Below are 44,634 nucleotides of genomic sequence, written 5' to 3'. Positions count from 1 at the left end.
GTTCAGCGATCTCGAAGGCCGGCTGCATATGCTGGACTATGACAAGAAGTTCCTGGTGAAGAGCTACGACAACCTTACGTTCGACGGCTCGTCCATTCGCGGATTTACGGCGCAGCGGGAGAGCGACCTGCGGCTGGGAATCGACTGGAGCGCGTTTTACTGGGTGCCGGCGGATGTGTTTGGCGCGGGCAAGGTGATGGTGTTCGGCGAGGTGATCGATAAGAACGGCGGGACGTATAGCGCGGATATTCGCGGCGTGCTGAAGGAGTTTTCGAAGGATCTGTTCGACAAGCAGGGATACACCCTGAATGCGGCGAACGAGATTGAAGGATTTTTGTTCGAAGGGATTGACGCGGAGCGGAGCTACCACGAGCTCGGCAGCTTTGAGTATGTGAATAAGGGTGGGTACTATCACTCGCTGCCGGGCGATCCGCTACGGGAGTTTATCGATACGACGGCTGAGGTGCAGCGGGCGATGGGCTTCGAGAATGAGAAGGACCATCCCGAGGTTGCGCCTTCGCAGTTTGAGATCAACTACACCTATGGTGAAGTCGTCGCGGCTGCGGATCAGATTCAGCTTTATAAGCTGATCTGTCGACAGGTGGCGACGCAGATGGGGATGACGGCGAGCTTCCTGCCGAAGCCGGTAGTCGGCGTGAATGGCAGCGGCATGCACACGAATATCTCGATCACGAAGGGCGGAAAGAATATTTTCTGGGATCCGAAGGGCGAGGAGAAGATCTCGAAGTTGGCGTGGCAGTTTACGGATCGCATTTTGACCCATGGCAACGATATCTGCCTGCTGTTGAATGCAAGCGTGAATGCGTATCGTCGGCTCGATCCTCACTTTGAGGCGCCGAACCAGATCAAGGCTTCGGCTACGGATCGCGGGTCGATGGTGCGGATTCCGATTGGGAACGAGAAGTCTGCGCGAGTGGAGGTGCGTTCGGTGGGACCGGATGCGAATCCTTACCTGGTGCTGTACTCGATCTTCAAGAGCGGGTTGCATGGAGAGACTTCGCGGATCAAAAACCTGCGGCAGGCGGAGCGGTATCTGCCGGACAACATCTACACGGCGATTGAGAACTTCCGTGGTGCGGAGTGGACGACGACTCTGCTGGGTGAGGATGTGAAGGGCCGTTATGCTGATCTGAAGCAGGCTTCGGCGGACCGTTGCGCGAGGCTGCTGGGGACGATCGTGAAGGCTCCTGAGGTGCAGTTCCACCACGATGTATATAACCAGCTGCTTTGGAATATTTTCTAGTTTCGGAACAGATTTGAGCGAGGGCCGGTGAGAGATCATCGGCCCTTTTTCTTTTTGATGGTTGCGAAAGATAGCGCGTGCTAGAGTTTTAGAAATATGAAAACTTGGGCCCTGTTGAGTTTCACGGCTTGTGGAATTAGTTTGCTGCTTTGTGGTTGCGGTGGGGGAAGTAATCCGGCGGTTGTAAGCCCATTGGCGGGAAACTGGCTTCTTGTCGGGCCGATGCCGACGAATGTGTTCTCGATTTCGCCTGCTCCTTCTCCTCCGGGCCAGGTCAGACTTGCGGTGACCTTCGATGTGGCAGGGGACCAAGTGATCGCGGGCGGTTTCGGTAATAGTTTCTGCGACAACAGTCAGGGATCGTTCGGGTTTGGGGACGTGGCATCAGGGATTCTTGCAAAGGATGGGAGCTTTACGGCGACTCCGGAAAACAATTCTGCTGAAGCGATATCGATTACGGGTACGGCTCCTCAGAAAAGTGGAGAGCCTTGGTCAGGTAGTTACGCTGTGTCTTTGGGTGGCCCAGTTACGCCTGCGTGCGATGCGAATCTTTCAGGAACCTTCACGGCGACGTCGTTTCCATTGGTTAGCGGAGTCTATGTTGGAACAGGGAGCACACTGGCGGGCCAGAATGGCGTTCCGAAGGCCGTGCCGGTGACGCTTCAAGTGACGCTGCAGCAGGGCGGCATAGTGACGAATCCGGGGAATGGGGCGGCTTCGAACTATTTCAGCAACGCTTTGCTCATAGGCAATATCAAGGTACAGGGATCTCCTTGCTTCAGTTCGGGAGAGACGCAATCAACGCCTGCAAGTAGTGTCATCGGTAATATGGTGAGTGCAAGATTCCTGATGGATGACGGGTCTACGCTTATCCTTGAAGGCGCGTTGACCGATGTTACGGAAGGCCACATCTCTACGGGCATCATTCTGGTCCAGGGAGGGAAGTGCGGCAGTCCCACTAATACTATCGTCCTCTTCGGGCTGGATCGTCAGAGTTGATTCAGTCAAGAGATGTCTGCGCTTTTCGTTGACACGGATTGTGTTGTTGCATTTTGCTTCTGTTGTGTGGACGGAACAAACACGCACGTGCGAGGTGCGTTGCCACTCGTCTCGCGCGGATGGTTTGTTCGGTCCGCATGAGACGAGTGGGCGTTCTTTGTTATTGATCTTTCGAAGTATGTGAGACCGCGGCTATTGAAGGTCAGGCAGCGGGGCAGGGTGGACATTCCCGGTGTCAATCTGCTCTTTCCATCTCTTCCATCCTGGCGAGATGGTTTCCAGGGTATCGATGACCTGGTCTGTGTCGAGCTTCGGTCCACCTTTGGGGAACGCTGTGCGCACTTTGCGGAGGAAGTCTATCCCTTGCTGCTGGTAGATCTCAAGCAGTCTTTGGTCGAGAGCGAACTGATACCACGCATAGTTGTTCGGCTCCTTTGAAGTTAGCTCCGAGTATTGGGATTCGAAGTAATCCAGAGAGGTGTGCGGATGAGGTGTTTTGAGACCTGCACGCCAGAAGATCTCATTAGCGATAACTTCCTTCGGACGCTTCGCCTTCAGATAGCTATATCCAATGTAGCTAGCGAGAAATTCGCGGAACCACTTTACCTGTGGGTCGATTTCAAGCAGGCGGAAGACGACGTGTCCGATCTCATGTGTGCCGATACCATCGCCGCCTCTGAACTCGAGGTCCTTCCACTTGCGTCCGTGGGCCAGGGCTTGCTTCAGGGTCGCTGGATCGAGGTCAGATTTGTGCGGGAAGGGTACTGTGGTCACAGTTTGCCATTCGGCAGGCATGATGAAGACCCCTCGGTACATGGACGGAACGCCATAAGGAAGTTTGCCGGATACTTGAGGCCACTGTTTCTCGTCGATCACAGCTAGTGTGATGGGAGGGAAGTCGATTTGAAATTGCTGATGATAGAACTCGGTCTCGCCGCCAATCAGCTTTTGAAGAGACTTTGCGCGGGCTTTGTTGCCGGGAGTGTAGAAGGTTGGCAGGGAGCCGGATAGTAGTGGGTCGGGAAAGGCCTCTAGTGCACCTTTTCGGTTGGCGCCCCAGAACGCAGGGTCGTCCACGGTAGGAACCTCCAAGGCATGAAGAGGGATAGAGAGGAGGAGTGCAGCGATCGAAGAGATTTTGGAGATAGTGGATTTTTTGAAAGGGAGGAAGGTAAAAGCGAACATAATTAATGCTCTTCTTTTAACTCTTCGTTGTCGAGAGATGCTCAACGATTTCGCGAGGTTGCGTTGCCACTTGTCTTGTTGAGGTGGTAGCCTCGGTCTTCGATTTCTTCTCGGAGACGATGACGATGCAAACGAGCTACAACGGAATTTCAGTGCCGGCGAATGGGCAGGCGATCGAGTACAACAACGGGAAGTTTACAGTTCCCGATCATCCGATTATTCCGTTTATCGAAGGGGATGGGACGGGACGCGATATCTGGAAGGCTTCGCAGCGGGTGTTCGATGCGGCGGTGGCGAAGGCTTATGGCGGGAAGCGCTCGGTGGCGTGGTACGAGGTGCTGGCGGGAGAGAAGGCGTATCGCCAGACGAAGAACTGGCTGCCGGATGACACGGTGAAGGCTACGGTGGACTTTCGTGTGTCGATCAAAGGACCGCTGACGACGCCTGTGGGTGGCGGGATTCGCAGCTTGAATGTTGCGCTACGGCAGTTGATGGATCTGTATCAGTGTGTACGGCCGGTGAAGTACTACGCTGGCGTGCCAAGCCCGGTGAAGCATCCGGAGAAGCTGGATGTGGTGATCTTCCGTGAGAATACGGAGGATATCTACGCAGGGATCGAGTTTCGACAGGGAACGCCTGAGGCTGACAAGTTCATTGCGTTTGTGAATGATGACATGCTGAAGGGAACCAAAAAGAAGATTCGACTGGACTCGGGTGTGGGGGTGAAGCCGATCTCGATTACGGGATCGAAGCGGTTGGTGCGAGCGGCGATTCAGTATGCGCTGGACAAGAAGCGCAAGACCGTGACGCTGGTGCATAAGGGAAATATTCAGAAGTTTACCGAAGGAGCGTTTCGCGAGTGGGGCTATGAGGTTGCTTCGCAGGAGTTTCGCGACCAGACGGTGACGGAGCGGGAGAGCTGGATCCTGGGGAACCTGGAGGCGAATCCGAAGCTGACTGCGGAGGAGAATGCCGCGTTGATTGAACCGGGGATCGAGTTTGCGGCGAAGGAGTTTGGCGAGGAGGTTATTGCCGAGGTGAAGCAGGTGGTGGCTTCGATTGGCGACTCGCATGGCGGCGGGAAGTGGAAGAGCAAGATTCTGGTGAATGACCGGATCGCTGATTCGATCTTTCAGCAGATTATTCTGCGCCCTGAGGACTACAGCGTGTTGGCGACGACGAATCTGAATGGTGATTACATTTCGGACGCGGCGGCGGCACAGGTTGGAGGGTTGGGGATTGCGCCGGGTGGGAATATTGGCGATGGGTATGCGGTGTTTGAAGCAACGCATGGGACGGCTCCGAAGTATGCGGATAAGGATGTGATCAATCCTGGGTCGGTCATTCTTTCGGGCGTGATGCTGTTTGATTTTCTCGGCTGGACGGAGGCTGCGCGGTTGATTGAAAGCTCGATGGAGAAGACGATTGGGCAGAAGTTCGTGACGTACGACTTTGAGCGTGGGATGCAGGGCGCGACGAAGGCGAAGACGAGCGAGTTTGCGACACGGATGATTGAGAACATGTAGAACGACCGCGGATTTCGCGGATGATCGCGGATAAAAGCGTAACGGTGATCAAAGGGATAGAGCTGATAAAGTCGATTGCCTGCCCGTGCGGCTCGTGGTTTCGCGTTCGGTATTCGGTAAATCTGGGGTCGATGCGTGTTGAGGCGGCGGTGCGGCACTAGAATTGATGTAGCGAGTGAATCGGCTTTGATAGGGAGATGATTGGATGCGGAAGAAGGTAACGATTGTTGGGTCGGGGAATGTTGGCGCGACGGCGGCGCATTGGATTGCAGCGAAGGAGTTGGCGGATGTGGTGCTGCTCGATGTAGTTGAAGGTGTGCCGCAGGGCAAGGCGCTCGATCTGTTGCAGGCTATGCCGATTGAGAAGCGCGACTGCAGCATCATGGGGACCAATGATTATGCGGATACCGCGAATTCTGATGTGGTGGTGATTACGGCTGGGATTGCGCGTAAGCCTGGGATGAGCCGCGATGATTTGCTGACGACGAATCATGGGATTATGTCGAAGGTTGTGAGTGAGGTGGTGAAGGCGTCACCGAATACGATCATCATCGTGGTATCGAATCCGCTGGATGCGATGGCGCAGACGGCGTTCAAGCATGCCGGGTTTCCTCGCGAGCGCGTGATTGGAATGGCTGGGGTGTTGGACTCGGCTCGGTTCCGCACATTTATTGCAGAGGAGTTGCAGGTGTCGGTGGAGAACGTTACGGCGTTTGTGCTTGGTGGGCATGGCGACACGATGGTCCCGTTGTCGCGCTACTCGACTGTTGCGGGAATTCCGATTACGGAGTTGATTGCGCCGGATCGGCTGAAGGAGTTGGAGACGCGCACGGCCAATGGTGGTGCGGAGATCGTGAAGCATCTGAAGACGGGGTCGGCTTACTATGCTCCGAGCGCTGCGGCGGTTGAGATGGTTGAGGCGATTCTGAAGGATAAGAAGAAGATCCTGCCTTGTGCGGCTTATCTGCAGGGGGAGTATGGAATTTCAGGGCTGTATGTCGGCGTGCCTTGCAAGCTTGGGGCGAAGGGACTGGAGCAGATCATTGAGATCAAACTGACTCCGGAGGAGCAGGCTGCGCTGCAGAAGAGTGCGGATTCGGTGAAGGAGCTTTGCACTGTGATAGGGGTGGCTTAGTAGATCGCGGCTAGTGCGAATAACACGACGAAAAAAGCCCACTTATCGAGCGGGCTTTCTTTTCGAATAGCGAGGAATGATACGAGAATGATTTGGCGCGTGAGGTTGGGTCATAATGGTCCAATGTTGAAGTTCCTATGCTGCGCTTCACTGAACTTCTTTCTTGCGACTTGGACTTTTGGGCAGACTCCAGGGGCGTGCCGAGACCAAAAGGTGACCTATGGATCGGCTCCTGCATTCATTCAAAAAAGGATTAGCCTGACGCGGTTGGACGCTTCGGCTAAGGTTGCTACTTCTGGGAACAGGGTTTTTTCTCCGGAGGGGAATCGATGGTTCATTAGTGTGAGCCCTGACTACTCCAAAAGTGGGCCTCGAACCACGACACTGTATATAGGCAACCGCGCAGGCGGCGCGGCTGCGCTGCAGGCTAGGTTCACTGATGACGATAAGGATTTCGCGGCGAATTGGATTAATGACAAGCTCCTCTTTATCCAGGTGTGGTGGGGGCGAATCACCTCGAGCGATTTGATTCTCGACGTGGACAAGGGAACATTCCTCTATGACGAGTTCGCAAACTATGGGGAGCTTGTAGAACCCTGCCATTGAATTTTAATGAGGAGCTTAAAAAGCCCGCTCGATTTGAGCGGGCTTTTTATATGTTGCGAATGAAAGTTTTAGGCTACTCGTTCGATGGTGACGGATTCGAGGACTACTGGGGTTTTGGGGCGGTCCATGCCGTCTTTGCTGACTTTGCTGATCTTCTCTACTACGTCATAGCCTTCGACTACTTCACCGAAGATGGTGTGCTTGCCGGTGAGCCAGCTGGTGTCGGCTACGGTGATGAAGAATTGGCTGCCGTTGGTGTTGGGGCCGGAGTTGGCCATGGCGAGCTTACCCTTCTCCTGGAAGCCGTGCTTCGAGCCTTTGGTCTCGTCGGCGAACTTGTAGCCGGGGCCGCCCATGCCGGTGCCTTCGGGGTCGCCGCCCTGGATCATGAACTGAGGGATCACACGATGGAAGATGGAGCCGTCGTAGAGCTTGGCGCCCTTCTTGCTGCGGCTGTTCCACTCCTTGGTGCCTTCGGCGAGGCCGATGAAGTTGGCTACGGTTTCGGGTGCGTCTTTCTCGAAGAGCTCGCAGACGATGGTGCCTTCGGTAGTTTTGAATGTGGCGTAGGTGCCTGGTTTGGTTGCCATTTGAATCTCCTTGCAGTGAAAGGTTCAGGTTAGTTGCTTTGTTAGCAGAGAGGCGTTTCCGTTGAGATCGCGGAGGCCGGAAGCTTATTTAGGTGCGGGGGCAGCAGCAGGCGTTGCCACCGCGGCGGGTGCGGCTGGCAGCGGAGGAATGGGTTGGCCTTCGCGCACGATAGTGACCCTTGTGATGACGACCGGGGTAAGTGGCTTGTCGCTGGAGTCGCGTTCGACGCGGGCGATGGAGGCGACGAGCAGGGCGGTGTGGGCGTCGCATTGGCCGAAGATGGTGTGCTTGCCGTTGAGTTGGGGAACCTCGGTCTCGGTAATGAAGAATTGCGAGCCGTTGGTGCCGCCGCCAGAGGGACCGGGGCCGGCATTGGCCATGGCTAAGAGGCCGGGCTGGTCGAAGGTGAGGTCGGGGTCGATCTCGTCCTGGAAGAAGTACCCGGGGTCTCCGGTGCCGTCGCCGACGCGGTCGCCACCCTGAATCATGAAGTTGGGGATGACGCGGTGGAAGGTGGTGCCGTTGTAGAAGGGCTGGTGGTGCATCTTCTGCAGGGTTTTGGGGTCGGTCCAGTCCTTAGTGCCCTCGGCGAGGCCGATGAAGTTGGCGACGGTGACGGGGGCTTGCTTGTCGTAGAGCTTGCAGGCGAGGCGGCCCATGGTGGTGTCGATGATGACGGTGGGACCGGTGGGCACGACGGGGGCTTTCATGTTGCTGGTGGTGCTGGGGGCGTCGGGAAGAGCGTCGGCTGGGGGCGTCGGGGTTGACTGTGCCTGGGCAGATACGGCGAGGGCCAAGGAGAACGCGAGGGTACGAAGCATCATGCGGTTTGTAGCTCCAACAAACAGGCTATCGTAGACGGGGCAGATGGGGCAATCTCACGAGGCCTGGTGAGGATGTGTCTGGTGAAGTTACAGACTTGCTATTTTTCACTTACTTTTGTTATTAGCCGAGGCTTTTGTCTCTGACTTTTATGGGTGATGTCTTTCTTTTGTCATTGCAGGCTGGAGACGATGAAAGCTCGTCTGCACCCGTATCTTCTGGATGCATTTTGCATCTCATTGTCTGGAGGGAATTTGAAATGGCGAAGTTTGCGTTGTATGCGGAGTTGAAGGCAAAGCCGGGTAAAGAGGCGGATGTTGAGGCTTTTTTGAAGCAGGGTGCAGAGATGTCCAAGGCTGAGCCGGGAACTGTTCACTGGTATGGCTTCAAAGAAGATAAGGGTGGATTTTATGGGGTGTTCGATACTTTCCACGACGAAGCGGGCCGTGATGCTCACCTGAATGGCGAGATTGCGAAGGCTCTGATGGCGAATGCGGAGACGCTGTTCTCTGAAGCTCCCAAGATTCACAAGATCACTCTGATTGCGGAGAAGGTTTAGCTCTCGCTCGGTATCAGATCGATTATGGGTTGTGATCGGAGGCGGCTTGCACTTCGCGGAAGACGCGGAGCAGGTTGCCTCCGAGTAGTTTGTGCATGTCTTCGGCGGTGTAGCCGCGAGCCATGAGGGCGGCGGTGACTTTGGGTAGGTCGGCGGCGGAGTCGATACCTGCCGGTGGGACGGGGATGCCGTCGAAGTCAGTGCCGATGCCGACGTGATCGATGCAGGCGACTTTGATGACGTGATCGAAGTGATCGATGAGGGAGTTGAAGGGGGCGCGGCCGATCTTTGCAGCGAACTCGCGGTCGATCTTGTCGGAGGCGGTGTAAGGAACGGGCAGGCCCTTGGCTTTGTATTCGGCTTCGAGGGCTTTCTGTGCTTGCCTGCGTTCAGGCTCCTGTGCGGCCCAGGCCTTACGCCAGTTCTCGTCGATGAAGGCAGGGAAGAAGTTAACCATGACGACGCCGTTATTCTTCTTCATAGCGAGGAGCATCTCGTCGGTCATGTTGCGTGCGGCGTGGGTGAGGGCACGGGCGGAGGAGTGCGAGGCGATGATGGGTGTGCGTGTGGTGGCGATGACATCCCAAAACGTTTTGTCGGAGACATGGGAGATATCGACCATCATGCCGAGGCGGTTCATCTCGGCGACGACTTGTTTGCCGAAGGGGGTGAGGCCGTTGTGGTGTGGAACTTTTGCGTCGTCGATGTCGCCGGACGAGTCGGCCCAGTTGTTGGTGTTGGACCAGGTGAGGGTCATATAACGAACGCCCAAGCGGTAGTAGTCGCGGAGGAGGCCGAGGTCGTTCTCGATGGAGTGGCCGCCTTCGATACCCATGAGAACGGCGAATTTGCCCTGGGAGTGCGTGGAGATGATGTCGTCGGCGGAGACGCAGAGAGCTAGTTTGTCGGGGTGTTTGCGGACCTGCTCTAGGGTCCCGTCGATGAGCGAGAGAGTGCGGTGGGCGCTGGCGTTGGCGGGATATTGGCCGGGATCGACCCAGATGGAGAAGAACTGCGCGTCGAGGTTGCCCTGCTTTGCCGAGTCGTAGTTGAGCATGCCGCCGTTGAGGGGATCGGTGAAGTCCCAGTGCTCGTCGACGAAGCGTTGAGGGGTGTCGGCGTGGGTGTCGATGACGATGGCGGATTGATGGACGGCGGCGGGATCTGTCTTGGGAGTCATAGGGTTTACTGCGGATTTATTTTGTGAGGTGGCATTGAAAGCGGTGAGCAGCAGGGCGGAGGCTAAGAGGCCGCGTTTGTGCATGTTTGAACACCGCGCTTTCACGTCATCAGGATAGGTGATTGTAGCAAGGGCAATCTTCCGATCTTTCCGCTGATTTTAGGGGCAACCTCGTGAACGGCGCACGCCATCTGTCTATGCAGAGGTGATGTATGGCACAGGGTATGGATTCTACGAAGACCGGAGCACGTCCTTCACACGAAGCGATTGAGTCTGACACGTCTGCGACGGAGGAGGGCAAGACAGATCAGCAAAAGATGGATCATGTGGCGATGGAGAGCGCGAAGAGGGCAGAGAACCGAATCCACTCTAATGAGGAGCGAACTCCAGGAAATTCTATTTTTTCGAAGTAGCAGGTTGAAGAGGTTGTACGTTAGAACAGGTACGCCGCGCGGGTCAGCGGGCGTACCTGTCTTGCATTTAGGGAATTACAGGGCGGCTGCGCCTGCTTCGGCTACGGTGTGGTCCTGCACTCCGGATCCTCCGCTGACTCCGATAGCTCCGACTACCTTACCTTCCTGCTTGAGAGGGATGCCGCCGGCGAAGATCATAACCTTACCGTCGTTCGAGGCATGGATACCGAAGAACTGGTTGCCGGACTGCGAGTGATCAGCGAGGTCTTTCGTGGGGATGTCGAAGGCGCGAGAGGTCCAGGCCTTCTTTTGAGAGATGTCGATGGAGCCGAGCCAGGCGTTGGTCATGCGCTCGAAGGCGATGAGGTTACCGCCCTCGTCGACTATGGCTACGTTCATGGGCTGGCCGAGTTCTTCGGCTTTCTTTTCTGCTGCTGCGATGATGCGGCGTGCGTCTGCTAGTTGGATCATTTTTTCTCCTGATAATAAGCTTAGCGGTTTACGCTTGCGGTGCGTGCGGAGGAGTGTGTTTTCACAATGGGCGGAGCGAAATTTACATTCCCAAAATAGAGAAAGACGCTGGGCTACTTTACTCGTATCTGATAGCTCGATTGAATGCATGTATATATGGTGTCGGGCTTCCGATGGTCGCCGCATAGTCAGCGGGACTCTTTGGCAACGGGAAGGGTCAACCGTTGAGAAGAATCTCTTGATTATTCTCATACCCGCCGAATTTCGACCCCCAAATATCAGAGGTCACTTGGACCGTTGGCTTGCCTTGTGATGAGACAAGATTGCAGAAGTTGCCGGTACGATCTGCATACAAATTTCCTTCTGACGGGGAATCGACAAAGTGGAGGACTACAGCTTGTTCTGGAAAGAGGGGAAAGTGAGTGGTGCACTCCCAGGACATTGAAACCGTTACGTGCATGTGCCTGGTCCTGGAACCGTCAATCACGTAGTAACCGATTGCACAAAGCAAGAGCAGCAAAAGTCCCATCAGAACGCGTTTGGGACGAGTTGTCATGTCAGCGGGCGAAGAGGTCTTTGACTTGTTGGATGAAGACGTCGCGGCCCATGTCGGAGATGGCTTCGGTGAGGGGGAGCTGTTTGGGGCAGGCCTGGACGCAGTTTTGCGCGAAGCCGCACTCCTGGATGCCGCCGTCTCCGGCTAAGGCGCGGAGGCGTTCTTCTTTGAGGACGGAGCCGGAGGGGTCCATGTTGAAGAGCTTGGCCTGGGCGATGGTGGCGGCGCCGACGAAGTTGGTGACGTCGTTGAACTGAGGGCAGACCTCCATGCATATGGTGCAGGAGATGCAGTTGGAGAGGGGGTAGCGCTGCTCCTGAATTTGCGGAGCCTGGCGGGGGCCGGCGCCGAGGTCATACGAGCCGTCGATGGGGACCCAGGCTTTGACCTTCTTGAGGTTTTCGAAGAGGACGGAGCGATCGACGGAGAGGTCGCGGACTACTGGGAATTTGCTGAGGGGGGCGAGGGTGATGGTCTGATCTTTGTTGGGGCCGGTGAGCTTGTCTACCAAGGCGGAGCAGGCCATTCGGGCTTTGCCGTTGATGAGCATGGCGCAGGAGCCGCAGATCTCCTCGAGGCAGTTGGAGTCGTAGGTGATCGGCGTGGTCGGCTTGCCTGAGACATCGACGGGGTTGAGCGCGATTTCGCCGAGGAGCGAGGTGATGTTCATGCCCGGGCGGTAGGGGATCTCGAACTTCTCGGTGGTGGCGTGGGCGTCCGGGGTGGACTGGCGCTTGATCTCGACTTTGATGGTGCTCGCGGCTGTTGCCATTCTTAACTCCCTGTACGGGTCAAATTTCTAATCGTTGAAAAGGTCGATATGAGTCCGGCGATGATCAAAACCAAACCAACAAATTGGACAAGCTTCGGATTGCTCTTTGCTTCATGTATTACTAGCGACGGCTTATAAATAAGAAAACCGCCAAAAATTACCGCACCGACCTGCCTTGCCGGGCACACGTATTCAAACGCGAGACTCTGAGTCGATAGCATCAATTCACACGCCCGGGCCTGCAGATATCCTGTGCCTTCGGCGTGGGGGTGAGCTGGAGGCGATTGATGCCGAGGATTGCAGCCGCTAAGGATGGAGCTAGAAGGAGCCTGTTTTGTGGAGGCGTTCTTTCTCCAGGGTGGCGACTGCTATGCCTTCGTTCTTGCTGACCGGTGGGCGGCCCTTGAGGGCCATGGTCCGCTCGTTGGGGTGAAGATGCGTGGTGTAGAGATACATATACGCCATGACGGCTGCGAATATGACGGACAGCGCGATGTAGACGAGAGTGATGTGTTCCATGCCCGGTTAGATGTGGTGCGCGGGTTTTGAGGAGATACGTTGGTTGCATCTTGTTCGAACTTCTCCGGGAATAAAATCTCTTTCCCCTTTGCTTCTTGTTGAGGCGTCGCTACTCCGAGAAGCCCGTAACAGTACAGCGCCAAACGGTTTTGTCCGGCAAAACAACGTCATATTCCTGAAATATTGGGGAGTCGCCCATATTATGAGGATCTTTCACAAGGCGTGCCTGGTGATCTCCGAGCGGTACGGATTGAAAAGGAATCTCGTGGTTTCCTCGCAGTTCAACCTTCTTTCCATTGAGGACCGCATCTGCGTAGATAACGTCTGCGGTCTCGCCGATGGCGAAGGAATCTCCGCGATAATGTACTCCTGAGAAGTGCACGGTGATGGGGAACTTCTCTGACGACTTAGCGTGCGGCAGTTCTTGCGCGAGACGTGCCTTCTGGCCATACATTGCTAGCGAGCAGAAACAAAATGCCAAGACAACAAAGGATTTTTTCACAAACTTGCCTCATTGAATCTATCGAACCTGATCTATTTAAAGTATGCGTTACGCGGTGGCGTCGTAGCGGCGGGGGCGTGGGGTGATGTGGCTGATGTCTACGTCTTCCAGTTCGAAGGCGGGGGCGTCGTTTTTGTAGCTGGCTTTGGTGGTTTTGAGGAACTTTTCGTCGTTGCGGTCGGGGAAGTCGGGTTTGTAGTGGGCTCCGCGGGACTCGTCGCGGAGGCGTGCGCCCTGGACGATGACGCGGCCTAGTTGGAGCATGTTCCAGAGCTGGCGGGTGAAGGCGAAGCTGGTGTTGGCCCACTGGCTCTTGTCGGAGAGGTTGATGTTGCGGTAGCGGTCGAGGAGCTCGACGAGCTTGGCGTCGGCTTCGTCGAGGCCTGCGTTGTAACGGATGATGGTGGCGTGCTTGGTCATGGTCTCGCCGAGTTCGCGCCAGATCTTGAAGGGGTTTTCGGTGCCGGGGTTGTTGAGGAGGAGGCTGTTGAACTCCTTCTGGCGCTGGAGCTCGGCGGCGTGGCCACCGTCGCCCTCCTGCGCGGGGAGGGCTTTGGCGTAGGCGATGGCTTGCGGGCCGGCGACGAAGCCTCCGTAGATGCAGGAGAGGAGGGAGTTGGCGCCGAGGCGGTTGGCGCCATGGATGGAGTAGTCGGCCTCGCCTGCGGCGAAGACGCCGGGGATGTTGGTCTGCTGGTTGAAGTCGACCCAAAGGCCGCCCATGGTGTAATGCATGCCGGGGAAGATCTTCATGGGGACTTCGCGGGGGTCGTCGCCGACGAACTTCTCGTAGATCTCGAGGATGCCTTCGAGCTTGTGGAGGCGTTCTTTCGAGAGGTGGGTGAGGTCGAGGTAGACCATGGGCTGGCCGTCGATGCCCATGCCGTGTTCGTAGACGACTTTGAAGATGGCTCGGGTGGCCACGTCGCGGGGGACGAGGTTGCCGTACTTGGGGTACCACTCTTCGAGGAAGTACCAGCGGTCGGACTCGGGGATGGATTTGGCTACGCGCTTGTCGTTCTTGTCCTTGGGGACCCAGACGCGGCCGCCTTCGCCTCGGGCGGACTCGGACATAAGGCGGAGCTTGTCTTCGCCGGGGATGGCGGTGGGGTGGACCTGGATGAACTCGCCGTTGGCGTAGAAGGCTCCCTGTTGATAAAGTGCTGATTGAGCTGATCCGGTGCAAACTACTGAATTGGTGGACTTTCCGAAGATGGCTCCGTTGCCTCCGGTGCAGACGATGATGGCGTCGGCGGGGAAGGTGCGGGTGTCCATGGTGCGGAGATCCATGGCGGTGATGCCGCGGCAGGCGCCCTTAGAGTCGAGGACGGCGGAGAGGAACTCCCAGCCTTCGTACTTGGTGACTTTGCCTTCGGCTTCGTATCTTCTTACTTGCTCATCCAGTGCATAAAGCAACTGCTGGCCGGTGGTTGCTCCTGCAAAGGCGGTGCGTTGGTAGAGGGTGCCACCGAAGCGGCGGAAGTCGAGGAGGCCTTCGGGGGTGCGGTTGAAGGGGACGCCCATGCGGTCGAGGAGGTCGATGATGGCGGGGCCCTGGGCGGTCATGTTTTTGACGGGGGTCTGGTTGGCGAGGAAGTCGCCGCCGTAGATGGTGTCGTCGAAGTGCTTGAGGACGGAGTCGCCTTCGCCTTTGAGGTCCTTGGCGGCGTTGATGCCTCCCTGGGCGCAAACGGAGTGGGAGCGCTTGACGGGGACGATGGAGAAGAGGTCGACCTTGCCGCCGGCTTCGGCGATCTTAATGACGGCGGCTAGTCCGGCTAAGCCGCCGCCTACTACGATGATTCTGGGTGTTGCTGCTGCCATTGATCGACTCCCTATCTAGTAGTCATTCATTTTTTGTGCAGTTGATGGAAAGCCATAAATATCGTAATAGCTAGGTAACTGAGCCATGCAACCCATGCAACCGACTTAAGCAGCTTGTTACGGTTCCGTATCGGGCCTAAAGGCAGGCTCTTATCAATTTGCCGTAGCGCTTGCGCGTTCCAAAGAAGATTTACGGTAGGTTCGATCAGGCGATTTTCCAGTGCGAATCTTTTCAACATGGATATGCGCACCCAGTCACAGATGATTCTGGTAGCGAAGACCACTATGAGGCCCACAAGTAGAGATACACGCAACGTCATTGAATCTGACCAGGTTGAGACGGATTTGTGAAGTTTGATGGTGGGACGGTTGGTGCGGGCAGGTCGATGCCGGCGGGTTGGGCGGGCATTACGTTGGCGGGGGCGTTGGGGTACTTCCAGACGACGGCGTAGATGCTGGCCAGGCCCATGAGGCAGAGAGCGAGGCCGAAGGCGGTGCAGACGTAGCCGAATCTCTTGCGGGCCTTTTCGCCGGGGGTGATGCCCCACTTGGCGGCGAAGAGCCAGATGCCGTAGGCGAAGTGCCAAGTGGTGGCGATCATCGCGATGACGTAGATGGCGAGCATCCAGGGGTTTGAGAGTTCAACCTGTACTTTATGGAAAGCGGCGCCGGGGTTCTCGGGGAGAGAGATGCCGCTGAAGCGCTGTCGCCAGACGTGCTGGACGATGTAGAGGAAGGCAATGATGCCGGTGATGCGCTGGGAGACGTACATCCAGTTGGAGGCCCAGGGGTAGACGTTGACGCTGACGCGGCCGCGGAAGGCGATGAAGAGTCCGTAGAGGGCGTGGAAGGCGAGGGGGATGAAGATGAAGGCCCACTCGAGGACGCGGACAAGCGGGAGGGAGTTGAGGAACTTGACCTGCTGGGCGTAGGCGAGGGGGCCGTTGAGGGTCTCGAAGTTGGAGATGATGTGCTCGACGAGGAAGGCGCCGATGGGGACGATGCCGGAGAGGGAGTGGAGCTTGTGCCAGAGGAAGGAGTTGCCCTGGCCGGCGCGGAGTGGCTGGACTCCACCTTTGAGCCCGTGATTCTGAGGGGCGGCAGGAGGTGCTGGCGGGGCGGCGGTGGCCATGGGGACTCCTTGGGATCGTGATGGATGCACTGTGAGAAGGAAATAGTGCAGCACCGCGATTATTCCGCCACGGTCAGACCAGCGTCAAGGAAAGTGAGGCTATTTGTGCGGTTATCGTGATGTTTGTGCGATTAAGTTGAGTGAGACTGAATTTGGAGCGGTTAGAGGTTAGCGGATAGCTCTTCGAGTAGGGCGCTGAAGGCTCGGCCACGGTGACTGAAGATCAGTTTTGTGGCGACGTTCAGCTCGGCCATGGTTTTGTGCTGGCTGGGGAGATAGAAGAGCGGATCGTAGCCGAAGCCTTCTGTGCCTCGGGGGGCGGGGAGGATTTCGCCTTCGACGGCTCCGTGGCCGATGGCGAGGATGTGGCCGTCGCGTGCGGCTGCGAGGACGCAGTGGTAGCGGGCGCTGCGCTGGTTGAGGGGAATGTCTGTGAGATTGGAGATGAGGAAGAGATTGTTGCGCTCGTCTGGGGTTGCGTTCTGGGGATCGGTGAAGTGGTGGTCGTCGGCGTAGCGGGCGGAGCGGACGCCGGGTGTGCCGTGGAGAGCGTCGACTTCGAGGCCGGAGTCGTCTGCGATGACGATTTCTCCGGGGGCGTGGTGGGAGTAGTAGATGGCTTTGAGGCGGGCGTTGCCTTCGAAGGTGGGCTCGTCTTCGGCTGGAGCGGGGATTTGTTTTAGGTTGGGGAGCGGCGTGAGCGTGATTTGTGGAGATGCCGCAGCGGCGAAGTCTCGGAGCTTGCCGGGATTGGTGGTGGCGATGTAGAGATGCATTCTTGTATTGGTATACCTTGTTGGGTTGGGTGGAGGGCGGGAAGCAGGCAACTGCAACCGCAGATCCCTACGGGATGACAACTAAAAGAACAGACAACAGCAAGAGCAACTGCAAAAGCAGATCCCTACGGGATGACAACCAAGAGAACAGGCAACTGCAAAAGCAACTGCAACTGCAACCGCAACTGCAACTGCAACTGCAGTTCCCTACGGGATGATAACCAAGAGAACAGGCAACAACGGAAGCAGGTGCTTTCGTTGGGTTCAGAAGGTCCAGTGTTTTATCGCGTGATTCGGAAGCGGACGAATGCTACCGCTCCGAAGGGGTGGGCTCCGTAGGTTGAGATGAGGGGGGCGGGTGTGGTGTAGGTGGTGAACTGGGCTCCCGGGGCGGCGAGAAGGTGTGGGGCGATGCGGTAGTCGCGGTCGTAGCCGAAGGAGTAGGCGGCTACGTGGCCGAGGGGGGATTCGGTGAAGTTGGGTGGGAGTGTGGAGCCGGGTGAGATGAGGAGTTCGTTGGAGCGGCCGGCGTTTTCGATGCGCGTCCAGATGTAGTTTCGAGTGCGGAAGTTGAGGAGGGATTCGAGGAGATAGCTGTTCTCCTTGCTGTTGTCGGTGAGGGATTTTGTGCGACCCCAGAGGAGGGTGTTCGACCAGTTTCCGGAGTGTGTGCCGTCGCCGGTGGTGTGGCCGAAGGGGCGGTTATATATGACGGATGCGGTCTGTCGCTGCTGGTCTTCTTTGGGGTAGAGAGCCTCTGGGCTGACGATATGAGCGATGGAGTACTGGCTGCTCCAGTTTCGCGTGGGCGCGAAGGTGACGCGAGAAGAGTAGCTGTCGATGGCGTGTCCGTTGGGGGAGGGTTGGAAGCCCCAACGTTGCTCGGTGGGTTCCGCGCCGTGGAAGCCGGACTCTTCGAAGCGGAGCCAGCGCCAGGTGATGCCGCCGGTGAGGACATTGAAGGCGATATGAGTGGAGTCTTCCTGGTGGTGGCCGAGGGCGGCGAGAGGATCTTCGGAGGCTGAGAGGCGATGGGGATAGGCGGTGGGGCCGATGGCAGGATCGCCAACGGGCGCTGCGTAGAAGCTGAGGAGAGCCTGCTTGCCGAGGCGGATGTCGTATAGGGCGGCGACCTCCATGAAGAAGTCGTGTGGGTGCTGGCCGTCGATGATGGGTTTGCCGAATGCGGTTTCGCCTTGCTGGAAGAGCTCCGGGAACTGACGGTCGGAGATGGTGGCAGGTTCGAGCGAGAGCATGGTGCGGAGGGTAAGCTGGCCGGGGCCGAGTTGGCGCATGGCCATGGGCATGATCCAGTTGGTGGAGTAGAGCTTGTCGCCGCCGCGAGCGTTGGCGGGGGTAGTGCAGGCGAGGTCGAGCTGGGCGCAGGCTGTGGGGGACGGGCCGGCGGGGTTGGAGGCGGCGTGTTGTTGCGTGTCGGAGATGGAGGCGGTGCCGTGGAGCATGAGCATCCGGCCGCGGTAGTTGCGCATGAGCATGGAGACGGGGGTTGAGGCCGGCTCGGCGCTGGTGCCGGAGGTGGTGTGATTGAGGATCGCCTCGATGAGATCTGAGGGAGGCTTCATCATGTTCATGTCCATTTTCATGGAGTTCGACTGTATGGACGTTTGGGTGGAAGACGTGGCCATTCCTGACATGTCTGGCATGGAGCTTTGCGTTGTCTGAGAGAGAACGAAAGACGGACTGCAGAGCGCCATGGAAAACAGGGCGGCTGGGACGAGAGCGCGCATGAAGTTCCTTATCTTGAGTGCTGCGTTTGTCGGGAGACAGCGTAGTAGATCGCTGCGACGCGGCGATTGCTCAAGAGAAGATCAGATGCGGAGCGGAGTTAGAAGTAGGGGAGGCGATGGAGCGACGCGGGGTGGGACAAGGGTGGAGGGGGAGTAGACGATCTCTTCAGGAACTGAGGGGAGTGAGACTAACTCGAGATGGGCTGACGACTTCTGCACTGTGGCGACAGCGGATGGCTGGCCGTGGGCGCTGCAGCAGGTGGGAAGCTGGTGGTTATCAGGAGATTGTTTCGGGCATTGATCGCACGCGGACTGCAAGGGTTTTGCAAGCGTTACGCAACTGGCTGAACTGACGAGGAGAGTCAGAAGGCAGAAGAGCGTCGCGAAGATATGGAGGGACTTCTTCATCTCTATCTCATTGGACGCAGTATCTTAGGAAGTGGATACAGGTTGCGCCGAATTTTTGGAGCTGATACGTGAATACGTGGAGCCGGGGCTTAATGCGACTATAAATCCAATAAGGATGAGTTCTGTTTGCGATGAAACCAGCCTTCCTACTTCTGATGTGTTTTGTTGCATGGCCACTCCTTGGTCAGGTCAATACAGGCGAGCTTCGGGTTAAGGTGACCGACGCGAATGGACTTGGCTTGCAGGTCGCTATCTCTGTCGTGAGCGAGGCGAACCAGTACTCTAATGAACTTGGTACGAATGAAGAAGGCATGGTCAGGTTCAAGACGCTGGCGTACGGTGTGTACCGACTGAAGATCGAGAAGCCGGGTTTCTCAACGACGGAGAACAGTGTTGAGATCAGGTCCGCGATTCCAGTGGACCGAACATTTCAGCTTGCACTTGCTCCGGTCAGTACGGTGATCCAGGTGAGCAGTACGGGCACGTTGATCGATCCAAGCCGTCCGTCTTCCATCGTGCAGATTGGCACGATACAGATCGAGGACAGAGTCGCGTCGCTTCCTGGGCGTTCGGTGCAGGATCTGGTCAACTCTCAGCCTGGCTGGCTCTACGAAGGCAATGCGGTTCTTCATCCGCGCGGCTCGGAGTATCAGACGCAGCTGGTTGTCGATGGGGTGCCTCTCACGGACAACCGCTCGCCGGGGTTCGGCCCCGAGATTGAAGCGGACGATCTCGATTCAGTCAGTATTTACACTGCGGGGTTTCCGGCGGAGTACGGAAGAAAACTTGGTGGAGTGGTTGAGCTCAATACCAAGCGCCAGGCGCAGGCTGGTTTGCACGGTCAGCTGGTACTCGGCGGGGGGAGTTATGACACACTGCAGTCTTTCGGCGAGGTGCAGAAGACGTGGAGCAAAGATTCATTGTTCGCAAGTGGATCCGGCAGCTCTACCAGTCACTACCTCAATCCGGTGGTGCCTGAAAATTTTACTAACAAGGGCACAACGGGAGACTTTGCGGTTCGGTACGAGCGTGATTTTACGGCGAGCGACCGCCTCACTTTAAGTGTTCGCCATGAGCTCTCACGATTCGAGATTCCTAACGAACTCCTTCAACAGCAGGCCGGTCAGATTCAGAACGGCGACAACTTTGAAACGATAGGCTCGGCGAGTTATCAACATATCTTCTCTCCTAACCTGCTGACGAACATTGTGGGTATGGTTCGCGATAACGCAAACGATCTCTACTCCAATCCGCTGTCGACTCCTATTGTGGCGTTTCAGAAGAACAGCTTCAGGGAGGGTTATTTCAAGGGTACGGTCTCTCTTCACCATGGCAATCAGGAGTTCAAAGCCGGAGTCGAATCGGATACCACGTTTCTGCACGAAAACTTCAGTTACACCATTACCGATCCTACCCAGTTCGATGATGGAACTCCGGTGACTCTGCCGCCGTTTGTTCAGAGCAGGCCAGATCTTGAACAGTCCGCCTTCGTCGAAGATCTTATTCGGCTGGGGCGATGGACCGTCAGCGCAGGGCTGCGCTGGGATCATTATCAGCTGCTGCTAAATCAGAACGCGTTTAGTCCGCGTGTGTCGGTGGGGCGCTATCTTCCGTCACTCAACACGGTCTTCCACGTCTCGTATGACCGCATCTTTCAGACACCTTCGAATGAAAATATTCTTATTTCAAGCTCGGGTTACATTCAGTCTGTGAATCCCGAGGTGTTGAAGTTGCCAGTGAAGCCGTCCGAGGGCAACTATTACGAGGGTGGGCTAAGCAAATCGTTTGGAGAGAGGCTGCGGCTCGACATCAATCTCTATCGCCGCGACGTTCGCAACTATGCCGATGACGATCAGCTTTTGAATACAGGGGTGAGCTATCCCATCGCTTTCGACAAATCAGTCATCTATGGCGCAGAGGGGAAGCTCGACCTAGTGCACCTGGGGAAGCTTACCGGGTATGTGAGCTACTCGTACATGGTCGGCAATGTTTGGTTTCCGGTCACGGGAGGACTGTTTCTTGGAGACGATGCGAATGCGGCACTCACCCAACTCAGCGGGCATTTTCCGGATTCGCAGGATCAGCGCAATACGGTTCGGACGCGCTTCAAATATCAGCTTCTGTCGCGGGTATGGTTGGCTGCGGGGCTTCTGTCTGGCTCCGGCCTCCCCTTCGAGTATGAGGGGTCGCAGGAGGATGCACTTGCGCAGTATGGCCCCAGCGTCGTGAACAGGCTGAACTTCGATCGCGGACGGGTGGACCCTGCTCTGTCGGTACAGGCGTCGTTAGGCGCGGATGTGTTCAAGAGCGAGAGGATCAACTCCCGACTTCAGGTGGATGGCGACAACTTGAACAACCGCCTGAACGTCATCGATTTTGGCGGTCTCTTCTCGGGCAATGCTATTGGGCCGGCACGTAGTTTTACGATTCGACTCAATACCAGTTTCTGATTGCCTAGAGGTGAGCTTGCGAAGAGATCAGCGAGGCGCAGCGATCGGATGCCGCAAGAGGATAATGTCGACGCGGCGATTTTGAGTGCGGCCATCTTCAGTAGTGTTGCTGGCGATGGGGTGAAACTCGGCGTATCCGGCGGCGGCCAGGTTGGCTGGATGAATGGGGGCGCGTTCGAGCATGAGCCGCGCGATCGCTGTGGAGCGTGCGGTGGATAACTCCCAGTTGCTGGCAAATTGCGCTGTGTGGATAGGGACGTTATCGGTGTGGCCTTCGACGCGGAGCGGGCCGGAGGGAAGAGTGTTCGCGAGGATCGAGATCATAGGGATTGATGCGGGGCGGATTTCGGCTGACCCTGAGGGGAAGAACCCGGCTTCGTGAAGAGAGATGACGAGTCCGTCGGGGGTGATGCGCATGGCGATGCCGCCGGGAGGGATGCCGCCTGAGGCTACCTGCTCGTCGATGAGTTTGCGCAGGCGTGCTTCTGTCTGCTCGAGGGTCTCGTTGCTGGTGGAGGGAAGCGGAGGCACGATAGCTGCTGGCGTGGAGTTGGTGAGAGATGCGGCGTTGATGTCGGTAAGAGGCGGGATCCTGGAGTGGGCATCGAAGGTGCCGAGTGGAGTGAAGGCGGTCTGCATCGCTTCAGAGAGCTTGAGCTGCTTCTTCTTGTCGGATTGGCTGGAGGCGAAGAGGACGACGAAGAAGGCGAAGAGCAGGGTGATGAAGTCGGCATAGGAGACCAGCCAGCGCTCGTGGTTGACGTGTTCGGGATGTTTTTTTTTGCTCATGCGCCAACCTCAGCAGACTTGCCGGGTTTGGGGGGATGCGAGTCGAAGAGGTAGGTGCGAAGTTTCGTCTCGATCATCCGCGGGTTCATGCCTTCGAGGATGGAGATTATGCCTTCGAGCATCATCTCCTTGATCATCTGCTCTTCGCGATGACGGAACTTTAATTTGCCTGCGGCGGGGAGGCAGATAAGGTTGGCCATGGCGACACCGTAGATGGTTGCGACGAAGGCGACGGCGATGCCGCGGCCTACCTCGTCGATGTTGGATAGGTTCTTCATGACCTGGATGAGACCGAGGACGGCGCCGATGATGCCGACGGTGGGGGAGTAGCCCCCTGCAGCTTCGAAGACAGCTGGAATCTTTTCTTCAATCTCGGATTTGTTGTCGAGTTCAAGCTGCATGATCTTGCGGACTTCGGTGGGCTCCGTGCCGTCCACTGCGAGCATGAGGGCCTGTTTGAGAAAGGGATCCGAGACGCTGGGTAGATCTGCGTCAAGTGAGACGATACCGCTTCTGCGGGCCTTATTGGCGAAGGTGACGATCTGTGCGAGGGTGGCTTCGCCGTTGGAGCCTTTGTGGAGGAAGACCTTGACGGCGGCTTTGATGGCGGCGAGAAAGATGTTCATGGGAAACTGCAGCATGACGGCGCCGACGGTGCCTCCGATGACGATCATGGCCGCAGTGGGCTGAGTGATCTGGGCGATGCTGCCGCCCTCGACCATCATGCCGGCGAGAATGCCGATGAGGGCGAGTGCGATGCCGCCGATGCTGGCGAAGTCCATGGGTCTCCTCTTCCGGGGTGAAGATGATTATTCCTGTGCGGCTTTTTGATTCTGGTCGCGAATGAGCTGGTCGGCCTCGTGGGCAGATCGTGCAATGAGAGCAGGTGCGGCCTCAGGCCAAGCCTTGCGCAGAACTTCGGCGCGGAACTCAAGGGCGAGTTGCGAGACTTCGCCGCAGGGTTCAAGGACGAGAAGCTTTTCACCTGTGACCAAGGTGAGGACGGTGTCGGGTGCGGCTTCGGCGTATTTGATGAGGTCGCAGTTGACGGCGAGAGGACTACCGTTGAGGCGTGTCAGTTGGATCATGTGTGTGGAAACTCCTCCCGGATCTTTCATCGGCGAGGAGACGGTGGCCAATAGGCAGATGCAGCAGATTACCTTGCGGCGGTACAGATCGCGATTTGCGTAAAGTCGGCGAGCAGCGAGCCGATGAGGGGTTTGAACGCGGAGCCTACCGCATGGTGAACCGGATCTTATCCCTGCTTTGGCAGGATGAGTTCGCCGGTCGGACACCCGAAGTGGCGTCGCGGTAACTCAAACCGAGTCTTACAGGAGCGTTTCCTTATGTCCTTGGGCATTCTTACTAACGTTGCAGCAACCTATGCTGAGAACAACCTCAACCAGACGCAGAACAGTCTTCAGAATGTTTTGCAGCAGCTCTCCTCCGGTTCGCGCATCAACAGCGGCGCGGATGACGCAGCCGGCCTGTCGATCGCGGACGGCCTTACCGCCAACGAAGCTGCCCTGACCCAGTCTGCGCAGAACGCGCAGAACGGCGTGGGCCTACTGCAGACTGCCGATGGTGCGTTATCTCAGGTGACCAACCTTCTCGATCGCGCAGTTACGCTGGCGACTGAGGCTTCCAACGGTGGCTTGACGCTTGCTCAGTCGGGTGCTGCCGACACTGAGTTTCAAAGCATCCTTGGTGAGATCGGCAACATCGGGTCCACGACGAACTTCAACAGCACCGCGGTCTTCAATGGGGCGGGCGCAACCAACTTCGTCCTCACGGACGGTACCTCTGCCGGAGTCACCACGATCAGTGCGGCTGCCACGGCTCTTACCGCCACGAGTATCGGCGGAGTTACCTTCTCTGCGGCTGATACCTTGACAGGCGCTACCGCGGCGGCCGGCCAGACCTCGGCTGGAACGACACTAACTGCAATTACGAGCGCGATTGCAGGAATCTCGGCCGAACGAGGCGCGATCGGTGCAAACATCAACCAGCTGAATGCAGCCGCCAACGTGGCCAGTTCGGAAGAAGTCAACCTCTCGTCCGCGCAGAGCTCGATTCTTTCGACCAACTTCGGTCAAGCAACGAGCGATCTGGCAAAGTTCCAGGTATTGAGCCAGACCGGTATCAGCGCGCTTGCCCAGGCGAACAGCTCACAGCAGGAGATCTTGAAGCTGCTGCAGTAAGTTGCGGAGGGTGCGGCGGTTACGTGAATGCGTGGCCGCCCTCTTTCGGTTTTAGCGAAGGTTAACTGCTTCTAATGTTCGAGGCTCGGATTTGGCGCGATTCCTGCTTCGTGACGTATGCGAATTTAGACGTGAGGGGAAGGGCGAAGCATGGGCACAGTGGGATTGAGTTTCGGTTCGGCGACGAGCGGCCAAGGATTTGACGTGGCGACAACAGTCGCTCAGATTCAGGCGGCCAGCCAGGCGATCGAGACGCCCTGGCAGAATCAACTTACTGCGTTGAAGGCGCAAGACACGGTACTTTCTTCGCTTGGAACAGATCTTTCGGCACTCTCTACCAGCCTGCAAACACTTACCGATTTTGAGGGGGTCTTTGCCGAGAAGCAGGGATCAAGCTCGAACCCCGATGTGCTCAATTTTAACTCTGCCAGCGCATCGGCGACTGCTGCAAGCCACACGATCGAAATAACGCAATTGGCGCAGACCTCTTCTGACGTCTCGAGCGCGATTGCGAGCGCCAGCGATACGCTGAGTGGGACAGTAACGATTCAAGGCAAAGTATTTGATACCAGCACAGATGGCAACAATACCCTTGCAGGGTTGGCTTCTGCCATCAATTCAGCATCTATTGGCGCTACCGCGAGCGTAATCACAGACTCGTCTGGGTCGCGGTTATCCATTGTGAGTGCAACCAGCGGAGCGGCTGGGCAGTTGAGCTCGATAACAAGTACTCTGACTGACTCGACCTCCGGTGGCGGCGCTATCTCGTTCTCGACGGCGCAGACCGGACAGGATGCCAAGCTGACGGTAGATGGAGTATCGGTCACAAGTGCGTCGAACACGGTGACGAGTGCGATAGCCGGCGTTAGCTTTCAGCTGCTTGCGACCTCTGCGGCGCCGGTGCAGGTACAGATCACGGACGACACTACAGATATTGCCACGGCAATCAACAGTTTTGTTTCGGCTTATAACACGGTGGTCGGAGACGTCAATGCGCAGGAGCAGAATGCCGCGGGAGGAACCGCTGCAGCGCTCTTAGGAAGTCCGATCATTGCACAGTTGCAGGAGACGCTCACGGGATCTCTGTTCTCCGGTGCGGCAAGTGGCTCGATCAACAACATTACCCAGTTGGGTATAAGCGTCAATAACGACGGGACCTTGACGGTGGATCCGGACACGCTTACGAGTGTTCTTAACTCGAATCTGTCTGACGTGACAGGCTTTTTGCAGAACACGGGTAGCTTCGGCCAGACGTTGTCGACTGCGCTGGACAATATTGGAAATCAGACGCCGAACGGTGCAATCTCGCTGGCTCAGCAGCAGAACAGCAGCCAGGAGACTGCTTTGAATGCGGATATCACCAACGAGAATGCGACTTTGGCGACACAGAAGACGCAGCTTACCGATGAGCTGAACGCCGCGAATCAGATTTTGCAGGGTATTCCGGAGCAGTTAGACGAGGTCAACTCGGTCTTTGATTCCTTGACGGGTTTCAATCCAAATACACAGCAGTAAGTGAGGCAGTAATGAGTTATCGGGATCAGAGTTTGTCGGGCGCTACAGGAGTGGAGATGGTGGTCGCGCTTTACGATGGAGCGATTCGTTTTCTCTATCGTGCGTCGCAGTGCGTGGAAGAGGATGACGTCCGAGGACGCCGTATCGCGGTGAAGAAGGTGCTCGATATTCTGAGCTATCTTCAAGCGCGGCTGCGTCCGGACCTTGGGGGTGCGGTCGCTGCTTCGCTGGCGGACTTCTACGCGACCATGTTCACGATGACGCTCGAGGCGTCGCACCTCGAGTCGAAGGAGCAGTTTGAAGAGGTGATAGGATTTGTTCGCAATGTTCGCGAGGCATGGGGCGTTGTGGCTCGCGACCCTGAGGCCTGCAGAGTGTTGCCGAGAGAGCTACGAACACGTGAGGAGAGATTTGTTGCACCGACTGAGGTGTTTGCGCCTGGTGGGGAGGCTGCGGCTTCGGGGTGGTCAGCGTAAAACTTAGCGAGTTAGCCGGCTAGCGGTTAGCGAGTCAGACGTTTGACTGATCGGGAAGATGGGTCACGAGAAACTCACATGAGTTGTTAGCCGGCCGTTTAGCTAACGGCTAACTCTTTACGTGGCCACGGAGAGCTCTTCTTCGAGGCGCTGCTTTTCGAAGAGACTGGTGTAGTAGCCGTTGCGCGTGATGAGTTCTTCGTGGGTTCCAAGCTCTGCGATGCGGCCTGCGACCAAGACTGCGATCTGGTCGGCGTTGCGGGCGGTGGAGATTCGGTGGGAGATGAAGACGGTGGTGCGGGTTCCCATGCCTTGACGGAGGCCGTTGAGGATTCGTTCTTCGGTGTAGGTGTCTACGCTGGCCAGGGCGTCGTCGAGGATGAGGATGCGGGGTTCGCGGATGACGGCGCGGGCGATGGCAGTGCGTTGCTTCTGACCGCCGGAGAGAGTGATACCGCGCTCGCCGACCAAGGTCTCGAAGCCCTTAGGGAATTCGAGGATCTCGTTGCTGATGTGGGCGATGGTGGCTGCGTCCTGAACCTGCTCGTGAGAGGCTTCTGGCTTGCCGAAGGCGATATTCTGGTGAATGGTATCGGAGAAGAGAAAGGTCTCCTGCGGGACGAAGCCGATCTGGCTGCGGATATCCTCGAGTGGGTAGGAGCGGATGGGTTCGCCGTCGATGAATACCATGCCGGGCGCTGCGTCGTGAAGGCGTGGGATAAGCCCGACGAGTGTTGATTTTCCGGAGCCGGTTGGGCCGACGATGGCGAGGGAAGAGCCAGCGGGAATGCGGAGGCTGATGTCTTTGAGGACCGGAGGTGCATCCGGGTAGGAGAAGGTGAGGTTGCGGAACTCAATCTCGCCGGCAATCTCTTCGGCGTTCTCGAGGCGCTGCAACTGCTGTTGGGTTACATCCTGATCGGTGATTGCTGGTTGCTGCTTGAGGAGCTCGTCGATGCGAACGACGGAGGCGGTGCCGCGTTGGAAGAGGTTGACAACCCAACCTACGGCGATCATGGGCCAAGTAAGCTGGACCATGTAGACATTGAAGGAGGTGAACTGGCCGACCGAGATGCGATGGGAGACGACCTCATGGCCGCCTACCAACAGCGTAATCATCAGGGAGAGGCCGAGAACAAACTCGAGGGTGGGCCAGAGCATGGCCATGAGGCGAACGAGGTGCAGACTTCGTTTGATGTACTCGAGGTTAGCGGTCTCGAAGGAGTCGATCTCTGCTTCTTCCTGGGCGAAGGCGCGGATGAGCCGTGCGCCGGAAAAGTTCTCCTGAGCTTTGGCGGAGATGTCGGAGAACATGGCCTGGATGCGTTCGAAGCGGCGATGAATACGATTGCCGAAGTACTGCACGAGCACGGAGGCCATGGGAAGGGGAACGAAGGCGAAGAAGGTCAGCTTTGGGCTGATGCGGTACATGAAGGGCAGCGCGGCCGCGGTGAAGACGATGGTGTTGGCGCTGTACATGATCGCGGGGCCGAGGAGCTGGCGGACGGCGTTGAGGTCGTTGGTGGTTCGCGCCATGATGTCGCCGGTACGGTGGGTGTGGTAAAAGCTGGGGGCCTGGCGCTCGAGGTTGCTGAAGAGATCGTTGCGGAGGTCGAACTCAATCTCGCGCGAGGCTCCGATAATGACCTGGCGAGTGATGTAGAGGAAGATTGCGGACAAGACCGCGATGAGGAGAAGGCGAAGAGTGTGGTGGAGGATTTTCGCTTCGGTGATGCCGTGCTGCATGTCGTCGATGGCATGGCCAATGACAAGAGGGATGAGAACCTTGATGGTGTTGTAGAGGATGACCGCAACCCCGCCCCAGGCGAGGCTCTTCCAATATCGCCTGAGGTAGGGTTTGAGTGGTCTAAGTCTTTCCAGCATAGATATTTCTGAGTGTCCTATGGATCAGATGAGGCTAGAGGGCCTCAGGATGCGGAGGCGTGGTGGGTGTCGTTGGCGTTGTCGGTGTTGTGGGAGTAGTTGGAGTGGTTTGGGTAGAAGGCGTCGTCGGAGTTGACGGGGAGGTTGGCGTCGTTGGCGTGGTGGGTGTTGTAGGAGTCGTTGGGGCAGGAGGAACAGCTTTAGGCTGAGGCGGGGCGTCGGACTGTGAGACGAGCTCGATGTCAAAGATAAGATCCGCTTTGGCTGGGATGACGGGAGGACGGCCGGACTCTCCGTAGGCGAGTTGATAGGGGACGAAGAGGCGCCGTTTGCCACCGACGCGCATGCCCTGAAAGCCGGTGTCCCAGCCTATGATGACGCGGTGCGCGCCATAGGGGAAGGTGATGGGTTCGGCTCCGGGGTGATCAAGAGAAGAGTCGAACTTGGTTCCGTTGGTGAGCCAGCCGGTGTAGTGGACGGTGTAGTACTTGCGTTCTTCGGCAGGGGCGCCGGTGCCGAGCTTGATGTCGACGTATTTGAGGGTATAGAGAGGCTTGGGGAGACCTACGACCTTGGGAATGTTGGGTGGTGTTGTAGCGGTCCTGGTTGCTGCGGCGGTGTGGTGCGGGGTGGTCGTCGTCGTTGCCTTGGGGGTGGTTTGGGCGTTGGCGGCGGTGATGAGCGCGGCCAGGAGGGCGATCGAGGGGAGCTTTGAAGTCATTGTGATTCCAGTTTAGACGGGTACGGGTTATTTGGAAGCAGGGAGAGCAACTTTGATTGTGTTGGACTCAGGAGATTCCATGGGTTTTGCGAGCCGAGATGTATTTACCGTCGGATGATTTTGGGGTCTGCATTCTTAAATTACGTAAGCGTGTGCCCGGTGATAGAGGTATCCGGCACAGGCTTACGGGTGAAGGTGCGGTTAGCAGCGGTGGATTACAGGCTGGGGGTTCCACCCTGGGTCTGCCACCAGTTCAGGTTGAGGCCGCCGTTGGGAAAGACGATGCGGATGGTGTGATAAGAGTTGGAAAAAGTTCCGATGGGACCCATATCGAAGCTTGTCCAGGTTTGCCAGTCACCCGTGTTCGGTATGGTTTGAGCCGGCTGCGCGATACCGTCGATGACAAGTTGGATTTGAGCACCCGGAATGGGAGAGGCTACGCGAACAACGATGTGAGGGGTGCCGTTGAGCGGGACGTGCTCCCACTCCAGCCACTCTCCCGACTGTATCCAGCCGACGAAGTAACCGCCACCGGTATCGGTGACGTCGTCGATGGCGATGTTGCCGTTGCGATAGTAGTTGGCAATGGCGCTTACGGAGACGCCGCCACCGAAGTAGTCGCTGCCCTCTGCTTCAAATGTTTGTGAGGCGGGAAATGGATTGCGGCTGTGTGCGCGAAGGATGCTCAGACGCTGATTGGGGTAGTCATATTCGGTCTGGGCATAGGTCATGGCGTTTCCGTTCTGGTCGATATTGCGCGTGCGCCAGAGAGAGGCCTCTTCTCCGTAGTCGGTGAAACCTTCTACAACTGTGAGGAGTGCGCCTTTGCCCACGGTGTTGGTGAGGCCGGTGTCGAGCAGCTGACCGTGGTTGGGGTCTATGAAGGAGGGAAGGTAGGTGTGTGCCGCGTCGCCGTATCCGGGGACGAGAGTGCCGGTTGAAGTTCCGTTGTAGCTGGAGAGGTTATACGGATTGCTCACGCCGTACCAGGAGTGGGTGCCGTCGATGACTCCGGGCGCAGTGAGAGTCGGATCGTTTGCGACTGCATCGTTGTTGACGACGATCCACGGGTTGAAGCCGAAGTCGGCCTGGCACTGCTGCCGGACATAGTTAACGGCCTTGGAGTAGTTGCCATTTTCGTTGGAGATGTAAGTAGGATTGCCGGTCCAGATGAAGATGACGGGTCGGCCATTGATCTTGAAGCGATTTGCGTCGGGCACCGTTTGGTAGAAGAGCTTGTAGTCGTAGTCGTAGAGATACTTCCAGTTTGCCGGGTTTGACATATCGAAGGGGTGATCGAGGGGCGGGAAGGTATATCCGTAGCCGCTTGCCAGACTGTACTGTGCCAACCATGAGGAGCCGTTGTCGTCGAAGATGGCGATTTTGAGGGAGTTCGTGAGACTGGCGTTGTTGATTGCGGTGACAAGGGATGACAGCTGGGTTGGAGGGTGGCTGGCGTTGGGAGTTGAGCCTACGAGGTCGGCCGCGACGAAGTCGATGCCTGCCTGGTTATATTGCTCAACCCAACTGGCCCAGGTCTTGTCGGGAGTGGCGGCGGTTGGGTTGTAAAGGGCAATATTTGTTGAGAGTGGGTAGACGACAGGTCCTGTCAGTTCGTTTGCGTAGGAGTAGCCGGTGGTGACCCCGAGGTATTGCGCCGATGCGGGTTTGGTGGTGGTGAGGGCTACTACGCCAAGAACAGTTACCAGAGTTGCAAAAAACTTCATTTTGTACAGGAGATTCTCAGTCTTCATTTGGTTGTAAGTGTCTCCTTTCTTTCATTTAGATGCGCCGACCGATTAGTGTACGTGCGTCTTCACTATCTCCTTAGAGGGTAGAGGCGTCAATAAGAAATGGTTACCAAAGTTGCTATTTATTGGTTACTTAATGTTGAGCTTTTAGGTTGGAGTGCGGAGGAGGAGGTATGCGCCGGTGATGCCGAAGAGGAGATCGGGTGTCCAGGCGGCGAGGACAGCGGGGAGGGTGTTGACGTTGCCGAGTGACTCGAAGATGAGTGCGACGACCCAGTAGGTAATGGCGAGGCCGATGGCCGTGGCGATGCCGGTGAGGGAGCCTTTTTTACCCATAGACAAGGCAAAGGGGATGGCGAGGATGGCCATGACGAGCGTAATGAGTGGGTAGGCGATCTTTTTGTTGAGCTGAACGCTGAGGCGCTTGGTGTCGAAGCCGGATTGCTTGAGGTCGTCGATGTAATGGGAGAGTTCGGTGTAGCTCATCTCCTGCGAAGGGATGTACTCCTTCTTGAAGTAGCCGGGTTGCTCGCGGATCTCGGGGAAGGTGGCGACAGTGAAGGGCTGGTAGCTGGCGATGGTTTCGCCGGAGAAGGTGCGCTGCCAGCCATTGTCGAAGACCCAGTTGTTGACTTTTGGGTCCCACTGAGCGGTGGCGGCGAAGATGCGGCGCTGAAGGGTGAAGGAGGCCGGGTCGAACTCGAAGACGGTGAGATTGGCGAAGGTATCTTTTTCGGCGTTGAAGTACTGGTAATAGAAGATGCGGGAGGGCTCGCCGGCGTTGTTGGTCTGGCCGGAGATCCACTGGCGGTCGGGGCGGGAGAAGGTCTGGGTGGGCTTGTCCTTGATGATGGAGAGGAGAGCCTCCTGGCGGCGGTTGGCAGCGGGCAGGTAGAGCTCGTCGAAGGCGAACAGGCCGACAGAGATGAGGATGGTGACGACCAGGACGGGCGTGATGATGCGGTAGAGGCTGATTCCGCTGGACTTCATCGCGGTGAGCTCTGAGGTGCGGCTGAGGGAGCCAAAGGTGACCAGGACAGCGACCAGAGCGCAGAGAGGCGTGATGTTGTAGAGGATGTATGGAATGAGAGTGACGAGATATTCGCCTACCGTGACTAGAGGTGTGCGGTTTTTGAAGATCGCGCCGATGAGCTCGAAGAAGGTGAAGATGAGGAAGAGGGTGGAGAAGGAGCTGAGGACGATGGCGAAGTTGGTGGCGTACTCGCGCATGACATAGTCATCGAGCAGAAGAGGGAACTGAATGCGAATGATGCTTCGGAATCGACGGAGGAGGGTGGCTACGTCGTAGTTGGAACGGGTGCTTGCGGACTCGTGGCCGTTGCTGGTGAGGCGGGTAATGAGTTTGCTGAGCCAGACGCCAATGGTGGAGACGAGGCTGAGGGCGATGCCTCCACGAGACATTTGATAGAGAAGGATGGCTCCGGCAGCGGCGAAGAGGAGGTTGGCTCCCCAGACGCCGAGGAAGGGTGACAACTTGCCGGACTGTGCGAAGGCTACGCCTACCGATGAGAGGAAGTAATAGATGAAGACAAGGAGGATGGTGAGGACGAAGCCGGTGGATTTGCCTCCGCGCTTGGAGGAGATGCCGAGAGGAACGCCGACGAGCATGAGGACGAGGCATGCGAAGGGATAGGAGAAGCGCTTGTTGAACTCGATGCGGTAGACGGAGGATTCGTGGCCGCTGGTGGCCTGGACGGCTTTTGCGCGGCGCCAGAGCTCAGGCAGAGAGAGAGCCTGGATGGGAGTGTTGACGCGGCCGAGATGAGCGTCTTCGGGAGCTTCAGTCTCGATGGGAACGTCGGTGCTGTTGAAGGTGGAGATGTTGTATTGGTTAGGGTCGGTGGAGGAGGTATCGTGCTGGCCGCCGTTAATGAGGTGAAGGCGAATGGTTTGAGCGTCGGAAGAGTTGGGTGTGCCGTTGACGACGACGGCCTGGTCGGCTGTGGTGATGTGGGGGTCGGCCGGCTCGGTGAGGTCGGCGAGGAAGACGTGATGCCAGAGGGCGGCTCCGGCTGCTGGGCTGACGTCCTGGATATAGAGGACGCGGTCCTTGAATTCTTCGTAAAAGACGCGGGGCTGAACTTCAAACGAGGCCTGCGAAGATTTGAGGGATTCACCAAGCGCGATAAGTCCAGTGGCGGCGCGGGGGGCCAGATAGAGCGAGTTGAAGAGTCCCAGAGCGAGGGCTACGGCAGAGACGATGGAGACGATGCGAACGAAGTCGATGGCACCCATGCCGCTGGCGCGCATGGCAGTGATTTCGCTGTCGGCGGCGAGGCGGGAGAGACCGAGGAGGATGCCGACCAGAACGGCCATGGGGATGGTAACGGTGAGAGCTGGCGGAAGGGTGAAGGCGATGATGCGGATGACGTCGCCCAGGGTGGCGGAGTCGCGTACAACGAACTCGAGGATGCGGCCGAGGTCGCGCATGAAGATGATGAAGGTAAAGAGGGCTCCGCCGAGGAGGGCGTGCGAGGTGACTTCGCGGAGGATGTAGCGGGTGATGATGCGCATTTTTAGAACTTGCCTAAACTGCTTCAAGTGTATCGTGGGCGAGGTGGACTGCTGATTGAAAGGGAAGGAGTTATGCAAGTGGAGAGACCAGAGGCAACTCCGTGAAGGATTAGGCACTCCATCATAAGAGAGATATTGCTGACGAAACGGCTTGCGGGCCTGGGGGGACTGGGTGCCGTTAGGAAGTTGAATGTAATGGAAGATCGAAACAAGATTCCGGAACAAGATTATTCACTCATGTCGTCAATTATTTTTCCATTTGAAGAGAGTGTTACTGTACTTCCGTCCAGCAAGATCTTGCTTGTCGATGACGACCAGGACATTCGCTCACTGACGCGGACGTTTTTAGAGCATGAGGGATATGCCGTTTTCAGCTCAGGGGAAGCCGGGCGCGCGGTGCAGATCTTTCGCAGTGTGCCGGAGATCGATCTCCTGGTGACTGACTTATACATGCCGGGAAGATCGGGGATGGAGTTAGCGCAAGAGTTGAAGGCACTGCGTAGTGATCTGCCGGTGTTGATGATCTCTGGAGGGATGGTAGATGGAGTGCAAAAGACTCGGCTAGAGGAAGAGGGTTGGAGCTTTCTGGCGAAGCCGTTTCGCCTGACGGAGCTATTGAGCACGGTGCATCGGATTCTGGCTCCGGTCGAGGCGAGACGATGGCGCGAGGCACGTTAGGGCTCGACGGCAAAGAGATCTTTTTGTATGAGAACAAAGTGACAGGGTTGGAGGAGGATCTCGGGGCGATGGTATGGTGCTTCTCCGACGATCTTGAAGCCGAGGCGTTGATATCGTTCGATCAGGTCGGGTCGCAGGTTGACGACTTCTGCGTCAGCGACCGTGCAACCGTTACTGCGACAGAAGTTCCATGCGGTTTGCAAGAGCTGCCGCCCGATACCACGGCTCTGTTTCTCTGGATGGATGGCCAGCAGGCCATGGTAAGCGTGACCGTTTTCGCGAAGCTCAACGTAGATCAGTCCGATTAGCTCGTCCTGCTCTTCGAGCAGGAGAAAAATCTCCTTTTTCCAGATACTCGGCAACCTGGTCGTGGTTGGTGCGCTCTGTGCTCTTGAAGTAGTTATCGTGGACGAAAGTCTTGTTGATGAACTCTACGAGCAGTTCCAGATCTTTTTTTGTTGCCAAGCGAGAGTAAGCGGGAGCTGATTTGGAGATTTCCGTGTGTAACAAGCTGAAGTTCCTTTACGTGAAACTATTACCAATTATAGATAGATGACTGACACGCGAAAAAGTGTCATGGTTTGGCTGATGTCTTTTGATCTTTTGAGCTGGTTGTGATCGGTTCATTCGTTCGAGGTGTGTTGACGCCAATGGCTCACGGGTTGGCGAGGAAGCGGTAGCCGATTCCGCGGACTGTGACCAGATGTTGAGGATCGGCGGGATCGTCTTCAATGTAGCGGCGGAGACGGACGATGAAGTTGTCGATGGCGCGAGTATCGGTGTCTTCATGAACGCGCCAGACCTCTTCGAGGATGTCTTTGCGGGAGACGATCTGCCCTTGACGCTCGGTGAGGTAGCGGAGGAGGTCTGCTTCCATGAGAGTGAGATGGGTGGTGCGGTTGGGGGCGACGAGTTCAAGCGTGTCAAAGCGGATGGTGCGGTGGTTGAAGGAGTACTCGTCGGTTTGATTCGTGAGGGCTGGTGGCGGGGTCTCCGGGGTTGCAGCGTTTTGCCAGGCAGTGCGGCGGAGGAGGGATTTGAGGCGGACGAGGAGGATATTCAGGTCGAAGGGCTTGGCGAGGTAGTCGTCGGCACCGGCTTCGATGCCTTCGAGAACTTCTTCGGGGCGCGAGCGGGCGGTGAGCATGAGAACCGGGGTGAAGTGATGGGCTTCGCGGAGAGCGCGGACGATGGTGAAGCCATCAGCGCCGGGGAGCATGCCGTCGAGAAGAATAGCGTCGATGTGCTCTTCGGGGGTGTTTTTGCGGGCAAGGAGAAAGGCGAGGGCAGCATCACCGTCGGACTCATGGTGGGTACGGTAGCCTTCGGCCTGAAGGTTGAAAAGCAGACCTTGCGCGAGGTGCTCTTCGTCTTCGACTAGAACGATTTGTGGGGCCAGAGGTTCGGTCACGGTGTCCTGCATTGTGTGAGATGTAATTTACGCCTGTAATAGTTACGATTTATTCAGGAGCTTCGTAAGCAGGTCGCTAAGACCGTTCCAAGCGATCTGCACTCCAATGCACAGAAGGATAAATGCCACGACGCGAAGAATTCCATGTGCGGTTGCGGGAGAGATGGAGCGTGCGATGCTGGGAGCGTAGGCGTAACAGAGATAGATGAGGGCGCTCAGTAAGATAACGGCGATGAAGAGTCCAACGTGGGCTAGAACTTTGTCCTGCAGGTTTGTCTGCGTCGTGTGCACGCTGAGAGTGAGCATAACGACGATGCAGCCTGGACCAGCCGTGATGGGAAAGGTGAAGGGGTAGAAGGCTTTCTGCTGGAGGCTGTCTATCTCCGCTGGGGTGACGGCGGGGACAGCGGCCTGAGTTTTTTCAGGGCTGGGGGTACTGTCTTTCTGATTCAGGAGATCCCAGGCGATCATCGCGATGACGATGCCGCCGGAGAACTGGACGATGGGGAGAGAGATGCCAAAGAAGCCCAAAAGGTAGGAGCCAATGAGTTCAATCACCGCCAAGAAGATGACGGTATTGATGGCGATGCGGCGGGCGAGCGCGCGATAGGTATCAATAGGTGCTGCGCCGACGAGGCCCAAGAAGATTAGCGCGGAGCCTAGTGGGTTAATGAGCGGAAGAAGCGCGCTGAAGCCTATCGCGAAGTATTTCCAGAGAAGGAACATGGATGATCACAAGATATTGAGATAACTACGGACTGTGAAGTGATTGTACGTCCGACTGTTACAGGAGCTGTTCGAAGGCGCTGCTGCATAGTGGATCAGTTGACGCCATTCACTGAGGTTGGTGTGGCGAGAGGCAGAGTGAGCGTGATGGTGGTGCCGAGGCCCGGGCCCGGGCTGAGTGCGGTTGCATCGCCCCCGTGCTGGCGGGCGATGTTGCGAACAAGGAAGAGACCAAGACCGGTGCCCTTGATCTTAGCCATAGCCCGGCCAGGGACGCGATAGAAGCGATTGAAGATGCGCTTGAACTGGTTGGCGGGAAGGCCAACGCCGGTGTCGGTGACTCGGAGCGCCACCCAGGTGTAGTTGGAGATGGCGAGCGAGCAGCGGATGTGGACGCCTTCGGGAGAGTATTTAACAGCGTTATCGAGGACGTTGATGACGGCGGTGCGAAGGTCTTCTGCGATGCCCTGGGTGTAGAGGCGGACGCCACCGGGAGTGGGTTCGAGAGAGATGCTTTCGGCGGGTAGGTGATGTCGCTGAAGAGTGATGCCGATGCAGTCGGCTACAAGGGTCTGCATGTTGATGAGGGTACGATTTTGCTGACGATGCCGCTGGCCGAGCTGCCCCGCTTTGAGGACCTGCTCGACCGTGGCCAGCAGACGGTCGGAGTCAGAGAGCATGATCTTGTAGAACTCCTGACGCTGGACCTCTTCGACGGGACGGCGTTGGAGGGTCTCGAGGTAGAGCCTGATGCTGGCGATAGGGGTTTTGAGTTCGTGAGTGACGGCGTTAAGAAACGAGTCCTGACGCTCATTTCGGCGGATCTCCCGAACGAGGAAGACGGTATTGAGGACAACGCCGGCGATGAGGGCGGCAAAGAGGATGACGCCGAGGACCGCGATGGCGACAGTGCGCTCGTTAAGGACGATCCAGGTGATGTTGAGGGTGACGAGGCCGCCGACGAGGAGGGCGCCGAGGGTGATGAAAAAAGCGATGGCTCCTCGTCGTCGGGTGATGTTCATGGCTTGGAGGAAGTATAGCTTCCCGAAGACTACCTAACTTGATTGCGGAGTATGCGCGTAATACGAGATACGTGGCAGTCCCTTCTTCAAAAGCAAGGAATATAAGAACAAGCGGAGCTACTTTATGCGTAGCTCCGCTTGTTCGGGGATGTTCGTTGATTAGCGGACGCGGAAGTCGGCACGGCAGCCACGGTCTACCCAGAGACCGCGACGGTCGATATCCCACGTGCTGCCACGGACGCAAGGTGAGCCGCTGATCTGACGAACCAGGCGAACATCGCGGCCTGGGCCGATGTCGCACCACCTCCTGCCTCCATCATTCGAAGAGCAGTTGACGATCGTTCCTCGTCCCGGTCCTGGCGGGGGCGGCTGATCTACCCGTCCGATGATGAACTCGGCGCGGCAGCCGCGATCAACCCAGAGGCCACGCCGATCGACTCCCCATGTGCTGTCTCGAACACAAGGTGAGCCGCTGATCTGGCGTACCAGGCGGATGTCGCGGCTGGGGCCTACGTCACACCAGTTTCTGCGGCCGTCGTCAGAGGAGCAGGTGATTCGTGGAGGCGGCCCGCCATAACCTGGTTGTGCGGTTGCGAGTGAAGGTGCGGCGCATGATGCAGCGATGAAGATCGCTGCTACGAGAAGGAGCTTTGTTATGCGTGTCATCTTGCCTCTTTCGAGATTAAGATTGCGCGGGCCTTGAAGCGGTTGCGGTTCCGGATGAGGATAGCGCGGAGCCGTCTGCTTGTCGAGATAAGATGCTGAAAAAAGCAGAGGCCGTCACCTTGGTTGGATGACGGCCATTGAATTTTTATTATTACGGACTCTAGATGACGCCCGCCGGTTTGGGGTTTTTAGGATCAAACTTCGCGATCTGGATCTTTTCGGCGAGGCCGATCCTGCTCAGGACCCAAATGCAGTAGTAGTTGATGTCGAACTCATACCAGGCCAAGCCGTGGCGTGCGCTGACGGGATGAGCATGGTGATTGTTGTGCCAGCCTTCGCCTCCGGTGAGAATGGCGACCCACCAGTTGTTGCGGGAGTCATCCTTGGTTTCGAAGCGACGCTTGCCCCAGAGGTGGGTGGCGGAGTTGACCAGCCAAGTGGCATGGAGGCCAATGGTGACGCGAAGGAAGGTTCCCCAGAGGAGCATGCCGATGGCGCCGCCGACGTGGTGGCCTGCGGGCGCGAGAGCTGCTCCGAGAGCGACCTGCAGGAGACCGGTGACGACCAGAGGAACGTAATGATATTTACTGAGCCAGACATGGACGGGATCCTTCGTGAGGTCTGGGGCATAGCGGCCGAGGAGAGCGGTTTCGGAGTGCAGGGCACGGCCAGAGAGGATCCATCCGGCGTGAGCCCACCAGGTGCCATCGTGTGGAGTGTGCGGGTCGCCTTCCTGGTCTGAGTTCTGGTGGTGAACACGGTGGGTGGCTACCCAGAAGATGGGACCGCCTTCGAGGGCAAGACAGCCGCACATGGTGACGAAGTACTCGACCCACTTGGGAACGCGGTAGCCACGATGGGTGAGCAGGCGGTGATAGGCCACGCCGATGCCAACATTGATCGCAAAGAAGTACATGACAAAGAAGACGGCCAGATTCTTCCAAGAGAAGAAGAAGAGGGAGGCGATGGCTCCGACGTGAAAGAGCCCCATGGCAATGGTGGTGATCCAGTTGATGCGGCCCTGCTGATGCTCACGGCCCATGCGGAGATCCTGCTTGATCTTCTGGGTGACGTCGGCAACAGCTGGGACGACAGCGGCAAGCTTGGGCGCTTTGACTGGGGCTGCTTCGATGGTGCTGAGGGGAGTCATTGTGATCTTTATCCTTGTACTTCGGTTGCTGATGAAACTACTGATACTGACGCTATCAGGGGTGAAGAGAACGTGGTGTAAGACTTTTGTAATGCCACCCAAAGGTGGGAGTTGATAGGCTAGATGTATGACAATTACCACCAAAGTTGCACCGTTTGGATTGAAACCATGGTTTAGTGAACGAGTTTGGGGGAAGAAGAGCCTTCAGCCCTGGTATGACGAGACTGGAACCACGGAACTTGTAGGCGAGGCGTGGCTGACCGGGCCACAGTGCGTGGTGGAGGGCGGGCCGTTTGCAGGCAAGACACTGGCTTCTGTTGCAGAAAAGATGGGCGGAGAATTTCCTCTGCTGGTAAAGATTCTGTTTCCCGCGGATAAGCTTTCCGTGCAGGTGCATCCGGATGATGCTCAAGCGAAGGCGCTGGGCGAGACGCGCGGAAAGACAGAGTGCTGGTATGTTCTGGAGGCTGAGCCAGGCGCGACGGTAGCGCTGGGGCTGAAGCCGGGAGTGGGTGCGAAGCAGGTTGCAGCTTCCGTTGATAGTGGAACGATGGAGTCGTTGATGCAGCATGTTCCGGTGTCGGTGGGGGACATGTTGTATGTGGATGCAGGGACTGTACATGCGATCGGACCCGGGGTGGTGTTGCTGGAGACGCAGCAGACGAGCGATGTGACCTATCGGCTGTATGACTACGGACGTCCCCGGGAGCTGCATCTCGAGAAGGGGTTGCAGGTGATGAAGTCCGAGACGAAGGCGGGGAAGATTGCTCCTCGAGAGATGGACGGATTCACGCGGCTGATTGAACAGAAGTATTTTGTGGTGGACAGGTTTGAGTTTGGCGCGGCGAGTCACGGAGCTGTTTCGTTCGAGGGCCCAGGATGCCTGGTTGGTTTGGCGGGTAGTGGGGCGGTGAAGACGGCTGGTGGAGATTTGGCGTTGAGTCCAGGCAGGGCGATAGTGGTGCCGGCGGGAGATGGCAGCGTCGTCGTGGAGACGAACTCCGGAGTTTCGTTTGCACGGTGCGTCGCTCCGGTCTAGAGGTTTGAGATGAAAGAGCGAGGTGCAAAGGCGGTTTCGAGACACGTAGCTTTGCTGCGGGGGATTAACGTCGGCGGCAAAAACATGCTGCCGATGAAAGAGCTGGCGGGACTCTTCGGTGCGGCTGGATGCGAAGAGGTGACGACCTACATTCAAAGCGGGAATGTGATCTTCAGCGCCAACGACCGAGTGGTGCAGCGCCTGGAGGAGGAGATCGCCAAGCAGATATCGAATAGATTTGGGCTGAAGGTGCCGGTGGTAATACGGTCCGCTGCTGAGTTAGAGGAGGCGGTTCGGGGGAATCCATTTTTCAAGGCCGGAGTGGCGGAAGAGTTGTTGCACGTTGCTTTTCTTGCAGATCGACCGGCAGCGAATTTAGTGGCGGGACTGGATGTTGCGAGATCGTCGCCTGACGAGTTTGCTGTGATGGGGCGAGAGATCTATATGAAGTTGGTGACCGGAGCGGCGCATACGAAGCTCACGAACGCTTATTTTGACTCGAAGCTGAAGACCGTGAGCACTATGCGGAACTGGCGGACGGTGTTAAAGCTCGCGGAGATGATGAGGTGAATGGAACATCGCTCCGATTGCATGCAACGTTGATCAGTTGAGAAAGACGCTGAGTTCGTTTGCGGCGTTGCGAAGGTGGTTGAGATATCGACTCTGCATCTCGAGGACTGAGAGGCGCGGGGCGTTGCCGCTGAGGTTGAGCGTGGCGACGACCCGTCCCGAGGCGGAGTAGACGGGAACAGCAAGGGAGCGGAGGCCTACCTCATACTCCTGATCGACCAGGGCGTAGCCGTTGCGGCGTACATTGCGCAGGGCGAGCCGCAGCTTTTCGACCGAGGTGATGGTGCGAGTGGTGTGTGGGGTAAGGACTGCCTTGGCGAGGTACTGCTCGAGCTGCTCCGCGGGGAGGTAGGCGAGGAGCACGCGGCCCATGCTGGTGCAGTAGGCGGGAAGGCGGCTGCCAATGTGAAGGTCAACGGCCATAACGCGGCTGACCTGGGTACGTGCGATATAGACGATGTCTTCGCCGTCGAGAGTAGCTACAGAGAAGGATTCGCGGAGGGCGGCGGACATGCGCTCGAGGATAGGTTGAGCTGCGGTGGAGAGGGTGTTCGATGTGGTGTAGGTGTGGGAGAGTGTGAGCATGCGTGGACGGAGTGAGTAGCGGGATCCGTCTTCCGCGCCTGCGAAGCCGAGTTTTGTGAGGGTATAGAGGCAGCGGCGGACGGCGGCGCGGGAGAGGCCGGTCTTGACGCTAAGTTGCGAGATGGTCATCTGTGGGGATTGCTGAGTGAAGGCCTGAATCACGATGAGACCGCGGGCGAGCGAAGTCATGAAGTTGGGATCACCGGTGTAGACATCGAGGGAGGATGCGGGGGTGGGCTTTGCGGCAGGCGCAGGGGGGGCAGAATCTGGAGTTGCGAGAAGCGGGCGGGGAGTAAGGCTCATACGGGACCCTTTCCATGACTGCCTCGAACGAAATGTTCGATAGGCGGACTATAGATACGATAAACGCACGAATGTATTCTCGGCAAGAGATCATCTGCTGCGGCTTCGGTTGTATGAAAGTTCTGAGTGTTTGTTATGCCGGGAAGGTGGTGTCTGATCGTGAGCAAGTAGAGGCGCACAGTCTAGACAGAGATCGTTATCTCTGGTCGAGTACTGCGAGGATTTCGGCGGGCTCAGGACGGACGCGGAAGTCGGCATGGCCTTGGGCGAAGAGAATGGTGCTGGTCTGGTCGATGACGAAGACTGCGGGCAGCGGGAGACGCCAACTGGCTTCGGTAGCATTGTGGTAGCTGAGTCCGGCGTTGTTGAACGGGATATTGATAAGGATGGACTGATAATACCGTCGGAGATCCTGCGGGATGGTATGGGCCACGCAGAACTTTTCGGCGACGGTAGCACCGGGATCGGAGAGCAGCGGATATTGCAGGCCGTGCTGCTCGAGGGTGAAGTTGTTCTGGCGCGTGGTCTGGGGAGAGACTGAGACGAAGATGGCGCCGCGCCTGCGCAGGTCAGAGTGGTGATTGCGCCAGGCTTCCAACTCCGTAACGCAGTAGGGATCCCATCGGCCGCGAAAGAAGCTGATAACCAGCGGGCCGAGGGACAAGAGATCAGCGGAGTTGACGGGCGTGTGGGTGAGCGCATCTTCGAGGGTGAAGGCCGGAGCTTGCGCCCCGGCTTTCAGAATGCGATCCTCGATGCCGGTGTTGAAGAGGTCTTCGGTCGCCTTTTCGGAGACGGCGAGACGCTCTGGCTGGACAAGGGCGCGAGTGTTCTGCGTGATGCGATCCAATTGGTCTTGAAGCGAGATGTTGAGAGCGGCAGCCACGACTACATTATTGCAGCTGTCTCTGTGATTTGGCTGGCCGGGTTGGCTTCGGCTACTTTCGTGTTGGTGTGGCAGTAGATGGAGGGCTGCGATTTCTGCGCAACGGTTTTGTTGTGGCTGGCGTTGCTGGCTACTGGTGCGGCCTTCATCTCTTTGATGAGAGTGACTAGGCGCGGGAAGGCCTGTTCGCGTGCGGTCTTATTGCCGGGAACAGTATTGGAAGGGTCTTCGCCGGCACGCATGAAGCCGTGGCCTGCGCCGTCGTAGGTGATTGGCTCATACTTCTTGCCTGCGGCTTTCATCGCGTCGATTGTGGCGGGAAGAGTAGCTCCGATGCGGGCGTCGTTTCCGGCGTAGAAGCCGTAGACGGGAGCGGTGATGGTGGTGACGTCCGACGGGCCCGGGCCATAGAAGACGAAGGCTGCGGAGAGATCTTTGCGATGGGCGGCGAAGACAAAGGACTTTCCACCGCCCCAGCAGAAGCCGGTGACGGCGATCTTTCCGTTGGCCGCAGGAAGCTTCTTGGCGTAATCCGCAGCGGCGTCCAGATCAGCGTTGACGACGGCTGGGTCGAGACCAGAGACGGCTTTGACAGTGGAGTCCTGATCAGGAAATGCCGAGGAGCCGCCGCCATTGGGACCGAATCCGGTAAGCAGGTCAGGCGCGATGACGATGAAGCCTTGGCCGGCTAGTTCATCGGCCATCTCTTTCGCCCAGTCACTGAGTCCGAATATCTCGTGAATGAGAATGACGACCGGAGCTTTGGTCTTGACTTCGGGGTAGACGACGAATGCCTGCACGGTGCGGTCTCCGTGCTTGAGAGGGACGTATTCGTGGTGGCGGGGCGAGGCTTCGAGGCGGGTTTTGGCCCAGTCCTGCGCGTGACTTGCTGCGGTGGCGAAAGGGAGGAGAAGAGCTGCGGCGAGGAGCTTGAGAGAGCGAGGCATCGTAGACGTCATGGGGAGGAGTTTAGTACGCGATGGCGAGGGCGGACAAGGTGCGGATTCAGATTTTGTCGCGGGATTTTTATTGTGCATCAAAACGAAGAGAGATAAGGCGAGAACGTGGCATGGAGGGGCAGGCTTGAAGATTTCGCGCGGGTTGGTAGTGTTTCTTTGTGTGTGGGTGTTCGCGAGTGCGCTTGGTGCTGCCCAGGACGATCTAAAGGTCGATAGTGACCACGATGGCTTGAGTGATGCTCGAGAGCAGGCTCTGCTGGAGAAGTTTTTGCCTCGGTTTCAGGTGAGCAGAGGTGATTGTGCGGTGAAGCCTGCCCTCTTTGCCGAGGGGTTGGCCAAGCCTACGGTCGTTGGTCGTGATGGAACGATCTATGGGCAGGTGACTCCGCGTGTGAGTACGAAGGCCGGCGAGGCTCTCATCGAGGTTCACTTTTACGATCTTTGGAGTGTGGATTGTGGCCGGATGGGTCATCCGCTCGATGCCGAGCACGTCTCAGTACTGCTGAGCGCAAAGAATATGGAGAGCCCGACTGAGGATTGGAGAGCGTTGTACTGGTTTGCTGCTGCGCATGAAGCTACGGTCTGCGATGCCAGTCAGATCGCGGTAGCGAAAGTGCTCGGGGCAGACGAACACGGGGCTACGGTGTGGCTCTCCGCCGGCAAGCATGGCGCGTTTTTGAGTGAGAGTATTTGCAGACAAGGATGTGGTGGAGACAGGTGCTACGGGATGACTCCGCTTGCGGTGGAACGCGTGCTCAATCTGGGCGAGCCGGGTGCGGCGATGTATGGAGCTGTGTGGGTGAACTCGTCTGAATGGCCATTGGCTGTGAAGATGCAGACTGATTTTTCTGTGGCGGCGATTGCAAGACTCGAGCAAGGTGGAGGAGTACCGGTGGAGAGCAATGCCGCGCATGGCTCGGTGAAGGGAACGATATACGTCGCGAACAGCGTAGTGAATGGAATGGGGACGAGCGGAGAGAATACCGGCGCTGCGCTAAACACAGCCAATGACAAGACTGCGAATGCGCTGGCTACTGCAGATGGGAACACGGAGGGCGCTTTGATCAAGAGCGCGAAGGCGACGACGGGCGCTTTGAAGAGATCGACTAAGGGGGTGGGAAAGTTTCTGCATTTGAGCAAAGATAAGAAGGCTGAGGACGAGCCCCCTCAATGAGTCTTCGAACTTTTATACTGCGCGGATGAAGAACTTTCAGCTGCGACTAGCGACTGCCGAAGATGTGACGGGAATTCGTAGCCTGATTGGGGCGTCGGTTCGCGGGTTGCAGGTTGAGCATTATTCGGAGGCGCAGCGGGAGGGTGCTCTGGCGA

43 protein-coding genes are annotated in these 44,634 nt (G+C 57.3%); 14 read left to right on the top strand and 29 right to left on the bottom strand.

The genetic code is table 11. The features are described 5' to 3' along the window. Positions 1-1,264: glutamine synthetase family protein (locus GSQ94_RS16025; RefSeq protein WP_254063919.1), on the top strand; the 1,264-nt coding region annotated here is incomplete at its 5' end. 96 nt (positions 1,265-1,360) lie between these two features. Further along, complete coding sequence (locus tag GSQ94_RS16020; protein ID WP_158944872.1) at positions 1,361-2,263, top strand: hypothetical protein; 903 nt, start codon at positions 1,361-1,363, stop codon at positions 2,261-2,263. Positions 2,264-2,455: 192 nt separating this feature from the next. Here the strand turns inward: GSQ94_RS16020 and GSQ94_RS16015 are convergent, their stop codons facing one another. Then, entirely contained in the window at positions 2,456-3,448 is a 993-nt protein-coding gene (locus GSQ94_RS16015) for a hypothetical protein (protein ID WP_158944871.1), read from the bottom strand. 125 nt (positions 3,449-3,573) lie between these two features. On the opposite strand from GSQ94_RS16015, the gene GSQ94_RS16010 reads away from it, so the two are divergent. The 3 genes from GSQ94_RS16010 to GSQ94_RS16000 all read left to right on the top strand — a co-directional run bounded on the left by GSQ94_RS16010 (position 3,574) and on the right by GSQ94_RS16000 (position 6,715). Next, positions 3,574-4,974 (top strand): NADP-dependent isocitrate dehydrogenase, encoded by a 1,401-nt coding sequence (locus GSQ94_RS16010; protein ID WP_158944988.1) that lies wholly within the window; start codon positions 3,574-3,576, stop codon positions 4,972-4,974. A gap of 205 nt (positions 4,975-5,179) precedes the next feature. Further along, positions 5,180-6,109: a malate dehydrogenase gene (gene mdh, locus GSQ94_RS16005; RefSeq protein WP_158944870.1), complete on the top strand. Its 930-nt coding sequence runs from the start codon at positions 5,180-5,182 to the stop codon at positions 6,107-6,109. Between the two features lie 342 nt (positions 6,110-6,451). Next, positions 6,452-6,715, top strand: coding sequence for a hypothetical protein (locus GSQ94_RS16000; protein ID WP_158944869.1), 264 nt, complete (start codon positions 6,452-6,454; stop codon positions 6,713-6,715). A 68-nt stretch (positions 6,716-6,783) separates the two neighbouring features. Here the strand turns inward: GSQ94_RS16000 and GSQ94_RS15995 are convergent, their stop codons facing one another. Beyond that, positions 6,784-7,305 (bottom strand): peptidylprolyl isomerase, encoded by a 522-nt coding sequence (locus tag GSQ94_RS15995; protein WP_158944868.1) that lies wholly within the window; start codon positions 7,303-7,305, stop codon positions 6,784-6,786. An 84-nt stretch (positions 7,306-7,389) separates the two neighbouring features. Next, positions 7,390-8,130 (bottom strand): peptidylprolyl isomerase, encoded by a 741-nt coding sequence (locus tag GSQ94_RS15990; RefSeq protein ID WP_158944867.1) that lies wholly within the window; start codon positions 8,128-8,130, stop codon positions 7,390-7,392. 257 nt (positions 8,131-8,387) lie between these two features. Between GSQ94_RS15990 and GSQ94_RS15985 the strand changes: the two genes are divergently transcribed. Continuing rightward, positions 8,388-8,687 (top strand): putative quinol monooxygenase, encoded by a 300-nt coding sequence (locus GSQ94_RS15985; RefSeq protein WP_158944866.1) that lies wholly within the window; start codon positions 8,388-8,390, stop codon positions 8,685-8,687. Positions 8,688-8,709: 22 nt separating this feature from the next. Here the strand turns inward: GSQ94_RS15985 and GSQ94_RS15980 are convergent, their stop codons facing one another. From GSQ94_RS15980 to GSQ94_RS15935, 10 genes are all read right to left on the bottom strand, one after another. Next, entirely contained in the window at positions 8,710-9,867 is a 1,158-nt protein-coding gene (locus GSQ94_RS15980; protein ID WP_158944865.1) for a dipeptidase, read from the bottom strand. Positions 9,868-10,355: 488 nt separating this feature from the next. Then, positions 10,356-10,751, bottom strand: coding sequence for a heme-binding protein (locus GSQ94_RS15975; protein ID WP_158944864.1), 396 nt, complete (start codon positions 10,749-10,751; stop codon positions 10,356-10,358). Between the two features lie 557 nt (positions 10,752-11,308). Beyond that, on the bottom strand, positions 11,309-12,079 hold the full coding sequence (sdhB, locus tag GSQ94_RS15970) for a succinate dehydrogenase iron-sulfur subunit (RefSeq protein WP_158944863.1): 771 nt from the start codon (positions 12,077-12,079) through the stop codon (positions 11,309-11,311). 318 nt (positions 12,080-12,397) lie between these two features. Then, positions 12,398-12,598 (bottom strand): hypothetical protein, encoded by a 201-nt coding sequence (locus GSQ94_RS15965; RefSeq protein WP_158944862.1) that lies wholly within the window; start codon positions 12,596-12,598, stop codon positions 12,398-12,400. A gap of 109 nt (positions 12,599-12,707) precedes the next feature. After that, the gene (locus GSQ94_RS15960; RefSeq protein WP_158944861.1) at positions 12,708-13,100 is read right to left on the bottom strand and encodes a hypothetical protein; all 393 of its coding nucleotides are present in this window, start codon (positions 13,098-13,100) and stop codon (positions 12,708-12,710) included. 48 nt (positions 13,101-13,148) lie between these two features. Further along, on the bottom strand, positions 13,149-14,924 hold the full coding sequence (gene sdhA, locus GSQ94_RS15955) for a succinate dehydrogenase flavoprotein subunit (protein ID WP_158944860.1): 1,776 nt from the start codon (positions 14,922-14,924) through the stop codon (positions 13,149-13,151). 316 nt (positions 14,925-15,240) lie between these two features. Continuing rightward, complete coding sequence (locus tag GSQ94_RS15950; protein WP_158944859.1) at positions 15,241-16,056, bottom strand: succinate dehydrogenase; 816 nt, start codon at positions 16,054-16,056, stop codon at positions 15,241-15,243. A gap of 161 nt (positions 16,057-16,217) precedes the next feature. Then, positions 16,218-16,832 (bottom strand): non-canonical purine NTP pyrophosphatase, encoded by a 615-nt coding sequence (locus GSQ94_RS15945; protein WP_158944858.1) that lies wholly within the window; start codon positions 16,830-16,832, stop codon positions 16,218-16,220. 281 nt (positions 16,833-17,113) lie between these two features. Beyond that, entirely contained in the window at positions 17,114-18,424 is a 1,311-nt protein-coding gene (locus GSQ94_RS21680) for a hypothetical protein (RefSeq protein ID WP_256369982.1), read from the bottom strand. A 237-nt stretch (positions 18,425-18,661) separates the two neighbouring features. After that, complete coding sequence (locus GSQ94_RS15935; RefSeq protein ID WP_158944856.1) at positions 18,662-18,988, bottom strand: hypothetical protein; 327 nt, start codon at positions 18,986-18,988, stop codon at positions 18,662-18,664. A 131-nt stretch (positions 18,989-19,119) separates the two neighbouring features. On the opposite strand from GSQ94_RS15935, the gene GSQ94_RS15930 reads away from it, so the two are divergent. Further along, positions 19,120-21,438: a TonB-dependent receptor gene (locus tag GSQ94_RS15930; protein WP_158944855.1), complete on the top strand. Its 2,319-nt coding sequence runs from the start codon at positions 19,120-19,122 to the stop codon at positions 21,436-21,438. A 27-nt stretch (positions 21,439-21,465) separates the two neighbouring features. Here the strand turns inward: GSQ94_RS15930 and GSQ94_RS15925 are convergent, their stop codons facing one another. The 3 genes from GSQ94_RS15925 to GSQ94_RS15915 are packed head-to-tail and all read right to left on the bottom strand — an operon-like array spanning position 21,466 to position 23,315. Continuing rightward, positions 21,466-22,227, bottom strand: a complete 762-nt coding sequence (locus tag GSQ94_RS15925) for a flagellar motor protein MotB (protein WP_158944854.1) — start codon at positions 22,225-22,227, stop codon at positions 21,466-21,468. Continuing rightward, positions 22,224-23,009, bottom strand: coding sequence for a flagellar motor protein (locus GSQ94_RS15920; RefSeq protein WP_158944853.1), 786 nt, complete (start codon positions 23,007-23,009; stop codon positions 22,224-22,226). Before GSQ94_RS15920 ends, GSQ94_RS15925 begins: the two co-directional genes overlap by 4 nt. A 27-nt stretch (positions 23,010-23,036) precedes the next feature. Next, positions 23,037-23,315, bottom strand: a complete 279-nt coding sequence (locus tag GSQ94_RS15915) for a flagellar FlbD family protein (protein ID WP_158944852.1) — start codon at positions 23,313-23,315, stop codon at positions 23,037-23,039. 258 nt (positions 23,316-23,573) lie between these two features. Between GSQ94_RS15915 and GSQ94_RS15910 the strand changes: the two genes are divergently transcribed. The 3 genes from GSQ94_RS15910 to fliS all read left to right on the top strand — a co-directional run bounded on the left by GSQ94_RS15910 (position 23,574) and on the right by fliS (position 26,419). Next, entirely contained in the window at positions 23,574-24,428 is an 855-nt protein-coding gene (locus tag GSQ94_RS15910) for a flagellin (protein ID WP_158944851.1), read from the top strand. A 204-nt stretch (positions 24,429-24,632) separates the two neighbouring features. Further along, the gene (gene fliD, locus GSQ94_RS15905) at positions 24,633-25,943 is read left to right on the top strand and encodes a flagellar filament capping protein FliD (RefSeq protein ID WP_254063918.1); all 1,311 of its coding nucleotides are present in this window, start codon (positions 24,633-24,635) and stop codon (positions 25,941-25,943) included. 11 nt (positions 25,944-25,954) lie between these two features. Beyond that, entirely contained in the window at positions 25,955-26,419 is a 465-nt protein-coding gene (gene fliS / locus GSQ94_RS15900) for a flagellar export chaperone FliS (RefSeq protein ID WP_158944849.1), read from the top strand. Between the two features lie 117 nt (positions 26,420-26,536). Here fliS and GSQ94_RS15895 read toward each other — a convergent pair whose 3' ends face one another. The 4 genes from GSQ94_RS15895 to lptF all read right to left on the bottom strand — a co-directional run bounded on the left by GSQ94_RS15895 (position 26,537) and on the right by lptF (position 33,310). Continuing rightward, a complete protein-coding gene (locus tag GSQ94_RS15895) occupies positions 26,537-28,303 on the bottom strand; it encodes an ABC transporter ATP-binding protein (RefSeq protein ID WP_158944848.1) in 1,767 nt (588 codons plus the stop codon). A gap of 34 nt (positions 28,304-28,337) precedes the next feature. Beyond that, positions 28,338-29,024, bottom strand: coding sequence for an FKBP-type peptidyl-prolyl cis-trans isomerase (locus GSQ94_RS15890; protein ID WP_216843109.1), 687 nt, complete (start codon positions 29,022-29,024; stop codon positions 28,338-28,340). A gap of 215 nt (positions 29,025-29,239) precedes the next feature. Further along, a complete protein-coding gene (locus GSQ94_RS15885; RefSeq protein ID WP_158944847.1) occupies positions 29,240-30,778 on the bottom strand; it encodes a DUF5010 domain-containing protein in 1,539 nt (512 codons plus the stop codon). 144 nt (positions 30,779-30,922) lie between these two features. Continuing rightward, the gene (gene lptF / locus GSQ94_RS15880) at positions 30,923-33,310 is read right to left on the bottom strand and encodes an LPS export ABC transporter permease LptF (RefSeq protein WP_158944987.1); all 2,388 of its coding nucleotides are present in this window, start codon (positions 33,308-33,310) and stop codon (positions 30,923-30,925) included. 237 nt (positions 33,311-33,547) lie between these two features. On the opposite strand from lptF, the gene GSQ94_RS15875 reads away from it, so the two are divergent. Next, positions 33,548-33,988, top strand: coding sequence for a response regulator (locus tag GSQ94_RS15875; protein WP_158944846.1), 441 nt, complete (start codon positions 33,548-33,550; stop codon positions 33,986-33,988). Here GSQ94_RS15875 and GSQ94_RS21890 read toward each other — a convergent pair. The 6 genes from GSQ94_RS21890 to GSQ94_RS15845 form a co-directional block, all read right to left on the bottom strand. Further along, positions 33,985-34,350, bottom strand: coding sequence for a GNAT family N-acetyltransferase (locus tag GSQ94_RS21890; protein ID WP_158944845.1), 366 nt, complete (start codon positions 34,348-34,350; stop codon positions 33,985-33,987). The two genes, GSQ94_RS15875 and GSQ94_RS21890, sit on opposite strands and share 4 nt — an antisense overlap. A gap of 293 nt (positions 34,351-34,643) precedes the next feature. Continuing rightward, on the bottom strand, positions 34,644-35,399 hold the full coding sequence (locus GSQ94_RS15865) for a response regulator transcription factor (protein WP_158944844.1): 756 nt from the start codon (positions 35,397-35,399) through the stop codon (positions 34,644-34,646). Positions 35,400-35,441: 42 nt separating this feature from the next. Beyond that, a complete protein-coding gene (locus GSQ94_RS15860) occupies positions 35,442-36,125 on the bottom strand; it encodes a MarC family protein (protein ID WP_158944843.1) in 684 nt (227 codons plus the stop codon). A 95-nt stretch (positions 36,126-36,220) separates the two neighbouring features. Next, the gene (locus tag GSQ94_RS15855) at positions 36,221-37,147 is read right to left on the bottom strand and encodes a sensor histidine kinase KdpD (protein ID WP_158944842.1); all 927 of its coding nucleotides are present in this window, start codon (positions 37,145-37,147) and stop codon (positions 36,221-36,223) included. A gap of 159 nt (positions 37,148-37,306) precedes the next feature. Next, positions 37,307-37,813 (bottom strand): DUF3011 domain-containing protein, encoded by a 507-nt coding sequence (locus tag GSQ94_RS15850; RefSeq protein WP_158944841.1) that lies wholly within the window; start codon positions 37,811-37,813, stop codon positions 37,307-37,309. Between the two features lie 160 nt (positions 37,814-37,973). Continuing rightward, the gene (locus tag GSQ94_RS15845; protein WP_158944840.1) at positions 37,974-38,963 is read right to left on the bottom strand and encodes a fatty acid desaturase; all 990 of its coding nucleotides are present in this window, start codon (positions 38,961-38,963) and stop codon (positions 37,974-37,976) included. A 127-nt stretch (positions 38,964-39,090) separates the two neighbouring features. Here GSQ94_RS15845 and GSQ94_RS15840 point away from each other — a divergent pair, with 127 nt between their 5' ends. Both GSQ94_RS15840 and GSQ94_RS15835 read left to right on the top strand, forming a co-directional pair. Beyond that, positions 39,091-40,002, top strand: a complete 912-nt coding sequence (locus GSQ94_RS15840; RefSeq protein WP_158944839.1) for a type I phosphomannose isomerase catalytic subunit — start codon at positions 39,091-39,093, stop codon at positions 40,000-40,002. 9 nt (positions 40,003-40,011) lie between these two features. After that, positions 40,012-40,572, top strand: coding sequence for a DUF1697 domain-containing protein (locus tag GSQ94_RS15835; protein ID WP_158944838.1), 561 nt, complete (start codon positions 40,012-40,014; stop codon positions 40,570-40,572). A 33-nt stretch (positions 40,573-40,605) separates the two neighbouring features. Here GSQ94_RS15835 and GSQ94_RS15830 read toward each other — a convergent pair whose 3' ends face one another. The 3 genes from GSQ94_RS15830 to GSQ94_RS15820 all read right to left on the bottom strand — a co-directional run bounded on the left by GSQ94_RS15830 (position 40,606) and on the right by GSQ94_RS15820 (position 43,293). Next, positions 40,606-41,460, bottom strand: coding sequence for an IclR family transcriptional regulator C-terminal domain-containing protein (locus tag GSQ94_RS15830; RefSeq protein WP_158944837.1), 855 nt, complete (start codon positions 41,458-41,460; stop codon positions 40,606-40,608). A 196-nt stretch (positions 41,461-41,656) separates the two neighbouring features. Further along, positions 41,657-42,346 carry a peroxiredoxin-like family protein gene (locus tag GSQ94_RS15825; RefSeq protein WP_254063916.1) on the bottom strand — a complete coding sequence of 230 codons (690 nt, stop codon included), beginning with the start codon at positions 42,344-42,346 and terminating at the stop codon, positions 41,657-41,659. A 2-nt stretch (positions 42,347-42,348) separates the two neighbouring features. Beyond that, complete coding sequence (locus tag GSQ94_RS15820) at positions 42,349-43,293, bottom strand: dienelactone hydrolase family protein (protein ID WP_158944836.1); 945 nt, start codon at positions 43,291-43,293, stop codon at positions 42,349-42,351. 136 nt (positions 43,294-43,429) lie between these two features. Between GSQ94_RS15820 and GSQ94_RS15815 the strand changes: the two genes are divergently transcribed. After that, positions 43,430-44,479, top strand: a complete 1,050-nt coding sequence (locus GSQ94_RS15815) for a hypothetical protein (RefSeq protein WP_158944835.1) — start codon at positions 43,430-43,432, stop codon at positions 44,477-44,479. Positions 44,480-44,634 lie beyond the last annotated feature (155 nt).

The sequence above is a fragment of the Granulicella sp. S190 genome, from assembly GCF_009766095.1.
GTDB lineage: Bacteria > Acidobacteriota > Terriglobia > Terriglobales > Acidobacteriaceae > Edaphobacter.
This window is presented reverse-complemented; position numbering and strand designations above follow the sequence as displayed.

Coding starts and splice junctions, on each gene's coding strand:
- lptF (WP_158944987.1), bottom strand. CDS start 33,310: ATGCGCATCATCACCCGCTACATCCTCCGCGAAGTCACCTCGCACGCC.
- GSQ94_RS15990 (WP_158944867.1), bottom strand. CDS start 8,130: ATGATGCTTCGTACCCTCGCGTTCTCCTTGGCCCTCGCCGTATCTGCC.
- GSQ94_RS15980 (WP_158944865.1), bottom strand. CDS start 9,867: ATGACTCCCAAGACAGATCCCGCCGCCGTCCATCAATCCGCCATCGTC.
- sdhA (WP_158944860.1), bottom strand. CDS start 14,924: ATGGCAGCAGCAACACCCAGAATCATCGTAGTAGGCGGCGGCTTAGCC.
- GSQ94_RS15950 (WP_158944859.1), bottom strand. CDS start 16,056: ATGGCCACCGCCGCCCCGCCAGCACCTCCTGCCGCCCCTCAGAATCAC.
- GSQ94_RS15855 (WP_158944842.1), bottom strand. CDS start 37,147: ATGAACATCACCCGACGACGAGGAGCCATCGCTTTTTTCATCACCCTC.
- sdhB (WP_158944863.1), bottom strand. CDS start 12,079: ATGGCAACAGCCGCGAGCACCATCAAAGTCGAGATCAAGCGCCAGTCC.
- GSQ94_RS15985 (WP_158944866.1), top strand. CDS start 8,388: ATGGCGAAGTTTGCGTTGTATGCGGAGTTGAAGGCAAAGCCGGGTAAA.
- GSQ94_RS15820 (WP_158944836.1), bottom strand. CDS start 43,293: ATGCCTCGCTCTCTCAAGCTCCTCGCCGCAGCTCTTCTCCTCCCTTTC.
- GSQ94_RS15920 (WP_158944853.1), bottom strand. CDS start 23,009: ATGGACTTCGCCAGCATCGGCGGCATCGCACTCGCCCTCATCGGCATT.
- GSQ94_RS15875 (WP_158944846.1), top strand. CDS start 33,548: ATGTCGTCAATTATTTTTCCATTTGAAGAGAGTGTTACTGTACTTCCG.
- GSQ94_RS15975 (WP_158944864.1), bottom strand. CDS start 10,751: ATGATCCAACTAGCAGACGCACGCCGCATCATCGCAGCAGCAGAAAAG.
- GSQ94_RS15890 (WP_216843109.1), bottom strand. CDS start 29,024: ATGACTTCAAAGCTCCCCTCGATCGCCCTCCTGGCCGCGCTCATCACC.
- fliS (WP_158944849.1), top strand. CDS start 25,955: ATGAGTTATCGGGATCAGAGTTTGTCGGGCGCTACAGGAGTGGAGATG.
- GSQ94_RS15995 (WP_158944868.1), bottom strand. CDS start 7,305: ATGGCAACCAAACCAGGCACCTACGCCACATTCAAAACTACCGAAGGC.
- GSQ94_RS16020 (WP_158944872.1), top strand. CDS start 1,361: ATGAAAACTTGGGCCCTGTTGAGTTTCACGGCTTGTGGAATTAGTTTG.
- GSQ94_RS15935 (WP_158944856.1), bottom strand. CDS start 18,988: ATGAAGAAGTCCCTCCATATCTTCGCGACGCTCTTCTGCCTTCTGACT.
- GSQ94_RS15860 (WP_158944843.1), bottom strand. CDS start 36,125: ATGTTCCTTCTCTGGAAATACTTCGCGATAGGCTTCAGCGCGCTTCTT.
- GSQ94_RS15910 (WP_158944851.1), top strand. CDS start 23,574: ATGTCCTTGGGCATTCTTACTAACGTTGCAGCAACCTATGCTGAGAAC.
- GSQ94_RS15945 (WP_158944858.1), bottom strand. CDS start 16,832: ATGCATCTCTACATCGCCACCACCAATCCCGGCAAGCTCCGAGACTTC.
- GSQ94_RS15915 (WP_158944852.1), bottom strand. CDS start 23,315: ATGATCCAACTGACACGCCTCAACGGTAGTCCTCTCGCCGTCAACTGC.
- GSQ94_RS15885 (WP_158944847.1), bottom strand. CDS start 30,778: ATGAAGACTGAGAATCTCCTGTACAAAATGAAGTTTTTTGCAACTCTG.
- GSQ94_RS15830 (WP_158944837.1), bottom strand. CDS start 41,460: ATGAGCCTTACTCCCCGCCCGCTTCTCGCAACTCCAGATTCTGCCCCC.
- GSQ94_RS15895 (WP_158944848.1), bottom strand. CDS start 28,303: ATGCTGGAAAGACTTAGACCACTCAAACCCTACCTCAGGCGATATTGG.
- GSQ94_RS16015 (WP_158944871.1), bottom strand. CDS start 3,448: ATGTTCGCTTTTACCTTCCTCCCTTTCAAAAAATCCACTATCTCCAAA.
- GSQ94_RS16010 (WP_158944988.1), top strand. CDS start 3,574: ATGCAAACGAGCTACAACGGAATTTCAGTGCCGGCGAATGGGCAGGCG.
- GSQ94_RS15845 (WP_158944840.1), bottom strand. CDS start 38,963: ATGACTCCCCTCAGCACCATCGAAGCAGCCCCAGTCAAAGCGCCCAAG.
- GSQ94_RS15840 (WP_158944839.1), top strand. CDS start 39,091: ATGACAATTACCACCAAAGTTGCACCGTTTGGATTGAAACCATGGTTT.
- GSQ94_RS15930 (WP_158944855.1), top strand. CDS start 19,120: ATGAAACCAGCCTTCCTACTTCTGATGTGTTTTGTTGCATGGCCACTC.
- GSQ94_RS15965 (WP_158944862.1), bottom strand. CDS start 12,598: ATGGAACACATCACTCTCGTCTACATCGCGCTGTCCGTCATATTCGCA.
- GSQ94_RS21680 (WP_256369982.1), bottom strand. CDS start 18,424: ATGAACATGATGAAGCCTCCCTCAGATCTCATCGAGGCGATCCTCAAT.
- GSQ94_RS15850 (WP_158944841.1), bottom strand. CDS start 37,813: ATGACACGCATAACAAAGCTCCTTCTCGTAGCAGCGATCTTCATCGCT.
- mdh (WP_158944870.1), top strand. CDS start 5,180: ATGCGGAAGAAGGTAACGATTGTTGGGTCGGGGAATGTTGGCGCGACG.
- GSQ94_RS15835 (WP_158944838.1), top strand. CDS start 40,012: ATGAAAGAGCGAGGTGCAAAGGCGGTTTCGAGACACGTAGCTTTGCTG.
- GSQ94_RS15925 (WP_158944854.1), bottom strand. CDS start 22,227: ATGAGCAAAAAAAAACATCCCGAACACGTCAACCACGAGCGCTGGCTG.